The 57,671-nt window shown below is 70.0% G+C and carries 49 protein-coding genes (1 of these 49 running past the window's edge); 9 read left to right on the top strand and 40 right to left on the bottom strand.

Annotated elements, in window-relative coordinates; translation table 11 throughout:
- The 3 genes in view from lpxB to HV826_RS19035 are tightly spaced (at most 17 nt apart) and all read left to right on the top strand, a layout consistent with a single transcriptional unit that may run on beyond the window.
- On the top strand, positions 1–981 hold the 3' portion of the coding sequence (lpxB, locus tag HV826_RS19045) for a lipid-A-disaccharide synthase (RefSeq protein ID WP_176418451.1). The gene continues 171 nt to the left of window position 1, outside the view; only the last 981 of its 1,152 coding nucleotides appear in the window; its start codon lies off the left edge, out of view; the stop codon is at positions 979–981.
- A 17-nt stretch (positions 982–998) separates the two neighbouring features.
- The gene (locus HV826_RS19040) at positions 999–1,703 is read left to right on the top strand and encodes a polyprenol monophosphomannose synthase (RefSeq protein WP_176418450.1); all 705 of its coding nucleotides are present in this window, start codon (positions 999–1,001) and stop codon (positions 1,701–1,703) included.
- 12 nt (positions 1,704–1,715) lie between these two features.
- On the top strand, positions 1,716–2,342 hold the full coding sequence (locus HV826_RS19035) for a MarC family protein (RefSeq protein ID WP_176418449.1): 627 nt from the start codon (positions 1,716–1,718) through the stop codon (positions 2,340–2,342).
- Here the strand turns inward: HV826_RS19035 and HV826_RS19030 are convergent.
- From HV826_RS19030 to HV826_RS19020, 3 genes are all read right to left on the bottom strand, one after another.
- Positions 2,335–2,802, bottom strand: a complete 468-nt coding sequence (locus tag HV826_RS19030) for a hypothetical protein (RefSeq protein ID WP_163782457.1) — start codon at positions 2,800–2,802, stop codon at positions 2,335–2,337. The two genes, HV826_RS19035 and HV826_RS19030, sit on opposite strands and share 8 nt — an antisense overlap.
- A gap of 29 nt (positions 2,803–2,831) precedes the next feature.
- Positions 2,832–3,854: an OmpA family protein gene (locus HV826_RS19025; protein WP_255207861.1), complete on the bottom strand. Its 1,023-nt coding sequence runs from the start codon at positions 3,852–3,854 to the stop codon at positions 2,832–2,834.
- A gap of 191 nt (positions 3,855–4,045) precedes the next feature.
- Entirely contained in the window at positions 4,046–5,410 is a 1,365-nt protein-coding gene (locus HV826_RS19020) for a sigma 54-interacting transcriptional regulator (RefSeq protein ID WP_176418447.1), read from the bottom strand.
- Between the two features lie 186 nt (positions 5,411–5,596).
- Between HV826_RS19020 and HV826_RS38105 the strand changes: the two genes are divergently transcribed.
- Positions 5,597–6,715 carry an ADYC domain-containing protein gene (locus tag HV826_RS38105; protein WP_176418446.1) on the top strand — a complete coding sequence of 373 codons (1,119 nt, stop codon included), beginning with the start codon at positions 5,597–5,599 and terminating at the stop codon, positions 6,713–6,715.
- On the opposite strand, the gene HV826_RS19010 is transcribed toward HV826_RS38105, so the two are convergent.
- Positions 6,704–9,934: a protein kinase domain-containing protein gene (locus tag HV826_RS19010; RefSeq protein WP_176418445.1), complete on the bottom strand. Its 3,231-nt coding sequence runs from the start codon at positions 9,932–9,934 to the stop codon at positions 6,704–6,706. The two genes, HV826_RS38105 and HV826_RS19010, sit on opposite strands and share 12 nt — an antisense overlap.
- A gap of 237 nt (positions 9,935–10,171) precedes the next feature.
- On the opposite strand from HV826_RS19010, the gene HV826_RS19005 reads away from it, so the two are divergent.
- On the top strand, positions 10,172–10,951 hold the full coding sequence (locus HV826_RS19005) for a hypothetical protein (protein WP_176418444.1): 780 nt from the start codon (positions 10,172–10,174) through the stop codon (positions 10,949–10,951).
- A gap of 27 nt (positions 10,952–10,978) precedes the next feature.
- Here the strand turns inward: HV826_RS19005 and HV826_RS19000 are convergent, their stop codons facing one another.
- From HV826_RS19000 to HV826_RS18915, 18 genes are all read right to left on the bottom strand, one after another.
- Positions 10,979–11,785, bottom strand: coding sequence for a UDP-2,3-diacylglucosamine diphosphatase LpxI domain-containing protein (locus HV826_RS19000; protein ID WP_176418465.1), 807 nt, complete (start codon positions 11,783–11,785; stop codon positions 10,979–10,981).
- Between the two features lie 28 nt (positions 11,786–11,813).
- Positions 11,814–12,590 carry an acyl-ACP--UDP-N-acetylglucosamine O-acyltransferase gene (gene lpxA / locus HV826_RS18995; protein ID WP_176418443.1) on the bottom strand — a complete coding sequence of 259 codons (777 nt, stop codon included), beginning with the start codon at positions 12,588–12,590 and terminating at the stop codon, positions 11,814–11,816.
- A 29-nt stretch (positions 12,591–12,619) separates the two neighbouring features.
- Positions 12,620–13,081 (bottom strand): 3-hydroxyacyl-ACP dehydratase FabZ, encoded by a 462-nt coding sequence (gene fabZ / locus HV826_RS18990; RefSeq protein ID WP_176418464.1) that lies wholly within the window; start codon positions 13,079–13,081, stop codon positions 12,620–12,622.
- On the bottom strand, positions 13,081–14,130 hold the full coding sequence (gene lpxD / locus HV826_RS18985; RefSeq protein ID WP_176418442.1) for a UDP-3-O-(3-hydroxymyristoyl)glucosamine N-acyltransferase: 1,050 nt from the start codon (positions 14,128–14,130) through the stop codon (positions 13,081–13,083). The genes fabZ and lpxD overlap by 1 nt, the downstream gene beginning before the upstream one ends.
- Positions 14,131–14,161: 31 nt before the next feature.
- Positions 14,162–14,716, bottom strand: a complete 555-nt coding sequence (locus HV826_RS18980; protein WP_176418441.1) for an OmpH family outer membrane protein — start codon at positions 14,714–14,716, stop codon at positions 14,162–14,164.
- A 107-nt stretch (positions 14,717–14,823) separates the two neighbouring features.
- On the bottom strand, positions 14,824–17,226 hold the full coding sequence (bamA, locus tag HV826_RS18975) for an outer membrane protein assembly factor BamA (RefSeq protein WP_255207867.1): 2,403 nt from the start codon (positions 17,224–17,226) through the stop codon (positions 14,824–14,826).
- A 130-nt stretch (positions 17,227–17,356) separates the two neighbouring features.
- Positions 17,357–18,031, bottom strand: coding sequence for an ABC transporter ATP-binding protein (locus HV826_RS18970; protein WP_176418439.1), 675 nt, complete (start codon positions 18,029–18,031; stop codon positions 17,357–17,359).
- Positions 18,032–18,033: 2 nt separating this feature from the next.
- Complete coding sequence (locus HV826_RS18965) at positions 18,034–20,403, bottom strand: ABC transporter permease (RefSeq protein WP_176418438.1); 2,370 nt, start codon at positions 20,401–20,403, stop codon at positions 18,034–18,036.
- Positions 20,404–20,415: 12 nt separating this feature from the next.
- On the bottom strand, positions 20,416–21,969 hold the full coding sequence (gene lysS, locus HV826_RS18960) for a lysine--tRNA ligase (RefSeq protein ID WP_176418437.1): 1,554 nt from the start codon (positions 21,967–21,969) through the stop codon (positions 20,416–20,418).
- A gap of 74 nt (positions 21,970–22,043) precedes the next feature.
- Positions 22,044–22,385, bottom strand: a complete 342-nt coding sequence (locus tag HV826_RS18955; protein ID WP_255217288.1) for an anti-sigma factor — start codon at positions 22,383–22,385, stop codon at positions 22,044–22,046.
- Between the two features lie 38 nt (positions 22,386–22,423).
- Positions 22,424–23,053, bottom strand: a complete 630-nt coding sequence (locus HV826_RS18950) for a sigma-70 family RNA polymerase sigma factor (protein ID WP_176418435.1) — start codon at positions 23,051–23,053, stop codon at positions 22,424–22,426.
- Between the two features lie 145 nt (positions 23,054–23,198).
- Positions 23,199–24,321, bottom strand: a protein-coding gene (prfB, locus tag HV826_RS18945; protein ID WP_255217287.1) for a peptide chain release factor 2 whose coding sequence is annotated in 2 segments (ribosomal slippage) — positions 23,199–24,251 and positions 24,253–24,321 — 1,122 coding nt in all. Because the reading frame shifts where the segments join, the coding sequence is not laid out codon by codon here.
- Between the two features lie 18 nt (positions 24,322–24,339).
- Positions 24,340–25,662: a DUF4105 domain-containing protein gene (locus HV826_RS18940; RefSeq protein ID WP_176418434.1), complete on the bottom strand. Its 1,323-nt coding sequence runs from the start codon at positions 25,660–25,662 to the stop codon at positions 24,340–24,342.
- A 99-nt stretch (positions 25,663–25,761) separates the two neighbouring features.
- Positions 25,762–26,646, bottom strand: a complete 885-nt coding sequence (gene ybeY, locus HV826_RS18935; RefSeq protein WP_176418433.1) for an rRNA maturation RNase YbeY — start codon at positions 26,644–26,646, stop codon at positions 25,762–25,764.
- On the bottom strand, positions 26,643–29,147 hold the full coding sequence (locus HV826_RS18930; RefSeq protein WP_176418432.1) for an HD family phosphohydrolase: 2,505 nt from the start codon (positions 29,145–29,147) through the stop codon (positions 26,643–26,645). Before HV826_RS18930 ends, ybeY begins: the two co-directional genes overlap by 4 nt.
- A 133-nt stretch (positions 29,148–29,280) precedes the next feature.
- Entirely contained in the window at positions 29,281–30,360 is a 1,080-nt protein-coding gene (locus tag HV826_RS18925) for a PhoH family protein (protein WP_176418431.1), read from the bottom strand.
- An 87-nt stretch (positions 30,361–30,447) separates the two neighbouring features.
- Positions 30,448–31,563, bottom strand: coding sequence for a DUF4388 domain-containing protein (locus tag HV826_RS18920; protein ID WP_176418430.1), 1,116 nt, complete (start codon positions 31,561–31,563; stop codon positions 30,448–30,450).
- A gap of 6 nt (positions 31,564–31,569) precedes the next feature.
- Entirely contained in the window at positions 31,570–33,768 is a 2,199-nt protein-coding gene (locus HV826_RS18915) for a hypothetical protein (RefSeq protein WP_255217286.1), read from the bottom strand.
- Positions 33,769–33,884: 116 nt separating this feature from the next.
- Here HV826_RS18915 and mazG point away from each other — a divergent pair, with 116 nt between their 5' ends.
- Together mazG and rpsT are read left to right on the top strand one after the other, a co-directional pair.
- Positions 33,885–35,075 carry a nucleoside triphosphate pyrophosphohydrolase gene (gene mazG, locus HV826_RS18910; protein ID WP_176418428.1) on the top strand — a complete coding sequence of 397 codons (1,191 nt, stop codon included), beginning with the start codon at positions 33,885–33,887 and terminating at the stop codon, positions 35,073–35,075.
- 139 nt (positions 35,076–35,214) lie between these two features.
- Positions 35,215–35,490, top strand: a complete 276-nt coding sequence (gene rpsT, locus HV826_RS18905; protein ID WP_163779232.1) for a 30S ribosomal protein S20 — start codon at positions 35,215–35,217, stop codon at positions 35,488–35,490.
- Positions 35,491–35,562: 72 nt separating this feature from the next.
- On the opposite strand, the gene lptE is transcribed toward rpsT, so the two are convergent.
- From lptE to leuS, 3 genes are all read right to left on the bottom strand, one after another.
- A complete protein-coding gene (gene lptE / locus HV826_RS18900; protein WP_255217291.1) occupies positions 35,563–36,036 on the bottom strand; it encodes an LPS assembly lipoprotein LptE in 474 nt (157 codons plus the stop codon).
- 88 nt (positions 36,037–36,124) lie between these two features.
- Positions 36,125–36,559 carry a hypothetical protein gene (locus tag HV826_RS18895; protein ID WP_255207865.1) on the bottom strand — a complete coding sequence of 145 codons (435 nt, stop codon included), beginning with the start codon at positions 36,557–36,559 and terminating at the stop codon, positions 36,125–36,127.
- Positions 36,560–36,733: 174 nt separating this feature from the next.
- Positions 36,734–39,235 carry a leucine--tRNA ligase gene (gene leuS / locus HV826_RS18890; RefSeq protein WP_176418425.1) on the bottom strand — a complete coding sequence of 834 codons (2,502 nt, stop codon included), beginning with the start codon at positions 39,233–39,235 and terminating at the stop codon, positions 36,734–36,736.
- 466 nt (positions 39,236–39,701) lie between these two features.
- On the opposite strand from leuS, the gene HV826_RS18885 reads away from it, so the two are divergent.
- Together HV826_RS18885 and HV826_RS18880 are read left to right on the top strand one after the other, a co-directional pair.
- Positions 39,702–42,599, top strand: coding sequence for a SusC/RagA family TonB-linked outer membrane protein (locus HV826_RS18885; protein ID WP_217918683.1), 2,898 nt, complete (start codon positions 39,702–39,704; stop codon positions 42,597–42,599).
- A 3-nt stretch (positions 42,600–42,602) separates the two neighbouring features.
- Positions 42,603–43,946, top strand: coding sequence for a RagB/SusD family nutrient uptake outer membrane protein (locus HV826_RS18880; RefSeq protein WP_176418424.1), 1,344 nt, complete (start codon positions 42,603–42,605; stop codon positions 43,944–43,946).
- A 66-nt stretch (positions 43,947–44,012) separates the two neighbouring features.
- Here the strand turns inward: HV826_RS18880 and HV826_RS18875 are convergent, their stop codons facing one another.
- From HV826_RS18875 to ribH, 15 genes are all read right to left on the bottom strand, one after another.
- Entirely contained in the window at positions 44,013–44,903 is an 891-nt protein-coding gene (locus HV826_RS18875) for an NAD(P)-dependent oxidoreductase (protein ID WP_176418423.1), read from the bottom strand.
- A 94-nt stretch (positions 44,904–44,997) separates the two neighbouring features.
- Complete coding sequence (locus HV826_RS18870; protein WP_176418422.1) at positions 44,998–46,728, bottom strand: putative ABC exporter domain-containing protein; 1,731 nt, start codon at positions 46,726–46,728, stop codon at positions 44,998–45,000.
- Positions 46,725–47,474 (bottom strand): ABC transporter ATP-binding protein, encoded by a 750-nt coding sequence (locus tag HV826_RS18865; RefSeq protein WP_176418421.1) that lies wholly within the window; start codon positions 47,472–47,474, stop codon positions 46,725–46,727. Before HV826_RS18865 ends, HV826_RS18870 begins: the two co-directional genes overlap by 4 nt.
- Positions 47,475–47,490: 16 nt before the next feature.
- A complete protein-coding gene (locus tag HV826_RS18860) occupies positions 47,491–47,871 on the bottom strand; it encodes a response regulator (RefSeq protein WP_011554738.1) in 381 nt (126 codons plus the stop codon).
- A gap of 41 nt (positions 47,872–47,912) precedes the next feature.
- The gene (locus tag HV826_RS18855) at positions 47,913–48,950 is read right to left on the bottom strand and encodes a chemotaxis response regulator protein-glutamate methylesterase (RefSeq protein ID WP_176418420.1); all 1,038 of its coding nucleotides are present in this window, start codon (positions 48,948–48,950) and stop codon (positions 47,913–47,915) included.
- The gene (locus HV826_RS18850) at positions 48,947–49,819 is read right to left on the bottom strand and encodes a protein-glutamate O-methyltransferase CheR (RefSeq protein ID WP_176418419.1); all 873 of its coding nucleotides are present in this window, start codon (positions 49,817–49,819) and stop codon (positions 48,947–48,949) included. Before HV826_RS18850 ends, HV826_RS18855 begins: the two co-directional genes overlap by 4 nt.
- A gap of 9 nt (positions 49,820–49,828) precedes the next feature.
- Entirely contained in the window at positions 49,829–51,808 is a 1,980-nt protein-coding gene (locus tag HV826_RS18845) for a HEAT repeat domain-containing protein (RefSeq protein ID WP_176418418.1), read from the bottom strand.
- Positions 51,805–52,182, bottom strand: a complete 378-nt coding sequence (locus HV826_RS18840; protein WP_176418417.1) for a hypothetical protein — start codon at positions 52,180–52,182, stop codon at positions 51,805–51,807. The genes HV826_RS18845 and HV826_RS18840 overlap by 4 nt, the downstream gene beginning before the upstream one ends.
- A 21-nt stretch (positions 52,183–52,203) precedes the next feature.
- Complete coding sequence (locus tag HV826_RS18835) at positions 52,204–52,728, bottom strand: chemotaxis protein CheW (protein WP_176418416.1); 525 nt, start codon at positions 52,726–52,728, stop codon at positions 52,204–52,206.
- The gene (locus tag HV826_RS18830) at positions 52,725–53,291 is read right to left on the bottom strand and encodes a chemotaxis protein CheW (RefSeq protein WP_176418462.1); all 567 of its coding nucleotides are present in this window, start codon (positions 53,289–53,291) and stop codon (positions 52,725–52,727) included. Before HV826_RS18830 ends, HV826_RS18835 begins: the two co-directional genes overlap by 4 nt.
- 43 nt (positions 53,292–53,334) lie before the next feature.
- Positions 53,335–55,689 carry a chemotaxis protein CheA gene (locus HV826_RS18825; protein WP_176418415.1) on the bottom strand — a complete coding sequence of 785 codons (2,355 nt, stop codon included), beginning with the start codon at positions 55,687–55,689 and terminating at the stop codon, positions 53,335–53,337.
- The gene (locus HV826_RS18820; protein ID WP_176410813.1) at positions 55,686–56,060 is read right to left on the bottom strand and encodes a response regulator; all 375 of its coding nucleotides are present in this window, start codon (positions 56,058–56,060) and stop codon (positions 55,686–55,688) included. Before HV826_RS18820 ends, HV826_RS18825 begins: the two co-directional genes overlap by 4 nt.
- Positions 56,061–56,115: 55 nt before the next feature.
- Positions 56,116–56,607 (bottom strand): M17 family peptidase N-terminal domain-containing protein, encoded by a 492-nt coding sequence (locus tag HV826_RS18815; protein WP_176418414.1) that lies wholly within the window; start codon positions 56,605–56,607, stop codon positions 56,116–56,118.
- A 30-nt stretch (positions 56,608–56,637) separates the two neighbouring features.
- Complete coding sequence (gene nusB / locus HV826_RS18810; RefSeq protein ID WP_163786473.1) at positions 56,638–57,060, bottom strand: transcription antitermination factor NusB; 423 nt, start codon at positions 57,058–57,060, stop codon at positions 56,638–56,640.
- 3 nt (positions 57,061–57,063) lie between these two features.
- Complete coding sequence (ribH, locus tag HV826_RS18805) at positions 57,064–57,567, bottom strand: 6,7-dimethyl-8-ribityllumazine synthase (RefSeq protein WP_163786472.1); 504 nt, start codon at positions 57,565–57,567, stop codon at positions 57,064–57,066.
- Between the last annotated feature and the right edge of the window lie 104 nt (positions 57,568–57,671).

The following is a 57,671-nucleotide window of genomic DNA, read 5'->3' as shown; positions in this document are numbered from 1 at the left end:
GTGTCCGTCATGGGCATCACCGAGGTCCTGCCCCGGATTCCCCGCATCCTTCAGATTCTGAAGGGACTGGCCGAGGCCTCCGCGGAGCGCAAGCCGGACGTCGCCATCCTGGTGGACATCCCCGACTTCAACCTGCGCCTGGCCAAGAAGCTCAAGGCGCTGGGCATCCCCGTCGCCTACTACGTGTCGCCCATGATCTGGGCCTGGCGCCGGGGCCGGGTGCGCACCATCAAACGGTTGGTGGACCGGATGCTCTGCATCCTCCCCTTCGAGGAGGACTTTTACCGGGAGGCCGGCGTCAGCGCCCGCTATGTCGGCAGTCCGGTGGTGGAGCAGGTCCCCGCCCCCGACACGGCCGCGGCCTTCCGCGAGCGGCTGGGGCTGGCGAAGGACGCCCCCACGCTCGCACTGCTGCCCGGCAGCCGGATGGGCGAAATCCGCCGCCTGCTCCCCGACATGGTGGAGGCGGCGAAGCGGCTGTCCGCCGAGCGGCCCGGACTCCAGGTCGTCGTCCCCGTCGCGCCTACCATCGACCGGGCGGAAATCACGTCCCGCTTCGAGGGCAGTGGCGTGACACCCATCCTGGTGGAGGGCCGGGCGCCCGAGGTCGTGGGTGCCAGCGACGCCGCGGTGGTGGCCTCCGGTACCGCCGTACTGGAAGCAGGGCTGATGCAGCGCCCCCTGGTGGTCGTCTACCGCGTGTCGCTCATCACCTACTGGGTGGGCCGGTTGATGCTGAAGGTGGCCTTCGTGTCCCTCATCAACCTGCTGGCGGGCCGGCGCGTCGTCCCCGAGCTGCTCCAGGGGGAGCTGACGCCCGAGCGCATCGCCGAGGAGGTCCGCCGCGTCTGGAGCCCCGGTGCGCCCCGGGAGGAGATGCTCCAGGGGCTGGCGGAGATGCGCGGCCGGCTGGGCGAGACGGGCGCGGCCACCCGGGCGGCGGAGTCCGTGCTGGAGCTGCTGCCCCCAGGCCGCGTTTAGGGTATGTCGGCCGGGTCATGAACCCAGCCCTGGTCTGCATCCCCACGTACAACGAGCGGGAAAACATCGAGGCCATCGTCCAGGCTGTGCTGGAGGCCGACCCCAGGGTCGACATCCTCATCGTGGACGACAATTCGCCCGATGGCACCGGGCGGCTCGCGGACGGGCTCGCCGCGCGGGACTCGCGCGTGCGCGTCCTCCACCGCGAGAAGAAGGAGGGCCTGGGCCGCGCCTACCTCGCCGCGTTCCGCTGGGCCCTGGCCGAGCAGTACACGTACATCCTGGAGATGGACGCGGACTTCAGCCACGACCCGCGCTACCTGCCCGGCATCCTGGATGCGGCCGAGGCCGGCGCGGACCTGGTGCTCGGCTCGCGTTACGTCACGGGCGGCGGCACGGTGAACTGGGGCGTGGGGCGGCAAATCATCAGCCGCGGCGGCAGCCTCTACGCCCGGTCGATTCTGGGCGTGGGCATCCAGGACCTCACCGGCGGCTTCAAGTGCTTCCACCGCCGGGTGCTGGAGGACATCGAGCTGGACTCGGTGAAGAGCACCGGCTACGCGTTTCAAATCGAGCTGACCTACCGCACGCTGCGCAAGGGCTTCACCGTGCGCGAGGTGCCCATCGTCTTCGAGGACCGGCGCGTGGGTCACTCCAAGATGAGCAAGAAAATCTTCGCCGAGGCTCTCACCATGGTGTGGAAGCTGCGGCTCACGGTGTAGGCACAGGCTGTCATGCCGGAATACGTGTCGCTGTTCCTCGTCTCGCTGTCGGCCATCTTCTTCGTGGTGGACCCCATTGGCGTCGTCCCGCTGTTCCTGGCGATGACGGCCGGGGACACGCAGGAGAAGGTGCGCCGCACCGCCATGCGCGCCTGCCTGGTGGCCTGCGGGATGATGCTGTTCTTCGCCCTCTTCGGCGGCGTCATCTTCAAGGTGTTCGGCGTGTCGCTGGGCGCCTTCCGGGTGGCCGGCGGCATCCTCCTGCTCATCACCGCGCTGGACATGCTCCGCGCCCGCCCGTCGGAGACGCGCACCACGCCGTCCGAGGAACAGGAAGGCGTGGTGAAGGAGGACGTGGCCATCGTCCCCCTCGCCATTCCGCTGCTGGCGGGCCCGGGCGCCATCGCCACCGCCATGGTGCTGATGGCCAAGGGCGACACGCTCGTCTCCGCCATCCCCGTGCTGGCCGCCGTCGTGCTGACGTTCGTGGCCAGCTACTTCATCCTCCGCGCCTCCGGGCTCATCCAGCGCGTGCTGCGCCAGTCCGGCGTGGCCATTGTCGAGCGGGTGATGGGCCTCATCCTGGCCGCCATCGCGGTGCAGTTCATCGCGGACGGCGTCAAGGAGCTGCTCAGGTAGGTCCGGGGATGGCCACCCACTCCGGGCCCCTGCGCTTCAGCAGGCCCTGCGGCTTGCCCTCCAGTGACAGCTCGTCGTGGCTGGCCCGGCGCGCGTCGTACGCGTAGCCGTCCTGGACCTCCTGCAGGTACACCACCACCGCGTCGAGCACGTTCTCCTGCACCACCTTGAAGGTGGCGTCACCGCAGCTGGGCGCGTCGCCGGAGAAGAAGCGCTCCAGCATCGCCTCCTCCGGACGGCGCACGTACACCACCACCGGCGCGGGCTCATCGCGACCGGCCGCGGCGACTTCGCGGACGACCTGGGATGGCACCGGCTCCCGCAGCAGCCGATGCACGAGCTCACACTTCTCCGCCTCCACGCCCTGACGCTCCGCGACACGCGACGGGTGCGCGCACCCCGTGCTCCCCAGCATCCCCAGCCCGAGCAACGCCCATACCTTCTGGTGGAATCGGTCCATGCGTCTTTTCCTCTCCCTCGGTGACTGCGCTACAGCTTTCGCCACCGCGGAGGGCGAGGCGCGTGCTGAAGCACGGGGTCCTCCACCGCGATGATGTATTCCGCGCGGCGGTTGCCCGCCTCCGCTGTCTCGTCGGGCGTCGCGACGGCCGGGGCCTCTTCTCCCAGCCCTTCGTAGAAAACGGGCACCCGCAGCCCCTTCTTCCGGAAATAGGCCGCAAGACTCTTGGCCCGCCGCACGGACAGGCCCTGGTTCTCCGCCGTGGCCCCCACTGTGTCCGTGTGGCCCATCACGTAGAGGCGCAGCGACGCGAAGCGCCCGTACTTCGCCAGCGCGTCCACGATGAGGGCGTGGCTCTTGTCCAGCTTGCCCCGCTCCGCCGCCGGGATGTCCGCGCGGCCCGAGGCGAAGTTCACCTCCTCGTGCGGAATGTCCACCTGCCACGGATACAGGTCGACGCCCGTGTAGAACTCCGCCGTGTCGAACGCACGGAGGGAGATCTTCATCACCCGCCCCTCCGCCGCCGGCCACGTCAGCTCCAGTGGCGTCCCCGCCGCCTCACCCTTGAATGGCACCTCGCCCTCGAAGGCCTTCTTCCCGGTGTCCATCAACACCGTCAGCTCCGCGCGCTTCGCGGGCCGGGACAGGACGAAGCGCAGCCGCCGCGCCGCCACGTCCACGTCCTCCTTGCGCACGTCCAGCGTCAGCGCGCCGTAGAGCTCCGTGTCGAAGGACAACGGCATCTCGCCCGATTCCGCGTCCGGGAAGCGCACCGTGAGCGCTCCCTCGTAGTGGAAGCGGCCCTCTGGCTGCTTCAGCTCGATGCGGCGCGTGAGGCCCGGATTCCCGCCGCCCTTCACCTCCACCACCTCCCCGTCGCTGCGCTTCAGCTTCACTTCAAAGCCCGCGATGGGCTCCTCGATGTGGACCAGCAGCGCCGGGAGCTGCTCCCCCAGCACGGCGCGCCCCTCCAACGAGACCCGGATGGCATCCGCGAGCGCCGGCATCGGCGAAGAAAGAGCAAAGGTGAGCAGCAGCAGGCGGGCGTTCATGGCGCGGTGTAGTCCTCTGGCGTCACGGGCCGCGACCAACCGCGGCACGTGTGAGTGGATTCCTCCGCGAGGGTAGGACGAGGTGGCGTGCAGGGAAACGCTCCCCGCGGGGGACGTTGGAGGTGCGGCGGTATTCAATCACCCCCCGTCGCGGGGGAGCCCGGGCAGGGGAGCGAGGCGCTTGCCTCTCGTTACCCCTCCCCGCTGCCCGCCAGGCCATGGCGCTCCAGCAGGCGCCGCAGCTGCGTCCGGTGCATGCCGAGCGCCCGGGCCGTGGCGGCGACGTTGCCCCCATTCGCCCGGAGCGCCTCCTCCAGCCGGGCGCGCTCAGCCTCGTCCAACGGCTTGCCCCGGGAGGCCCCCTGCCCGGGAGTGGCCGCAGACGCCACCTGTGGCTCCGCGAGCGGCGGGCCGAACACCGCGCCGGCGGTGGGACTCAGGTGTCTTGCCTCGAGGCGCGGCGCCTCGTGAAGCAGCGCCTCCTGGGCGGCGCTGCGCACCTCCACGCGGAGCTCGCGCACGTTGCCCGGCCAGGCCCGCAACAGGCAGGCTTCGTGGAAGCCCACGTGCACGGGCAGGCGCGCCCCAAGCTCCTCGAGGAAGCGCTCCACCAGGAAGGCCACCTCCTCGGGGCGGCGGCGCAGGGGCGGCAAGCCAGCCTCCGGCCTGCCCAGGCGGAAGTAGAGGTCCTCGCGCATCCGGCCGCTGGCCACCTGCGCGCGCAGGTCCTTGTTTCCGGCGGAGCACACCCGAACGTCCACCTTTCGCGGCTTGGAGCCCCCCAGGGGGAGGACCTCGCGCGTCTCCAGCGCGCGCAGCAGCTTGGCCTGCACTGCCAGGTCCAGCTCAGCCACCTCGTCCAGGAACAACGTCCCGCCGTCCGCGGCCTGGAGGTAGCCCTCCGCGTCGTCCGCGCCGGAGAAGGCGCCGCGCCGCGCGCCGAAGAGGAGCCGTTCGGCGAGCCCCTGCGGAATGGCCGCGCAGTTGACGGCCACGAAGGGGCCCGACGCGCGCGGGCCGCGCTCATGGAACGCGCGGGCCACGCCTTCCTTGCCGGTGCCGCTCTCCCCGTGGATGTGCAACGTGAAGCCGTGCTCCGCCGTGCGCGCGACCTGGTCCAGCAGCCGCTGCATCGCGGGCCCTCGCACGAAGTCGCGCGTCATGACGACGCCGCGCCGGGCCACCGGCCCCACGTCCGCGCAGGGAAGGAAGAGCGAGTCCCCCATGCGGATGACGCGCTGGGCCTCGCGGGGCGTGCCGGCCACCAGGGGTGCCCCATCCACGAACGTGCCATTCTGACTGCCCTGGTCGGTGACCCAGAAGCGGCGGCCGTCGTACCGGACCTGGGCGTGGCTGCGAGACATCCGCGGGTCCTGGTCCGTCCCCAACGAAGCGGCGCCCCGTCCCAGCAACAGCGCGCCGTCCAGCGGCAGGGCCACCGCCATCGCGCTCCCCGCGCACAGGACGCGAAGCAGGCCCGGCACCGGGGCCTCGCCGGAGTCCACCCCTCGCCCCCTGGCGTCGCTCTGCTGCAAGGTCGACCGGTCGTGTTCCATGTGCCTCCATCCTACGCGTGTGTCACTGGCACACGGCACCGTGCCAGCGGGCTGTGCCACCCGGGCCCCAGCTCCGCGGCGCTGCGCCGTGGCGCCTCGTGTACAGGACCGGACCGCCGATGGCATGACCCTGGCTATGACGCGGGGCCAGACCACGGCACCCGCCGTCACTTCGAGGAGACACCTGTGCTCAACACCTTCCCCACCTGGCTCATGGGCCCGCTGCTGCTGGCCGTCGCCGCGGGCTGCACCCTCCCCATCGCCGGTGCCAAGCCCCCCGTCGGCGCCCGCCCTGATTCCCCGTCCGGCGGCGGGAGCTGTCCGACGGGCCAGTGCGACCCCGACCCGAACGGCCTGGGCATCTACGTCACCGAGGGACACAGCTACTGCTTCTTCCATGAGAAGACGCCGGTGGCGTGCCTGGAGGGCTTCGTCAATACCCCCAAGGGCGTGGCGCTGCACGTGCGCTCCATGTACCAGAGAGACCAGACGCTTCAGCTCCCCCTGCACCTCCGGAACTCGGGCAAGCCCGATGATGGGGAGCACCCGACCCTGGAGGCCATTCACGGCAACGTCAGCGACTTCTTCCTCGCCGTCCGCAAGGGGGACGAAGCCAAGAAGCTGCGGGGCGAGTCGGTGTCGCGGCTGGTGTTCGGGTTCAAGCTCCCGGTGCGCCTGGACGGCGTCATGGAGGGCCTCGCCTACGAGCTGTCGCTCGAACCCGTGTCCGGCAACCGCCTCGTCGTGCGCTACCGGCCCGCGCCCAGCACCGTCTGGCTGCGGCAGTGCCAGTCGCCAGGGGACCAGAACGTCGCGTCCGTCCTCCTCCCGCAGCGCCAGGTCGACGGCCTGAACGCCGCGGTGCGGCCCCACGACGAAACCCTCACCGTGGCCTGTGAGACAGGCGCGATTGGCGCATGCATGGACTGGGGCTACCAGCCGTGGACTCCCGAGACGCACCAGCCCGACGCGGACCGCGAGTTCGTCTACGGCGCCTGCCTCCAGGCCAAGCGCGCCGCCTACTTCGTGGGCCAGGGCGACCTGAGCACGTACACCGTCAACGGCACGGAGATTCTCCGGCGCGACGCCCACGGGTTCGGGCGCGGCAGCAACAACAAGCTCCAGGACCTCGGATACCTGGAGGCCCTGTGGAGCCCCCGGGGCGCGGAGTGCCTCAACCTGGCGAACCGTCGCGGCAGGGTGCCCATCCAGAATGGCCTCACGCTGCCTGCCTGCGGGCCGTCCCCCACATGGAGCTCCCAGGCGCGGTTCGCGACAGGCGTGGAGCAGCCCTCAAAGCCCTGAGTCTGGAGCCCCGGCGGCGCGAAGGGCGGCTTGCTCCGCGCCGTCCAGGGGGACCACGTAGCGGCTCAGCCAGGGCACCTGGGCCGTGGCGCGGCGCCACGCCGCGTCAGCCTCATGGAGGGACGCTTCCCACCCTACCGCCGGCCGCTGGCGCCGGGCACGCAGCAGCAACAGCGCGCCTCGCACGGCGTGGGCCTCCGGCAGCCCGGGGTCCAGCTTCAGCGCGAGGTCCACCTGCGCCAGCCCCTCCTCCACGAGGGCGGACGGAGCGCCGGTGTCCCGCGCCAGCCGCCAGGCCGACCGGGCAAGTGTGAGGTGGCTGTCGTAGTAGGGGTAGAGCGACACGGCCCGCCGGGCCTCAGTGAGGGCCTTGCGCAGCAGCGCGGCACTGGAGCGCCCGTCGCGCCGCGCCTGCTCCGCCGCCGCCAGCGCCAGCTCCGCGCCCAGGCTCCGGCAGTCCGCGCAGGTGGGGCTCAGCCGGTACGCCTCCGCCAGCGCGCGCTGCCCGCTGGCGAGCGCCGCGCTCGCGTCGCCCGCTCCGCGCAAGGCCTGGAGCGCTTCGAGCAGGTGCGCGCCGGCCGCATGGAGCCAGGCGCGGTCGGAGCGGGCGTTGACGCCTCGGGAGCGCTCCGTCGCCTGGAGCGCGCGCGCCAGGGCCGGACGCGGGTCGCCGCCGGTCTCCAGCAAGTAGCGCGCGCGCGTCAACTCCGCGGCGGCGGCATGGTCGTGGGCGGAGTGGAAGCGCTCGTCGAGGCTCAGCGCCTGCGCGCTGGCCTCCAGCGCCGCGTGCACGTCGGCCTCCGGGTCGCGCCCACGGGAGAGCAGGAGGGCCGCCCGGGCGGCGTACAGCTCCGCGAGGTTGGAGTGGGCGAACAGGTACTTCGGGTCCCCCTGGACGGCCCGCTGGAAGGCGCGCTCCGCTTCGGCGTAGGCCGGAAGCGGGTCCTGCCCGTGCTCCCGCTGATAGTTGCCCCGCCAGCGGTGCACGAGCCCCAGGTCGTTGAGCGCCCAGGGGTAGTGCGGCTCCAGCTCAATCGCCCGCTCCAGCCATTGAATGGCCCGTGCCCAGGACGCCTCGGGCGCCTCGCCCGCGCGCGCCTGGCGCAGACCGCGCATGAAGTAGCTGTACCCCAGCGAGTCGTGCGCGAGCACGTTGCGCGGCTCCAACGTCCCAGCCCGCGAGGCCGCGTCCGTCCAGGCCTCGAGCAGGGCCTCCGCGCCGCGCGCGTCCGGCGCCCCCTGGAAGGTCACCGCGCGGTACTGGTTCATCAGCACCTGGGCCTTCTTCGTGTGGCCGGAGGCCCGGTCCGGGTCGGCCACGAGGCTCCGGTCCGCGGCGGCCTCCGCCTGGTCCAGCGCGGCCTTGCGTGAGCGCCCCTCCCGCTTGTCCAGCTCCGACAGTTGCAGCCACACCTCCGCGAGCGCCTCGTGGGCCCAGGCGTCGCTGCGCGCCAGCTCCACGGTCCGCTGGTAGCGGGACTCCGCCTCCATGAGCCCGGTCCGCGCGCCCGCGTAGTCCCCCTGCTCCAGCAAGGCCATTGCCCGCGCGAGCGCCACGTCCCCGGCGAGCATCCGCACCTCCGGCATCCACGACGCCTGCGCCACGGCGTCGCGCGCGGCCCGCTCCGCGCCGTCGTAGTCCTTGCGGTACAGCGCGATGAGCCCTTCGAGGTACCGCGGAGACTCCAGCTCCACGCCGCCGCTGCGCTCCAGGGAGTCGAGCGCGGGCGCCAGGTAGCGCGCCTCCAGTTGCCGCCGCCGAGCGGCCACCCACGCCGCGCCGCCGCTGCGCCGCGCGTCCTCCACGGCCAGGCGGTACTGCTCCCCCAGCACCCTCCCCAAGGCGTAGTGGAGCCCCGGCGAGTCGACGCCCAGCTCGCGCGCCCGCGTCAGCTCCCGGTGCGCCTGCTCGAACTCGCGCATCGCCAGGTGGCCCCTTCCCAGCGCCTGCCGCACCAGCCCCTCCCCCAGGCCGTCCAGGCCAGGTCGCAAGGCGCCCATGCGCGCCATTCGCGCCCGGACGCGCTGCTGCTCGGGCCGCGTGTCGTGCAGGGGCAGGCCCTGGAAGGCGCGCACGAAGGCCTCGATTTCCTGCACCTGCTGGCCCAACTGCTCGGCCAGCCGGACGCGCGAGGCCGTGCGCGCCTGGAGGTCCCGCTCCGCCAGCCAGGCCCGGGCCCCGAAGCCCGCGAGCAGCAGCATGCCCACCAGCGAGACGCCGGAGACGAACACCACCCCGCGGTGCCTGCGCGCGGCGCGCCGCAGCCGGTGCGTCAGGCGGGGCCGCTGTCCGAGGATGGGCGCGCCGTCCAGGTAGCGGCCCAGGTCCTCCGCCAGCGCCCGGGCGGAGGCGTAGCGCAGCGCTGGCTCCTTGCTCAGGCACTTGAGGCACACCGTCTCCAGGTCGGCGTCCAGGTCCGGCACGCGCTCGCGGGGTGGCACCGGGTCGTCGTGGAGCACCCGGTTCAACGTCTCCAGCGGCGTGGCACCCGTGAAGGGCGGCTCGCCGACGAGCAGCTCGTAGAGCGTGGCGCCCAGGCCGTAGACGTCCGTGCGCGCGCCGATGGCGTCCAGCTCCCCACGGGCCTGCTCCGGCGCCATGTACGCGGGCGTGCCCATCACCGCGCCAGTGGACGTGAGGCCGTGCCCCTCCCCCGCCTCGTACGCGAGGCCGAAGTCCATGATGACGGGCTCGCGACGCGCGCCCTCACCCGGGAGCACCATGATGTTGGAGGGCTTGAGGTCCCGGTGGATGACGCCCAGCACATGGGCCGCCTCCACCGCCTCCGCCGCGGCCTTCAACCACCGCGCCTTCTCCAGGGGCGCCAGGCCCCGCGCGGCGACGTCCATCCGCTCGCCCTCCACGAGCTGCATGGCGATGAAGGCCTGGCCGTCCGTCTCCCCCGCGTCGAACACCTTGCAGACATTCGGGTGGTCGATGCGGGCCTGGGCGCGGGCTTCCCGCAGGAAGCGCATGGCCCGCTCCGGGTCCGCGCCCCGCAGGAACTTGAGCGCCACCGGCCGCCCGAGCGTCCTGTCCCGCGCGCGGTACACGTCCCCCATGCCGCCTCGGCCCAGCAGCCCCAGCACCTCGTAGCGGGCCCCTGGCGCGGCCGGCGCGGTGCCCGGCGGCTCGGACGGAAGGCCCGCCACCGTGGCCCCTTCCTCGGCCGGCCGCGCGGCCGTCTCCGACGGAAGGGTTGGCGCGAGGCGTGACATGGGCAAAGCCTATCAAACGCATACAGCCGCGGCACGGTGGCACACCGTGGCCTGTGCCACCGTGCCACGCGAGGGTGTGCCACCTCAGGTGTGTCGAGCACGTCTTCAGAGGGAGCCACGGGGCCACACGCCGCGGCATACGCCTTGCTCAAGCAGCGACACGGCAAGGACGGGTGCGCGGCCCTCCGCCACACGCACCGCGCCGTCTCAACACCTCACACCACAGGAAAACCACCCATGTCGAAGCTGCGTCACGCACTGATTGCCCTGTCCATGCCCGCCGTCCTGTGGGGCTGCGGTCCCGAGGACATGATGGACGTCTCCGCCGAGCCCCCCGCCGCGCAGGACCTGACGACGCAGGGTCAGGAGCTGGCCACGGCCAACATGTACACCTGGAGCCAGGGCAACATCGCCACGCCCATGGGCACGACGTCGAACCGGACCTGCTACCTCATGCGCGTGGGCGGCAACTTCGAGGGTGGCGGGGAGCGCGTCGAGATTTTCCACACGGGCAGCTCGTGGTACCTGGGCGGCGCCTCGGGGCAGACCGGCATCAACGGCGCCGCGGGCTGCATCAACGTGGCGGACACGGGGACCGAGTACACGTGGAGCCAGTCGTCGAGCTACCCCACGTACATGGGCTCCTCCGCCAACCGCGTGTGCTACCTGACGGGCGTCAAGGGCAAGTTCCATGGCACTGGTGAGTGGCTCCACGTCTATGAGACGGCCGGGAGCTGGTACATGACGGGCAACTCCAGCCAGAGCGGCGTGCAAGGGCGCGCGCGTTGCATCAACCTGGGCGCTGGCAACACGTTCAGCCCGGAGTACACCTGGAGCCAGGGCAACTCGGCCACGGCCATGGGCGGCACCAGCAACCGCTCCTGCGCGCTGACGTTCGTCCGGGGCAAGTTCGAGGGCGGCGGCGAGTACGTCCGCACCTACCAGGCGGGCGGCTCGTGGTACCTGGGCGGCGCCTCGGGGCAGACCGGCGTGTCCGCGCGCGCGCGCTGCTTCTAGTCCCACCGCGTAGGGGGGCGCCGGGGCTCAGGGCACGCCGATGAGGGTGATGCCCGCGGCCTCGGCGCCCGCGAAGAGGGCCGGGGCGTCCAGCAGCACCGTGCGCCCCACCTCGAGCGCCAGCACGCGCGCGCCCACCTCCTGCATGACGTCCAGGGTGCGAGGCCCGACAGCGGGCAGGTCGAAGCGGAGGTCCTGCTGCGGCTTGCAACGCTTCACCACCACGGCGCCGCCGCTGCCACCCAGCCTGCCGCCCCGGCGGATGGCCTCGTCCGTGCCCTCCACCGCCTCCAGCGCCAGGACGTGGCCGTTGTGCACCACCACCGTCTGTCCCACGTCCGCCTGGCCCAGCAGCACCGCCACCTCGCGGCCCAGGGCCACGTCCTTCTCCTGCGCCGGGTGCAGCCGGGGCCCAGCCAGGTGGCCCTCCGGGCACAGCACCTCGCCCAGGAAGTCCGTGGGGGCGATGATGGTGACGCCGCGTGCCTCGAAGTCCGAGGCCACCGCGCGCAGCAGCGCGTCATCCCGGAAGCTGCGCAGCCGGGAGATGATGCGCACCGCGCCCAGGTCCGGCCGCGCCTCCGCCAGCGCCCGCACGCGGCCGATGCCGCCCGCCATGGCCGCCTGCTTCACGCCCGCTTCCCGGAAGGCCTTCTGGATGCGGTCCACCTGACCGACGCGCACCCACGTCAGCCGGTCCACCTCCGCGACCAACGCCGGGTCCGTCTCTCCACGGTGCGCCACGGCCACGACTTCCAGGCCCTGCTTCCGCGCGGCGCGCGCGAAGAGAAAGGGCAGCCGGCCGTTGCCCGCGATGAGGCCAATCCGCTCCACCGCCGACTTTCGTCCGTCGCTCACGGTGTCAGCGCGTGAGGCCGCGCTTGCTTTGCTGGATGAACTGGATGAGGTGGTCCACCTCGGAGTGGCCCGCCAGCTCCGCGCGCAGCCGCACCATGGCCTCCTGGAGCGTCAGCTTCGAACGGAACAGGATGCGGTGCGCTTCCTTCACCCGCTCAATCTGCTCCTTGGAGAAGCCACTGCGCTCCAGGCCCACCGTGTTGAGGCCCACCAGCTCCGCCCGGTCTCCCTGGGCGGTGGCGTACGGCGGGATGTCCATGGTCACCATGGCGCCGCCGGAGATGAAGGCGTGCTGACCCAGGCGGGTGAACTGATGCACCGCCGCCAGGCCGCTGATGATGACGTGGTCCTCCATCGTCACGTGACCCGCGAGCGCGGAGCCATTGCCGATGCGGCAGCCATTGCCCACCACGCAGTCGTGCGCGACGTGACAGTTGGCCATGAAGAGGTTGCCACTGCCCACGCGGGTGGCGCCGCCGCCGCCCGCGGTGCCCTTGTGCAGCGACACGAACTCGCGAATCTGGTTGTCGTCGCCGAGCACCAGCTCCGTGTCCTCGCCCGCGTACTTGAGGTCCTGCGGGTCGGCGCCGACGGAGGCGAACTGGAAGACGCGGTTGCGCTCGCCCAGCGTCGTGCGGCCTTCGATGACGACGTGGGGCCCCACGCGGGAGCCCGCACCAATCGTCACCTGGGGGCCGATGATGGAGTAGGGGCCGACCTCAACGGTGTCGTGGAGGCGGGCGCTGGGATGGACCACCGAGGTGGGATGAACCTGAGCCATGAAGTCTCCTCGTGCTCGCGGGGCGCGAATCAGGATGCCGCGCTCTGTGCCGCGTTGGCGTCCTTGTCCACGACGGTTGCCAGGAACTCGCCTTCGGCGACCCGCGCGCCGTCGACCGTCGCCAGGCCCTTCGTCTTCCAGACAGCGCCCTTGTGACGCACCACTTCGATGTCCAGTTGGAGGCGATCCCCCGGCAACACCGGCTTGCGGAAGCGCGCGCCGTCCACGCCCATCAGGTACGTGAGCTTGCGCGCCGGGTCCATGTTCTCGCTCTTGTAGGCGAGGATGGCCGTCGCCTGCGCCAGCGCCTCCAGGATGAGCACGCCCGGCATCACCGGGTGACCGGGGAAGTGCCCGTTGAAGAAGGGCTCGTTGATGGTGACGTTCTTGTAGGCCGTCAGCTTCTGGCCCGGGACAATCTCCACCACCCGGTCCACCAGCAGGAACGGGTACCGGTGCGGCAGCAGATTGAGAATCTCTCCGATGTCCATCACGGCCCCTTTTCCTTCTCCAGCGTCTCGACCCGGCGCCGCAGGGCGCGCACTTCCTTGAGCAGGTCCGCCATCTGGCCCGCCGCGGCGCTGGCCCGCAGCCACTCCCGGTGGGGAACGGCGGGGCTCCCGCTCACCACCTGGCCGTCCGGCACGTCGTGCGCGACGCCGGACTGCGCGCCCACCTTGGCCAGGTCTCCCACGCGGATGTGCCCCACCACGCCGACCTGCCCCGCGAGCACCACGCCCGTCCCAATCTCCGCCGAGCCGGACACGCCAGCCTGCGCGCAGATGAGGGACAGCGGGCCCACTCGCACGTTGTGGGCAACCTGCACCAGGTTGTCGAGCTTCGCGCCGCGCCCCACCACCGTCTCACCCACCGTCGCGCGGTCGATGCAGGTGCACGCCCCCACCTCGACGTCGTCCTCGATGCGCACGATGCCGACCTGGGGAATCTTGAAGTGCTCCGGCCCCGCCTCGCCCTCCGGGTTGAAGGCGAAGCCGAACCCGTCCGCGCCCACCACGCTGGAGGCGTGGAGGATGACGCGCGCGCCCACGATGCAGCGCTCGCGCACCGTCACGTTGGGGTACAGGACGCAGTCCTCCCCCACCTCGGCCTGTTCGCCCACGTAGGCGCCCGGATAGAGCACCGTGCGCGCGCCCACCCGTCCGCCCCGGTCCACCGACGCGCCGGGCAGCAGCACGGCCTCCGGGTGGATGGTGGCCTCGGGATGGACCCAGGCGCCGGGCCTCACGCCCGCGGCGGGGCGCTGGGGCGCGTGGAACAGGCGCAGCAGCTTCGCGTACGCCAGGTGGGGGTTGGCCACCCGGACGAGCGCCACGCCCTCGCGGGGTGGCACGTCGGCGCCCACCAGCACCGCCGAGGCACGGGAGGCCTCGAACTGGCGCCGGTAGCGCGGGTTTCCGTAGAAAGACACGTCTCCCGGGCCGGCTTCTTCAAGCCCGTTGAGTCCGTGAATGAGCTGTGAGGGATCACCGAGGAGCTCTCCACCCACGTGGGCGGCGAGCTCCCCGAGCTGGCGGGGCATGGGAGCGGTCTGCACGAGTTGGGAGTGACGGCTACTTCTTCGTCGGGGCGTCCTTGGCCGCCGTCTTCTTCGAGCTGTTGTACGCCCGGATGACTTCGTTGGAGATGTCGTGCAGGGAGCGGGCGTAGACGATTCCGGAGTCGCGGCGCTCGAGGACGAAGCCCAGGTCATCGCGCTCGGCGATGGTGTTGATGATGGAGTCGATCTTGTCGATGATCGGCTTCATCTCCTGCTGCTCCTTGTTGGCGGCCTCGGCGCGGCTCTTCTCCCACTTCTGGGCGAGCATCATCACCTTGCGCTGGAGCTCGGCCTCCTTCTGGGCCTTGATGTCCGCGCTCATGGCGCTGGCCTGCTTGTCGAGCGTCTCCTTCTCGGCGCGGAGCGCGTTCTGCTCCTTGTCGATTTCCTTCTGGCGGTCGTTGAGCCACTTCTGGAGACGGGACTTGGCGGCCTTTCCGTCATCCACCTCCAGCATGACTTTCTGGAGGTCCACGTAGGCGACCTTCAGCTCGGCGGCCGAGGCGGCCACCGGGAGGGCGAGCGACAGAGCGGCGGCCGTGGCCGCGATGGTGGTGCGAAGCGACATGTTCAGCAACTCCTCAAGAAGGGTACAGGCTCCGACGTACGCCTATCGGGCATCTTCAATTCCCTCCGCCCGTGGGAGCGGACGCCGGACGACGGGCCAAGGGCTTATCAGAAGAAGTTGCCGATAGTGAACTCGAACAGGATGTTGTCGTCCTCCGGCCGCCTGTTGAGCGGGATACCCCACTCGAAGCGCAGGGGGCCAATGGGCGAGAACCAGCGGAAGCCGAAGCCCGCGGAATGGAAGAGCCCGAGCGGCAGCCGCTCCTGGCGGTCCTCGAAGAAGCGCTCGTTCGCCGCGAAGGCGTTACCCGCGTCGTAGAAGATGACGCCGCGCAGGCCGGCCTTCTCGAAGATGGGGAACTCCAGCTCGAAGTTGAAGGTCAGCTGCTTGTTGCCGCCCACCCGGAAATCAGTGACGGTCGCGTCCGGACTGCCGGAGCGGGGCACCTTCACGGAGGGGCTGATGCTGCGCAGGAAGTAGCCGCGGACGCTGTTGATGCCGCCCACGTAGTAGAGCTCGGAGATGGGCAGCGGCTTGTTCTGGTCCAGCTGCTGGATGTAGCCAATGGTGGCGTTCGTCTTGAAGACGAAGCCCAGCGGCATGGGGAAGTACAGCCGCGAGTAGGCCGTGTACCGGTTGTAGAGGAACGTGCCGCCCAGGAAGTCCGGGGCGAGCTCCACCGAGCCGTAGTGGATGAAGCCATCCGACGGGAACAGGCGGTTGTTGCGCCGGTCGAAGGACAGCGACAGGCGGGCGGCGCTCGTCGTCCCCGACAGGAACTGGTTGGCCAGCAGCACCGCGCCCAGGTTCTGCCCCGCCTCCACGTTGACCCACTCCCGCGAGTAGCCAATGGTGCCCAGCAGGTCATCGATGAACTGGTAGCCGATGGACACCGTGCCACCGGTGGAGCTGCGGATGAAGCCCTCGTAGTCCGCCTGGATGCGGAAGAACTCGGCCGACAGCAGGTAGCGCGTGTCCAGGAAGTACGGGTCGTAGAAGGACAGCTGCACCAGGGAGCGCAGGCCGGAGATCTGCGCGGACGCGGAGACGCTCTGCCCCCAGCCCAGGAAGTTGTTCTGGGCGATCTGCGCCGTGAAGATGAAGTTCTCCACGTTGGAGAACCCGAGGCCGACCTGGAAGGTACCGGTGGCCTTCTCCTTCACCTCCACCTGGAGGATGATGGTGTCGTCCGCCGAGCCGGGACGCTGGGTGATTTCCGCCGTCTCGAAGAAGCCCAGCGCGGTGACGCGCTCGCGGCTGCGGCGCACGCCGGTGCCGTTGTAGAGCTCGCCTTCGTAGACGCGCAGCTCGCGGCGGATGACCTTGTCACGCGTCTTGCTGTTGCCCACCACGTCGATGCGCTCGATGGTGACCTGGGGCCCCTTCTGCACGTCGAAGGTCAGGTCCACCGTGCGGTTGTCCGCGTTGACGCTGGTGATGGGGTTGATGTTCGCGTAGGCGTAGCCGCGGTCGTAGTAGACGTCCGAGACGGAGAGGATGTCCTGCGACAGCTGCGAGCGGTTGAAGCGCCCGCCGGTGGCGGACTTCATCAGCGCCGCCATCTCACCCTTGGTGACGTCGTCGAGCAGGTCACCGGAGAAGTCGATCTTCCCGATGTCGTACGGCTCGCCCTCCGTCACCCGGAGGGTGATGAAGATGAAGCGCTTGTCCGCGGAGAGCTGGACGGTGGGCTTGTCCACCCGGACGTTGATGAAGCCCTTGTCGTAGTAGGCGATCTGGATGACGGCCAGGTCGCGCTGGAAGGCATCCTCGCGGTAGGTACCCTCACCGGTGAAGAAGGAGAGGAACCCGCCCTCGCGGGTAATCATCGTCTCCTTCAGCTCCGCGGCGGGCACCTTCTCCGCCCCCAGGATGGTGATCTGCTTCACCATCACCTTGGCGCGCTCGTTGATGTTGAACACCACATCCACGTTGGCGCCGCCCTCGACGGGCTTGAGCTGGTGGCTGACCTCGGCGAGGAAGTAGCCCTTCTCCACGTACTTCGCCTGGATCTTCTGCACGCTGGAGCGCACCAGCTCCATGTCCAGGATGGTGGCGGGCTTGACGTCAATCTCCTCCTTCAGGTCGTCCTTGTTCAGCTCCTCGTTGCCCACGAGCTGCACGAGCCGGACGGTGGGGCGCTCCTCCACGCGCACCACGTAGGCGACGCCGCGGGCCAGCCGCTGGACGAGCAGCTCCACGTCCTGGAAGTAGCCCAACGCCCACACCGCCCGGAGGTCCTGGGCGGTGCGCGTGGGGCTCAGCTCGTCGCCCACACGGGTGCGGAGGGCGCGGCGGATGGCTTCGGCCTCGACGCGCCGGTTGCCTTCGACGCGGACCTCCACCACCCGGCGGGCATCCTCCGGGGACACCGGGGCGTCATCGGGGAGCGCGGGCTCGGAGGCCACGTCGGCGGGAGCAGCGGGGGCGGTGACCTCGGGCACGACTGAAGGCGCGGCGGCGCCCTCATCCTCTTGCGCCAGCACGGAGCCGGGCACGAGGGACCACATGGCGACCGCCAGCAGCGGGAGCAGTGACTTGCGCGACAGAACGGGGTGCCTCAAGGGGAGACCGGCCAGGAAAAGGCGGGGCAATCTACGGGAAGGCCCCTGAGGGCCTCAATGCAAAATTGCCAGGACATCACGCCTCCGACACCTCACCCCCGGCCAACCTGAGGCGGCGGGGCATGGAGCGGGCGAGCGTCTCGTTGTGGGTGACGACCACTGCGGTGATTCCCTGCTCGCGGTTGACCTCCCGCAGGAGCTGGTGGATGCCCTCGCCCGTCGCCGGGTCGAGGTTTCCGGTGGGCTCGTCCGCCAGCAACACCGCGGGCTTGAGCACCAGGGCGCGCGCCAGGGCCACGCGCTGGGCCTCACCACCCGACAGTTCTCCTGGACGGTGGTCCACGCGGTGTCCCAGTCCCACCCGCTCCAGCAGTTCACGGGCATAGGCGTAGGCGCCGGTGCGATCCTGTCGCCGGATGAGGGCGGGCATGGCGACGTTTTCCAAGGCGGTGAACTCCGGCAGCAGGAAGTGGCTCTGGAAGACGAAGCCGATGGTCTGGTTCCGGAACTCGGCGATCTCCGCGTCGTTCATGGAGAACACGGGGCGGTCATCGAACAGCACCTCGCCGGCGGCCGGGGCATCCAGCGTGCCCAGGACGTGCAGGAAGGTGCTCTTCCCCGCCCCGGACGCGCCCACCAGCGAGACGAGCTCTCCCCGCTGGATGTCCAGCGACACGCCCCGAAGGATGTCGATGCGCTTGCCGTGCAGGAAGTAGCTCTTGAAGACGTTGCGGATGGACAAGAGCGCCATGGCTATTCCGCCTTGAGGCCTTCCACCGGCTCCACGCTGCTGGCCTTGAGGGCCGGGTAGATGGAGGCGAGGTAGGTGACGAGCACCGCGATGACCACGGCCAGCACGGTCTGCACCGGCTCGATGCGCACCGGCACCGCCGGAATGTAATAGACGTCCGGGTCCAGCTTGATGCCGGCCTTCTCGATGAAGAGGCACCAGGACAGGCCGGAAATCAGTCCGAGGAAGCCGCCCGCGACGCCAATCTGCAGGCCCTCCGCGAGGAATATCTTCACGATGCCACCATCAGGTACGCCCAGGGCCTTGAGGACGGAGATCTCCTTCCGCTTCTCCAGCACCAGCATGATGACGGTGGCGACGATGAGGCCCGCGGCCACGATGATGATGATGGAGAGGATGATGCCCATCACCAGCTTCTCCAGACGCAGCGCGGAGAAGAGGTTCTTGTTCATCTCTCCCCAGTCACGTGCCCGGTAGGGATAGCCCCCCAGCACCTTCACCACCTGCGAGGCGATGCGCCGCGCGTCGTCGATGTCCGCCACCTTCAGTTCGATGCCCGTGGCCCCCTTCACGCCGAAGAAGTCCTGAGCCTCCTTGAGCAGGATGTAGACGAACTTGGAGTCGTACTCGTACATGCCCGAATAGAAGACAGCCGCCACGCGGAAGGCGCGGCTCTTCGGAATCGGGCCGGAGGGGCTCAGCTCCGTGCCCAGCGGGGAGACGACGTTCACCCGGTCTCCCACCACCACGCGCAGCGACGCCGCCAGCTCCCGGCCAATGACGATGCCCGGCAGCACCGGCGCCTTCTTGGGCGTCCCGGAGCGGCGGATGATGTCGTCCTCCTCCACCCCGCTCTCCTCCGCGGGCTCCTCGTCCGGCAGGCCGCGGTGGACGATCTTCTCCGGCGTGTAGAGGATGTCGAGCGAGCCGCCACCGAGGATGTTCTTGGGCAGGTCCGTCACCTCGCCCACCGTGCCCGGGTCGATGCCCTTGATGATGACGCCGTCCACGTTGCCCTCGGAGGCAATCATCACCTGGTTGATGATGAAGGGCGTCTGTCCCACGACGCCGGGCACCTTGCGGACGGACTCCATGACCTTGGCGTACTCGGGCAGGTCGCCCGCGTACTTCGACACCACGGCGTGCGCGTTGGTGCCCAGAATCTTCTGCTGCAGGTCGGCCTCGAAGCCGCTCATCACCGACAGCACGATGATGAGCGCCATGACGCCCACGCCCACGCCGCCCACCGACAGGGCGGTCATCATCATGGTGGGCGACTGCTCCCGCAGCTTGAGGCGGTTGAGGTCGGAGGCCGCCGCCAGCGGGTCCTTCAGACCCAGCGCGCGGATGCGGGTGCGCTCCACGGCCGCTTCGGCGGAGCGGATGATGAAGTAGATGAGCAGCGGGGGGATGATGCCGAACATCAGCACCGCCAGCGTCCCCAGCAGCAGCGACGGCCGGAACACCGCCACGTGCCGGCGCGCGACGAAGAGCTCGAACCCCAGCTTCAGGTCCACCCGGCCGCTGCCGGCGGCGATGAAGCCGGTGTTGATGCCCAGCACCAGCGCCAGCACCAGGAAGGTGAAGACGAGCCAGTACCCCAGCTCCGGGCGGCCAATCAGCCCCGCGACGTACGTCACCTCGCGCAGCCGGTAGCCCAGCGCGAGCTGCAGCCCGGGCAGCCGCTCCATCAACGTGAGGACGATGGGGATGGGCAGGCCCAGGTACAGCACGCCGATGGTGGCCTCGGGCAGCGACAGCCGCTGCGCCCGCGACGCGCCGATGAAGCCGGAGATGAAGGCCACCATGCCGCCCGCGAGCAGCGCGATGGCGAAGGCGCCGGTGGGCGGCAACGACAGGCCGCTGCTGGCGCCCTTCCCCGCCGCGCCCAGCTCCGTGGCGGACACGCCGCTGGACAGCACCGTCTGCAGGAGGATGAGGACCACCTCCGCCAGCAGCATGCCGCCGCCGTAGGCGCCCAGGGTGCTCCAGTAGAAGTCCCGGTAGCGCGCCAGGCGCGGGTACAGCGTGGCGCCCGCGGCCGGGCTGGGCCCTTCGGTGGGCTCTGGCGCGCGGCGGATGCCGGCGGCGATGAGCGCCCACCCCGCCAGCCAGACGACGGAGCCCGCGACGAGGAGGCCCGTGTTGGGAACCCGCGCGACGGGCTGCTCGGACACGAGCAGCAGCGCGTTGAGGACCTGGACCAGGCCGCCCCACCCCAGCAGGGACAGCCCCAGGGAGGGGCTGGTCTCCAGCCAGGCCTGAGAGGACGTGAGCGCCACCCCGAGCAGGCTGAAGCCCACCAGGGCGACCAGCGCCCCAATCCAGATGAAGGTCCAGCGATGGACGGTCTGCCGTTCGGCGGAGTGCACGCGGCCTCCTGGCTACTTCGCCAGTGGCTTGAGGAGGGGAAACAGGATGACGTCTCGGATGCTCTGCGAATCCGTGAACAGCATGGCGAGCCGATCAATCCCGATGCCTTCACCGGCGGTGGGCGGCATGCCGTGCTCGAGGGCCCGGATGTAGTCCTCGTCGTAGTCCATGGTCTCCTGCTGGCCCCGCTGCTTCGCGTCCAGCTGGGCCTGGAAGCGGCCCTTCTGGTCCAGCGGGTCGTTCAGCTCGGAGAACGCGTTCGCGATTTCGCGGCCCGCAACGTACAGCTCGAAGCGGTCCGTCACGTCCGGGTTCGCGTCATTGCGCCGGGCCAGCGGCGAGACGGCGGTGGGGAAATGGGTGATGAAGGTGGGGTGGATGAGCGTGTGTTCGACGTGGTGCTCGAAGAGCGCGCCCACCAGCTCACCGTGGTGCATGGTGTCAATGGCCCGCCGCTCGGCCTCCGAGTGGCGCGTCTTGAGCAGCTCGTGGCGCAGCCGGTCCGCGTCCGCCATGTCCTTGTCTGACAGGCCGCTCACCACCTCGCGGATGGCCTCCGTCATGGAGATGCGCTTCCAGCCCTTGCCGAAGTCGAGCACGTGCTCGCCGTACTTCACCTTCGTGTCGCCGGTGACGGCCTTGGCGGCCTCCGAAATCATCTCCTCGGAGAGGTCCATCAGGTCCTCGTACGTGGCGTACGCCTGATAGAACTCCAGCATCGTGAACTCGGGGTTGTGCCGGGTGCTGATGCCTTCGTTGCGGAAGTTGCGGTTGACCTCGTAGACGCGCTCCAGGCCGCCCACCACCAGGCGCTTGAGATACAGCTCCGGGGCGATGCGCATGTACAGGTCGATGTCGAGCGCGTTGTGGTGCGTGGTGAAGGGCCGCGCCGCCGCGCCGGACACGAGCGGGTGCATCATCGGCGTTTCGACCTCGACGAAGTCACGCGTGTCGAGGAAGTCGCGGATGAAGCGGATGAGCTTGTTGCGCCGGAGGAAGGTCTGCTTCACGTCCGGGTTGGACACGAGGTCCAGGTACCGCTGACGGTAGCGAATCTCCACGTCCGTCAGGCCGTGCCACTTCTCCGGCAGGGGCCGCAGGGACTTGGTGAGCGGCGTGAACTTCGTGGCGGACAGCGTCAGCTCGCCCGTCTTCGAACGGAACACCGGGCCGGTGGCGGCCAGGAAGTCGCCCAGGTCACAGAGCTTGAAGGTCTCATAGGCGTCCCCCAAGGCGTCCTTCTTCATGTGGACCTGGATTTCGCCCGAGCCGTCTCTCAGCTTGATGAAGGCGGCCTTGCCGAAGGAGCGCATGGCCACGACGCGGCCGGCGACGTCATAGGGCGCAGGAGCGGCCTGCTCGATTTCCTCGGCGGACTGAGCGGCGTGCTTCGCGTGGATTTCGGCGGCCTGATGCTGGGGACGGTAGCCGTTGCCGTACGGATTGAAGCCGGCCTCGCGCCACTTCTCGGCCTTCTCCAGCCGCTGGTCGTAGATTTCCTGTTCCTTCGTCCCGAGGTCGCCCTCGCCCACGCTCTTCTCGCTCTTGTTCTCGGTCTCGGCCATGACGCGCTTTCCCAAAGGCGCGGCACCGTAGCCAAGGCTCCCCCGGGAAGCAACGCAACACAGCGGAAGGCCGCTCAGGGAGCGACCAGCGCCAGGAAGGCGGCCACGGCGGCCGCCAGCAGCAGCGGGATGAGGACCTCCACCGGGAGGCGGTGGTTCATGTGCGCGGTGTGCAGGCCCCGCAGACCGAAGCGGCGCTTGCGGCGCACACGGCTCATCACCAGGGAGGCGAGCGCGGGCGGGGCCTTCTCACGCGCCACGTGCTGGAGCCGCTGCACCGTGCTGGCATAGCGCTGCCAGCCCTGGCGGCAGTCGTCGCAGCCGTCCAGGTGGGTGCGAACCTCCTGCGCCTTGGGGGCGGGGAGCTCGTCGTCGGCGAGCGCGAGGAACAGCGCCCTCGCCTCGCGATGGTTCATCCGCGGTTCCACGTCCCGCAGTCTGCGATGAATGCCGTTCATGGCTCAAGCCGCCCCAGGAGGTCCGCCAGTTTTTCCCGGGCCCGGTGGAGCCGGCTCTTCACCGTTCCCTCCGGTAGCTCGGTGATGTCGATGATTTCGTCGTAGCTGAGGCCTTCGATGTCGCGCAGCGCCACCAGCATGCGCGCGTCCGGCTCCAGCTGGGAGATGGCCCACTGCACCCGGGCGCGCTCACGCGCGGACTCCAGGGCCGCGTCCGGGCCAGGCGCCGTGCCCCCGCCTTCGGAGCGCAGGGCCGCGGCCTCGTCGAACACTTCGGAGCGGCCCCGGCCCCGGCGCTTCAGGTACTTGAGCCGGTTGATGCAGTGGTTGCGGGTGATGCGGAACAGCCAGGTGGACAGCTTCGAGTCCTCGCGGAACCGGCGGACGTTCTGGTGCACGCTGACGAAGATCTCCTGCACCAGGTCGTGGGCTTCCTCACGGTCTCCCACCATGCGGACGCAGAAGTCGTAGAGCCGGTCCTGGTGCGTGCGCACCAGCAGCTCGAAGGCGTCCGGCTCCCCTCGGCGCAGCCGGGCCAGCAGCGCGGCGTCCTGACGGCGCGACTCGGACGCGACCGCGGCGGCGGCCTCTTCCTGTCCGATTTCGAGCACGCCGCCCGATGACACCCGTGTCCTCCCGCGACAGCCCCTCCACAGGAGGTGCCACCGTCCCTGAAGCCTACCTTCGTCCCCTGCCCCGCGGCCCTCCGACAGCAGGGCCGCGGAAAAGGTTCCGGGCGAAGGCGAGGAAACAGTGAGGCGCGGCGCCTGCTCAGTCCGCGCCCGCGCTGCGGTTGGGGTTCTTCACGCCCAGCAGCTGGGCGGTGACGAACTCCTCCAGGTCCCCATCCAGCACGGCGTCCACGTTGCCCGTCTCGATGCCGGTGCGCAGGTCCTTGACCATGCGGTACGGCGCCAGCACGTAGGAGCGGATCTGCGAGCCGAAGGAGATGTCCTTCTTCTGCGCCTCGGCGGCGTCACGCGCGGCGTCGCGCTTCTTCATCTCCAGCTCGTACAGGCGGCCTCGCAGGATCTTGAAGGCCATGTCCTTGTTGGCCGACTGCGAGCGCTCCGTCTGGCAGGTGATGATGATGCCGGTGGGCAGGTGGCGCAGCTGCGCGGTGGACGACGTCTTGTTCACCTTCTGGCCGCCCGCGCCGCCGCCGCGGATGAACTTCAAATCGATGTCCTTCTCCGGGATGTCGATTTGAATGGTGTCATCCACCTCCGGATAGACGTCCACCGACGCGAAGGCCGTCTGCCGGCGTGCGTTGGCGTCGAAGGGCGAGATCCGCACCAGCCGGTGCACGCCCACCTCCGCCTTCAGGTAGCCGTAGGCGAAGTCACCTTCGATGCGCAGGGAGACGTTCTTGAAGCCCGCCTCTTCCCCCGGCACCTCGTCGTTGATTTCGACCTTCCAGCCCTTGTGCTCGCCGTAGCGGGTGTACATGCGCAGCAGCATGGCCGCCCAATCCATGGAGTCCGTGCCACCGGCGCCGGCGTTGATGTCCATGAAGCAGCTGCTGCGGTCCTGCTCGCCGGACAGCATGCGCGCCAGCTCCAGCCTGGCGACGTCGCCCTCCAGGCCCGTGAGGGAGCCTTCCGCCTCCTGGGTGGTGGCCTCGTCATTGGCCTCGGCGGCCAGCTCGAAGAGCGCCTGCGCGTCATCCAGGCCACGCATCACCTTGTCGTAGGCGCCGACGCTGGCCTCCAGCGTGGACTTCTCCTTCAGGAGCGCCTGCGCCTTGGTGTTGTCGTCCCAGAAGGTGGGCTGCGTGGAGTCGCGTTCAATCAGCGCGATGCGGGACCGCTTGCGGTCGAGGTCAAAGATGCCCCCGGAGCGCCAACACGCGCTCCCTCAGGCCGTTGATCTTCTCCATCGAATCGTTCGCCATGGCTTCTTTCCGTGTCCTCTAGGGAGTCTTCAGCGATGCGACGGTATCCCGCCGTCCGGCTGACGCGCGGTCCGCCCCGGGGAGGCGCGCCAGCACCCGGTCCAGACCGAATGCGCCCGCCATGCCCAGGGAGATGGGCAGGATGAGCGCGATGAGCCGCCAGTTGTCCTGGTCGAAGGGCGGCAACACCTTGAGCACCACGCCCAGCACCCCCAGCGCCGCAAGCAGCGTCCACACCTTGAACAGGCGCGCGCGGGCCTTCTTGCTGCCCCACGTCAGGGCCACGCCGAAGGGCAGCGCCAGCAGCGTCAGCGGGTTGGCCAGGAAGAGGTTCTCGTTACGGAACGTCACCGTGTGGTCCGTCACCAGCCCCATGATGAACAGCGCGGTGCCCGGCAACCCGAGCGCCAGCCCCACCACGGCGTTCTCCAGCCCGAGCAGCAGGCGGGCCACGCGGCTGCCCCGCTGGCGCTCCCACACCGCCAGGCCCACCGCCAGGCCGCCCAGGCCCAGGCCCAGCGCGAGAAGCCACGGCCCCCACGGAGGAGGCTCCGCTGGCGGACGCCGACGCTTGGAGGATTCGTAGTGGTTCCAGCTCTTCGCCGCGAGCGACCCACGCTGCCCGTCCGCGCCCTTCACCTGGAGCGCCGCGACTTGCGCTTCCAGTTCGTCCGGGAGGAAGGCCTCCTCCCACTTCGTGATGGGACGGTCGATCTCGTCGTTCATCATGAAGTCGAGCAGCACGCTCATGGGCGCGTTCACCGCGGTGTAGCGCCGGGTGTGCTCGCGCAGCGTCATCCGCCCGGGTGCCCGGTCCGCCTCGCGGAGCTGGCCGCCCGTGGCCACGTCAATCATGTCCCGCAGCCGCGTGACGCAGTTGTCATTGTAGTGGTGGTACAGGTACTCGCGGTTCTCCGGCAGCACGTTGTCCGCCAACCGCTTCGCCACGACGACGCGCTGCTCGGGCGTGAGGTTGAGCTCCTGCACGCGGACGTCGCGGTCCTCGGCCTGGTAGTGGCGGAAGGTGCCGCCCACCGACGACTGGCCCACCCAGAACTCCAGCCGGCCCATGGCGAAGCGCGCGAGCATGGCCTCGTCGAAGGAGAACATGCCGTAGTTGTAGAGGCGCGACATCCGCCGCCGCCGGTCCTCCACCACCAGCGAGCCGTGGCCCCACCAGGAGGGCACGTCATCCCCGGGACTGAACGTCACCAGGAGGATGGCCAGGTCCTCGCCCTGGCTCTCTCCCGTGCCCCACGGCGGCAAGGTGGCCGCGCGCGCGGGCGCCGCCAGGAGCAGCAGGCCGAGCAGGCAGGAGGCGATGAGGGATGGGCGGAGCATGGCTGGGTCCAACACGCGGGAGGCCGCCTACCTATCACGCACGCCGCCCGGCTCAACGGGGTGGATGCCGGATTGTCCAGCGGGGAGCCAGCGGAGGGCCTACATGAGGCTGCGGGCGCGGCGGGCCCTGGCATCCACCTGGAGCGAGTCCGCCACCATGCCCCGCTCGCCCAGGAGTTGCTCCTCCAGGGCCGCCATGCGCTTGGCGTCCCGGGGGCGCTCGTGGTCGTGCCCCAGCAGGTGGAGCAGGCCGTGCGCCAGGTAGCGCGCCAGCTCCGACTCCAGCGTGCGGCCGTACTCCTTGGCCTGCCGCTTCGCCGTGTCCAGGGAGATGACCACGTCCCCCAGCGGGCGCGGTCCCGGCGTGCCCTTGGGCAGGTCGCCCGCGGGGAAGCTCAGCACGTCCGTCGCCTTGTCCTTCTGGCGCCAGGTGCGGTTGAGCCGACGGATGGCCCGGTCGTCCACCAGGGACAGGGACAGCTCCACGCCGGACAGCTCGAGTTGCATCAGGTAATCCTTGGCCCAGGTCGTCAGCAGGCGCGCGAAGTCGCGCCCCTGGCCATGGGCCACCTGGATGACGACGTGGTTCTCCTGGACGCGGGGCTTGGGCGCCTCCATGTGCGCCAGCTCCGGGCGGAACGCGGGCGCGCACACCGACCAGTAGTCACACGCGCCCTGTCCGTCGTTGCGGTACACCACCCGCTTGCCGCGCGGCACCAGTCCGACCTCGCCCGCGGGGATGCGCTCGCGGCGGCCCTCCACGACGACGGTCAGCTCGCCCGTGAGGACGATGACGACCTCGTCGAACTCGGGGCGCTGCGCCGGTTCGGACCAGCCCGGGGGGGCCAGCATCCGCGCGACGGACGCCGCGTCCGTGTGGGTGGTGGCCGCGCCCACGAACTCCTCGATGCGCTTGCCGTCGTCACGGGGAATCAGCTTCCCCTTGCGCAATCTCACGCCATTGCCCCTTCGTGCTCCGCTCATGCCCCCCCCGCGGTCCGCGCCTTGTCCTTGCTGCCTTCCACGGGCCGAGGCACCGCGCCCGCCACCACCAACGGAGGCGCCTTGCCTCCACCCACGGCGCCCGCCGGATAGGCCGGACGCGTGTGGTAGATGCCCTCGAGCGTGTGCAGGAAGGACTGAGAAATGAGGTTGAGGTCCTTCAACGTCAGGTCACACTCGTCGAGCTGACCCTCGGAGAAGATGAGGTTGATGATCTTCTGCACCTGCGCGTGGAGCTTGGGCGTGGTGGGGTCCGTCATGGAGCGCGTGGAGGCCTCCACCGCGTCGGCGATCATCACCAGCGCCGCCTCGCGGAACTGGGGCTTCGGGCCCGGGTAGCGGTAGATGCTCTCGTCGATGGGCGGAGCGCCTTCCTTGCCCTCCTGCTCCTTCAAGGCCTTGTGGTAGAAGTAACCCACCGTGCGCGTGCCGTGGTGCTGCGGAATCGCGTCCGCCACCAGCTTGGGCAGCCGGTACTGACGGGCCATCTCCAGGCCCTCCGTCACGTGGCGCTTGATGATGACCGCGCTCATCGCCGGCGCGAGCGCGTCATGGCGGTTCTCACCCTTCTGGTTCTCCCCGAAGTAGAGCGGATTCCGGCCCTTGCCGATGTCGTGGTAGTACGCACACGAGCGCGCCAGCAGCGGGTTGGCCCCAATCGTCTCCGCCGCGTTCTCCACCAGCGAGCCGATGATGATGGAGTGGTGGTACGTGCCGGGCGCCTGGACGATGAGCTCCTTGAGCGCCGGGTGGTTCAGGTTGGCCAGCTCCAGCAGCTTGATGTCCGACGCGTAGCCGAAGGTGGCCTCGATGAGCGGCGTGAGCGCCATCACCATCACCGGCACCGCCAGCGAGGAGCCCACGAAGGCGCTCAGCGCGGTGAGGAGGGTGTCGGCCGACAGGCCCTTGCCTTCCACGAGGAAGAGGAAGAGCACCGCCACCAGGTTCACCGCGCCCGTCACCAGACCCGCGCGGAAGATGCCCACGCGGTCCTTCGCCTTCACGATGCGGTCGGCCGCCACCAGCGAGCCCAACAGCGTGAAGACGCCGAAGGCCAGCGAGTTGCCCAGCATCACGCCGGTGAGACAGGAGAAGACGAGCGCGAAGAAGAGCGCCAGCTCCTGCGTGAGGATGAAGCGCACCAGCATGGCGCCGGCCGCCACGGGGAAGGCGTAATAGAAGGCCTCGATGGGCAGCGCGGTGTAGCGGTCCTGCACCGCGTCCGCGATGGACACCCAGACTTGCAGCAGACCCAGCAGGCCCAGGAGCAGCAGGCCCAACAGCACGCCGTCCTTGCGCGTGGGCCGGAAGCGCCGGAAGGCGGCGCTGCAGAAGAAGTAGAACGACACGATGAGCAGGCCCACCAGGCCAGTGCCGCCCGCCTGGAGTTGGACCAGGTCCAGCCGGTCCGTCTCCGCGCGCATGCCGCGCAGGATGACCAGGTGCGACTCATTGACGAGCTCCCCGTCGCCGATGACGCGCTGGCCCTTCTTGATGGAGATGACGGCGTCCTTCACCGCCTGGGCCGCCTGGGTCCGGCGCGCGTCCGACTCCGCGATGTTGATGGTGAGGTTCGGCCGCACCAGCCGCTGGGCCAGCCGGAGGATGGCGCGGCGCTGGACGCCCGGCGCGTCCGGCATCAGGTTGCCGGGCACCGAGGCGAAGCGCTCCATCTCCTGGTGCGCCTCGGGGACGTCCACCACCTGGGTGGAGCCCCCGGACAGGGACTCCTCGGCCTTGTTCACCACGTCGCGGACGGTGAGTCCCTGATGCGCCTCCCGCGCCAGCTCCTCCCGGGAGCCGGCCACATGGACCGCGCCGCGCTCGGAGCGATACGCCCGCTCCAGCACCAGCAGCGTGGCCGTCTCCGCCTCCTGTGAGAAGCGGGTGGCGTAGAGCGCCTGGAAGTCCTCGGCCTCCAGCACGGCGTCGCGCTTGCCGAAGAAGCGCTCCTGGAGCTCCGCCCGCATCTTCTCGCGGGTGCCGCGCTCCAGCTCCACCATCTCCGGGGACGCCGCGGGCTTGCGCCGGCGGGGCGCCTCGCGATCCTCGGGCTCCGCTTCGGTCTGCGCCTCCGCGAGCTCGTCCAGATGCAGGCGCATGGACGAGAAGGCGGAGCTCACCGTCGCCCGCAGCTGCCCCAGGACGGCGGGGTTCAAGTCGTACACGGGTTTGACGGCCGCGCGCGCGTCCTGGCGCCGCTGCTGCGTCATGGCGCGGTGGACGACCTCGTAGTCCCGCGCGGCCTTGAAGCCCGCGGGCGAGCTGGCCCGGAACGGCTTGCCGAGGTGCTCCTCCGCCAGCGCCGGAATCTGCTGGCTGTAGAGGCCCGGCGAGATGACGAAGCCCGCGCCAATGGAGACGGCCAGCAGGAGAAGGACCTGGATGGCGCGCCGCCCCCAGACGCCGTTTTCCAGTCCGAGGCGTTCGGCGAGCGCGTCCAGTGGACTGCGCCCAGGGGGCTGCGTTTCCGATTCGGCCATGGGGGTCCTCACCCTAGATAAGGCGTCGCGGATCCTTCAAGGACGCAGCGCCTGGGAATATTCGCAAGGGTGGGATGGGGTACGCCCGCCCGGCAGGGTATGCGCGGGTGGGCGCAGGTAGGTTCTGTCGCCGTTACTCGACGGCAACGGGCTCGGTTGCCGCCGTCGCGGTGGGGGCCGGGGCGGCAGCAGTGGCTGCTCCCCGCGCCGCCTGGGCTTCGCGCTGGGCGAGGTCCGCCCGGTCGTAGGCGCGGATGACCTCCTGGACCAGCGGGTGGCGGACCACGTCCACATCGGAGAACTCCGCGAAGTGGATGCCGTCGATGTTCTTCAGCACCGCGCGGGCGTGGTTCAACCCGGACATCTTCCCCGTGGGCAGGTCCACCTGCGTCACGTCACCGGTGATGACGGCCTTGCTGTTGTAGCCCAGGCGCGTGAGGAACATCTTCATCTGCTCCACGGTGGTGTTCTGGGCTTCGTCCAGGATGACGAACGCGTCGTTGAGCGTGCGGCCACGCATGAAGGCCAGCGGGGCCACTTCCACCACGCCCTGCTCCAGCAGCTGCGCGGCGCGCTCGGCCGCCATCATGTCGTGCAGCGCGTCGTAGAGCGGCCGCAGGTAGGGGTTCACCTTCTCCTGCAGGTCGCCCGGCAGGAAGCCCAGCTTCTCCCCCGCCTCCACGGCGGGACGCGCGAGGATGATGCGCTTGACCTTGCGCTCCTGGAGGAAGGCGACCGCCATGGCCATGGCGAGGTACGTCTTGCCCGTGCCGGCGGGACCGACGCCGAAGACGATGTCGTGGGAGCGGATGGCGTCCACGTAGCGCTTCTGGTTGATGCTCTTGGGGGCGATCTGCCGGTTGCCGGAGCTCTTCAGCACCGGGCCCAGCATGACCTCCTGCAGGGACTCCGCGCCGCGGCCGAGCACCTTGATGCCCTGCTCCACGTCCTCGCGGTAGACGGGGCGGCCGGCGCGGATCATCTCCTCCAGGTTCTCCAGGAGGCGGACGGAGAAGGCCACGGCGTCGGACGGACCGGAGAGGTGGAACTCGGTGCCGCGTTGTCCCACCCGGACCCCGAGGCGCCGCTCCATCAACTTGAGGTTTTCGTTCTGGCTGCCGCAGAGGGCCAGGGCGGTCGCGTTGTCACGAACGTCCACCTTGGCGGAGGCGGTGAGCACTTCGGGCGCTTCCAACGTGGCGGGATTTCGCAATGCGGATTCTTCCTCGGTCTATGTCGCTACGGCTGACACCAACGTAACGCCGCCCTCAGGGCCGCGAAAGACGACTTTGTGTCAGGACTAGCGCAAGGGTGGCAGGAGAATGAACTGCCGAGCGGCCAACCGCCGGTAATAGTACTCTTCCCGCCACGGATATTTCAGTTCGCCCGGCTTCAACAGTCCAGCCTGCACCAAAGAATCCAGACGCTCGGGCAGCTCACCGCGTTCCAGACGAAACACCTCGAGCGCGGCCTCGATGCGGACGCGTTGGGCCTGGGAAACATGACGTTGGGCCGCGGCATCCGCGAACACCGCGGCAACGCCCGCCGCGGGGTCCCTGCTCACGGCCCGGGGCACCACCAGCGCCACCGCCGCCAGCACCCCCACGGTAGCGAAGAGGCGCCCGACCGGCCCCGCCACGCGAACAAGCAAGCGCTGGTCCCCTGGAGCGGGGGCCGGGGCGCCCTCCGGAAGAATCGGGCGGACGTACTCGCCCTTCACCAGGTTGTAGAGCGCCTTGCAGGTCTCGAACTCGCCCAGGCAGGAGAGGTCCACCAGCTTGCGCAAGTCCCTCCCGGGGGAGAGCTCATCGTAGATGCGCCGCTCCGAAGGACCGATGGCGCCCAGCTCCCCGCCCTCCTCCGCGCGCGGCTGAGGCAGGGCCTTGATGCGCTCGAAGGTCAGGTCGTCACGGTGGATTTTCTGCCGGATGACGGGCCACTCATCCACCATCCGGAAGCCTTCCATGAGCACCGTCTCGGCGCGCAGCGGATGGATGGCTTCCGCGTCTGGCTCCACCGGCTCCTGGATGAACTCGTAGGTGCCCGACTTCCAGGTGAAGAGCCGGTAGAGGGTCTCCGTGGCTTGCAGCTGCATCATCGCCTGGAAGCGCTCGGCGGTGAGGGCCTGGCTGGAGACGAGCACGTCCCCCAGGCGCTTGAGCGTGCGGCGCTGCGTCTCCAGGGCCGCCTCGAGCTGCGTCTCGGTGATGAGCTCCGAGCGCACCAGCATGGTGCCGATGAGCTCCTTGCGCTTCCGGGTGACGCTCTCCGCCTTGATGATGTGGCCATCGTTGAAGCCGATGCGCACTTCCTGGTCCCTGGCGCGGACGTGGAGCGTGCCCGTCTTCTGCTGCTGCCCGATGAGCTGCAGGATGTCGCCAATACCAAAGTCCTTCAGGGTGCCTTGCAGGGACATCGCCGTTCACTCCCCCCGCCGCAGACGGCGCAGACCGCGCAACGACAGCAGGTGGACACCCAGCAGCAGCAACACCGCGGGCGCGAGCTTGAGGTACAGGGGGGCTTCACCGTAGGGCCCTCGGACCAGCCCCTGGTGCAGGAGCACCGCGGCCAGCGCGAAGAGGAAGCCGAACGCATACAGCGCGCCGCGGACCGGGACACCCGAGGCCACGTGCCCCGCGCCGGACAACACCGCGCCCAGGACGTACGCCACGCGGCCCGTCCAGGCCTGATGCCGGTCCACCTGGAGCTGCTTGCGCGCCCGCAGCTGCTGCGGCACCAGCCCCCGGCGGGCGAAGACGTTGACGCACTGGCCACACTGCTTGCTGCCCACGCCCAGCTCCGGGTCGCAGCGCACGCACACCGCGCGACCACAGCGCTCACACACCTTGGCCGCCTTCAAGCGGTCACCCGCGAAGCCCCACAGGGCCAAGAGCACCGCCAGCGCCGCGGCCCCCGCGGAGGCCATGGGCCCGGGAGCAAGCCCGGGGAGCAGCCAGCGCGACACCTGCGTCTCCACCTGACGACCCGCGCCCGTACCATCCGCGAGCGGAAGCCAGTCGGACTCCCCCAGCGCCGGGGAAAGCAACAGCAGGTTGAGGAGGAGCCGGTCCTCCGGGGGCGGGTCCCGGACCAGCAGCGATCCATCCAGCGCCTGCGCCGAGGCCATGGCCGTGGCGGCGCGGTCCAGTTCCTTGCCGACCTCCGAGTCGGGCAGCGTCTTCGCCCTGCGGCGGACCACCTGCGCCAGGTTGTAGTGCGGAGCCGCCAGGTCCGGTGCCGACTGCGAGGCCTGCACGTAGAGCAGCGCCGCGCCGTCCGCGTCTCCCAGCGCGACCAGGGTGTTGCCGAAGCGCGTGAGCAGGCGCGCATCCGAGTTCTTCAGCGCCGAGGCCGCCTTGAAGTGTGTCCTCGCCTCTTCCAGCAGGCCGCGCCGGGATTCGAAGTACGCCAGCGACAGCACCTCCACGAAGGTCGCCGTGCGGGACGCCATCCGCGTCAGCACGCGCGCCCGCGCCTCCTCGGCGGACAGGCCACCCCGCTCCAGGAGATAGACGTCCTCGGCCGGCGTGCCCGCGAACGCCGTGACGCGCGCGAGCTGCCCCGCCGCCAGCGGCAGGAGCCCCACGCCCGCCACCAGCACCGCCGCCACCACCCGCTCCGTCCGCGAGAGATAGAGCGACACGGTGGCCAGCATCACCAGCAGCGCGGGCAGCACCCCCAGCCCCAGCACCCACGGCAGGCTCAAGAGCAGCAGCCCCAGGACCAGGGACTGCCACCGGGAGACGACTCGCGGCAGCAGGTGGTGGAAGTCATGCAGCGCGTAGCGGAGCTTCCGTAGGAAGAGCAGGCCCATCAGCAGCACCGCGGTGGCGCCCCAGGCCAGCAGCACCAGCGCGCCCAGGTCCGCCAACGCGGGCCGGCGATAGCGGGCATCCCGCGCCAGTGTCGTCAGCGACTGCCGCACCTGCCCCAGGGCGCGAGACACGTCACCCGGCTTCTCCAAGGCGTAGAGCTCGGCGAGCTCGAAGCGGGCGTAGGGCAGCCCCGGTGACAGCTCGACCGCCACCTCCGCCAGCCGCACCGCGCCGGCCATGTCCCCCGCGCGGCGGCGCACGGCCGCTTCGCGGAGGAAGCCCGCGCTCAGGGGCTCCAGGTCCGTGGCGGCCAGCTCGACGCGCAACGTCCGCAGCTCCTTGAGGGCCGCAGCCGCCGCGTCTCGATCATTCGTCGCCCGGGCCTGCCGCCACCGGTTCCAGAGGGCTTCCAGGTCCGCATCCGTCACCCGCGGCGCCAGCACCGGACTCAGCGTCACCGGCCTGGGGGTGATGACCGTGGGTTCCTCGACCGGCGGAGGACTGGCCGCCGCGGGCGTCCGGCCATTGCCGGGGACCGCTTCGGAGGCCCTGATGTTGCGCGCGGGCGCTTCGTCGGCGTCCTCGGTGGAGGCATCCTCCTCCACGGGGACGTCTTCTTCCGGCACGTCCTCCGCGTAGGCGGCGTCATCCACCGGATCCATGGACTCATCCCGCAGGTCGGGCTCCATGGGACCCGGATCCACCTCTGGAAGGCGCGTGGGGGCTTCCAGCTGCGCGGACGCCACGACGGGCACCAGAAGCGTGAATCCACTGAAAAGGAGGGCGAGAAGCGGCAGGCGGATCATCCAGGGGGTGGATTGTAGGCGACCCAGGGCCAACCGCGAAAACGAACGCCAGTCAGGCCGCCCACCTGCCGCGTTTGCCGGACAGCACCAGACCCGTGCGTGCTACAGGACTGTGCATGGCGGACACGACGCTGACCCCCGGGGCGGAGTTGGAGCGACTGGTCGACATCATGCGGCGGCTGCGCGCTGAAGGCGGCTGCCCGTGGGATCGCGAACAGGACCTCCGCTCGCTGCGGCCCTACCTCCTGGAAGAAGCCTTCGAGGTCCTGGAGGAGATGGACCGGGTGGCCTACGGCGGCTCCTGGCGGACCTTCTGCGAAGAGCTGGGAGATCTGCTTTTCCAGATTGTCTTCCATGCCCAGCTCGCCTCGGAGCTGGGGGAGTTCTCCCTGGCCGACGTGGCGAAGGCCATTGGCGACAAGCTGGTCAGCCGGCATCCCCATGTCTTCGGCGACGGCCAGCGCCTGGAGGGCGCCGAGCAGGTCCTGGACAACTGGGCCAAGCTCAAGGCCGCGGAGAAGAAGCGCAAGACGGGCCGGGAGGGCTCGGTGCTGGACGGCGTCCCCGTCGCCGCCCCGGCGCTGATGCGGGCCGAGCGGCTCTCCGAGAAGGCCAGCCGCATCGGCTTCGACTGGCCGGACGTCGCCAGCGTGCGCGCCAAGCTGACAGAGGAGCTGGGCGAGCTGGACGAGGCCATCGCCGCGAATGATCGGGACGCCATCGAGCACGAGCTGGGGGACGTGCTGTTCTCGCTCGCCAACCTCGCGCGCTTCGTCGGAGCCCCGGCCGAGGACGCGCTGCGCATGGCCATCCGCCGCTTCACCGCCCGCTTCCAGCACATCGAGTCCGCCCTGCGCGCCGAGGGTGTCGCCCTGGGGGATGCCACCCTGGAGCACATGGAGCGCCACTGGCAGGACGCCAAGGCGCGCGAAAAGGCCCTGCCGTCTCCGACCTGGGTTCCTCGCGCGCCCGTCACCACGCTGCGGCTAGGTGTGGTGGATCTCCCCGCGCAGCGCGCGTTCTGGGACGCCCTGGCGCCCCGGCTGGGGTGGACCCCTCGTCGGACTCCCGCCGTGGATCAGGCTCTCTATGAAGACGGGGGCCTCCGGATCGCCTTCGAAGCGGCGGGGACGCCCACGACGGGCCTGAGGCTGACCCTGACGGCCCCCTCCACGGCGGCGGTGGAGCGACTCCCCGGCATCCTGGCGGAGATTCAGGGGGGCCGGCTGATCCAGCACCAGGCCGGCCGACTCACCTTTGAGGATCCATCAGGGCTGGTGTGGGAATATACGACTTCGGTAGAGTGATTTTCCTCGCAGGTGCCCTCGGCGGGGCGTCCAGAGCCCGGAAATCCCGGCTGGAGGCCCACACCCGCCTTGACGCCCGCGAGGCGTCGCAGTAAGGACGGCCCCTCTTTTAGCCTGCCATTACCGCTGGAGATTTCTCTTGGCCAACACCAAGTCCGCAGAGAAGCGTCACCGTCAGTCCCTGAAGCGCCGTGCGCGCAACGTCACCGTGCGCGGTGAGGTGAAGACCGCCGTCAAGTCCGCTCGCGAGGCGCTCGGCAGCAAGGATGGGGCGAAGCTGACGGACGCCATCAAGTCGGCCTCCAAGGCGCTGAGCAAGGCCGCCACCAAGGGCGTGCTGCACAAGCGCACCGCTTCCCGCCGTATCTCGCGTCTCGCGAAGGCCGCCACCAAGGCCGCCCGCGCGCAGGCCTAGTCGAAGCCCTGGGGCCACCTCGCGTGGCCCTGCTTCATCCGTGCAGGCTGCCGGGAGGAGGCTCGTGCCTCCTCACCAGGCGCCCGCGAGTCTGTCGTACCCGTCCCGCATCAAGACCTCCGCGAGGCGCTCGAGCGCGACCTGCCGGTTCGCCTCCGCCTCCAGGATGTCTCCGCTCCCCAGCACATAGTCCTCCGTGCCGAAGACCTCCGTCTGCTTGAGGACCTGTCCGTCCTTCACCACACGGAGCTGGGCCCGAGCGGAGACGCGGAAGAAGAAGCCCGGGCTGGTGCGCTTGCCCACCACGGTGGTGGGGGTGTTCGCCACCGACAGCACCGTGCCCTCCATGCGCGCGTCGCAGGACTCCGCGCTGCCCAGCCGCCCCACGCGGATCAGCTCCTGCCGCAGGAAGCGCGTGAAGACTGTTTCCAGCGTGGGCTCGGGTGTGGCGTTGACGAAGACGGGCGCGCAGAGGGACGTCACGCCGGCCGGCAGCCCGTCTCCACGAGGCGTCAGGCGGTAGCCACAGCCCGCGGCCGCCCACATTCCCACCACCACGCCAATCCAAAGGCGCCGGGAGCTCACAGCGCAGGGTCGCGACATGCGCGGCACCCTACCCGGCCCGATCCGCCCGTCAAGCCAGAGGGCCGCCGTCGCGCATCGACGGAGGCGGCGGTGACGCCTCACCGTCGACAGCCACGCCGCGCACCCGCAGGGCCTCCGCCAACGACGTCCACGCCGCTAGCAGCCGCGTGTCCCGGGATGAACCCCGCCGCGCCAGTCCCAAGGGCCAGCGTACCGTCGGCCCCTGCCGAGGCACCAGGACGAGCCCGTGTGAGCGGCACGTCAACGCCAGCAGGACGCCCAGCGCCGCCATGCCCAACCCCAGCACCTTCAGCGCGATGGGCTGCGCCCACAGGCCCAGCAAGGCGAAGACGGTCAGCGCCAGCGCCTCCCGGAAGTAGCGCGACTCCAGCCGCGCCTCCCGCAGCGAGTCCAACTCCACGGGAGGAACCATGACCGACGGGTGCGGCTGATAGGAGAGCCGCGTCCCCTGACCGGAGAGCATGCGCCCTCCTCCCAGGTTCGCGACGAAGAAAGGCTCCCCCGGTGCCGGGCCCCCGGGAAGGGGCGCTTCGGGGAGCACGGCCTCGCAGGCAATGCACCGCGGGCGGCCCGCGAGTTGGGGCCGCCCACATGCACCGCACATGACGAGGACGTCGGTCGGCACCCGGGTCCCCGCTCAGGTGGCGACGAAGTTCACGAGGCGCTTGGGGACGAAGACGAACTTGCGCAGCGTCTTGCCCGCCAGGGCCGCCTGGACCTTCTCATCCGCTTCCGCCGCGGCGCGCACGTCCGCCTCCGCCGCGTCCGCCGCCACGCGAATCTCCGCGCGCAGCTTGCCGTTCACCTGCACGGCGTAGGGGATGACGTCGTCCACCACCAGCGCCGGGTCGAACTCCGGCCAGGCCTGCGCGACGGTGAAGTCCTTGCCGCCATAGGCCTCCGAGATTTCGTCCGCGATGTGCGGCGCGAACGGCGTGAGCACCGCCGCCAGAAGCCGCACGGCCTCCGCCATGGCGGCCTTCTCCGCGGCCGTCTCGGGCGTCCCCTGGGCGTAGAGCGCGTTGACGCCTTCCATGATGCCGGCGATGGCCGTGTTGAAGGACAGGCGCTCGATGGCCTCCCCTACCCGCTTGAGCGTCTTGTGGGCGGCGCGGCGAATCTCCAGCGCCTTGCCCTCGGAGGGTCCGTCATAGGTGGCACCCGCCGTGGCCGCCTGGTGCGTGGCGGCCAGCGTCCAGACGCGCTTGAGGAAGCGGAATACGCCCTCCACCTGGTCATCGGACCAGTCGAAGTCGCGCTCCGGCGGGCCGGCGAACATCACGTAGGCCCGCGCCGTGTCCGCACCGTACTTCTGGACGATGGAGGAAGGCGCCACCACGTTACCCCAGCGCTTGGACATCTTCCGGCCATCCGGACCGTTGACGATGCCCTGGGTGATGAGGCGCGTGACGGGCTCATCCACGGGGCTGAGCCCCAACAGCTTCATCACCCGCGTCCAGAACCGGAAATAGAGCAGGTGCATCACCGCGTGCTCGGGGCCCCCCACGTAGATATCCACGGGCAGGAAGCGCTGGGCCTCCTTCGGGTCGAACGGCGCGGCGTCGTAGTGCGGCGACAGGTAGCGCGCGAAGTACCAGCAGGAGTCGACGAAGGTGTCCATCGTCTCCGTCTCGCGCCGAGCGGGCCCGCCGCACTTCGGACAGGTGGTGTTGACCCACGAGGCGACCTTCGCCAGCGGCGGCTCGCCCTTGCCGGTGAGCACCGCCTGGGTGTCAATCTCCGGCAGGCGCACGGGCAGCTGGTCCAAAGGCACCGGGATGCCGTTGCGGTCCGGGTCGCACTTCTCGCAGTAGACGATGGGGATGGGCGTGCCCCAGTAGCGCTGGCGGCTGAAGCCCCAGTCCTTCTGGCGGTACGTCACCGTCGCCTTGCCCTTGCCGTCCTTCTCCAGCGACGCGGCCATGGCCTGACGCGCCTGCTCGGACGTCTGGCCCGTGTAGGCGCCCGAGTCCTCCAGCACGCCGTACTCCGTATAGGCCGCCTCCAGCTTGTCGCCCGGCGGGAGCTTGTCACCGGACGCGGGCTGGATGACGACCTTCACGGGCAGGCTGTACTTGCGCGCGAAGGCGAAGTCTCGCTCGTCGTGCGCGGGCACGCTCATCACCGCGCCGGTGCCGTAGTCGCTCAGCACGAAGTTGGCGATCCAGATGGGGACCGCCTGTCCGGTGAAGGGATTCTCCGCGTAGGCGCCGGTGAAGACGCCCTCCTTCTCCGTGCCCTCGCCCAGGCGCTCCGTCTTGGACTGGGCGGCCATGCGTTTGGCGAAAGCTTCCACCTCCGCGCGGCGCTCGGGCGTCGTTACCTGGGCCACCAGCTTGTGGTCCGGCGCCAGCACCACGTAGGTGCAGCCGAAGATGGTGTCGATGCGGGTGGTGAACACGCGCAGCGCGGCGTCATGCCCCTGCACGCGGAAGTCGGCCTCGGCGCCGTCCGAGCGGCCAATCCAATTCCGCTGCGCGGCGGTGATGCGGTGGGGCCACTCAGTGAGCGTATCCAGCGAGTCCAACAGGTCCTGCGAGTACCGGGTGATGCGGAACGCCCACTCGGGCATCTCCTTGTCCACCACGGGGGAGTCGCAGCGCTCGCAGACGCCGTCCTTCACCTGCTCGTTGGCGATGACGGTGTGGCAACCGGTACACCAGTTCACCTTGCTGAAGCGGCGATAGACGAGCCCACGCTCCAGCATCTGGATGAAGAACCACTGGTTCCAGCGGTAGTACTCGGGGTCGCTCGTGTTGACCTCGCGCTCCCAGTCGTAGCAGTAGCCCAGGCTCTTCACTTCCTTCTTGAAGGACGCGATGTTCTCCGCCGTGCGCACCGCCGGGTGCACGCCGTCCTTGATGGCCGCGTTCTCGGCCGGCAGGCCGAGCGCATCCCAGCCCAGGGGATGCAGCACGTCGAAGCCCTTCATCCAGAAGTAACGCGCGTACACGTCCCCGAGCAGGTAGTTGCGGACGTGCCCCATGTGCATCTTCCCGCTGGGGTACGGCAGCATCTCGAGCACGTACTTCTTGGGTGCACCGGGGCGTCTGCCTGCCCGGAAGACGCCCGCGTCGTCCCAACGGGTCTGCCACTTACCTTCAATCGCCTGCGGCTCGTAACGCTCGTTCATCGCCATATCTATCGAGTCTCTTAGAGGAGGGACGTGCCCCGGGCAACTAGTCTTGCCGGGACAAATCCGTCCTGAACGGACGGCGGCCCCAGGTCTTCGGCCCTCCAAGGATGACCTCGCCTCCTTGGCCGGTGACGCGCCGCGCCTCCCCAGATGACAGACGTAAATCGCGTGGGCTCCAGCGGCGGGCAAACATTCTCGTCAACCTGCATTCAAAGATTAACATCAAAAGTGAGGATATGCCGTTGACGGCCAATCGTTGACCCGGTGACGATTCCCCTCACCGGCATCCTGCCTTGGGGGGAGCCGTCCATCCGCAGCGAGTGAGGACTGAATGACGCTGAGAAGGGCGTTGATTCCGGGGTGCGTGTTTGCACTCTTCTCGTTGGAAACGCTGGCACAGGACGCGAATATCGCGCCAGCCGTTCCCGAAACACAGACACCAGCGGCACCCGCGCCGCAGCCGGCGCCCATGGCCCCCGCGCCCGCGCCCGCGCCAGTGAGCGGGCGCACGGTGAAGGGCCGCGTCGCCGACCGCCTCACCAATGAGGGACTGCCCCTGGTGCGCGTCATCATCAAGGGCACCACGCAGGGCGTGGAGACGGAGTTGGACGGCACCTTCACCCTGCCCAACGTGCCCGCCCGCGCGGTGACGCTGCTCTTCTCCAGCCAGGACTACGGCGAGCGGGAGGTGCAGATTGGCGCCAACCAGCGCACCGTGGAGGTCGCGCTGGAGAACATCTTCTCGGAGGAGATGGTCGTGGTGGGCCGCGCCAGTGAAGTGGCGCGAAAGAACCTGGCCAACTCGGTCGCCTCGGTGAACGCCGAGGAGATCAACCGCGCCCCCGCCCAGACGGTGGACCAGGCGCTCCAGGGCAAGGTCGCCGGCGCCAACATCCAGAGCAACGGCGGCGCGCCCGGTGGCGGCCTCCAGCTCCGGCTGCGCGGCGTGTCCACCATCAACGGCTCCTCCGCCCCGCTCTACGTCATCGACGGGGTGCTCGTCAGCGACGTGGCCATCGCCTCCGGTGTGTTCGCCGTCACCGAGTCCGTGGCCGGCGCCAACGCGAATCCCACCCAGGACAACCAGGTCAACCGCATCGCGGACATCAACCCCAACGACATCGAGAGCATCGAGGTCCTCAAGGGCGCGTCCGCCGCAGCCATCTACGGATCCAAGGCCGCCAACGGCGTGGTCATCATCAACACCAAGCGGGGCCGCTCCAGCGAGCCGGAGTTCGCGGTGACGCAGCGCCTGGGTATGTACACGCTGGCCAACACGATTGGCACCCGCCGCTTCAACAGCGTGGACGAGGTGCGCGACACGTTCGGCGAGGCCGCGACCCAGTACTACGTGGAGGGTCGCCGGTTCGACCACGAGTCCGCCCTGGCTGGCCGCCGCGACTTGTCCTCGGAGACGCTGGCCAGCGTCAGCGGCGTGACGGGCAACACGAAGTACTTCGCGTCGGCGATGATCAAGAACGACGAAGGCATCATCGCCAACACCGGGTACGAGAAGCAGGCGTTCCGGCTGAACCTGGGCCAGAAGCTGGGTGAGGCGGTGGAGGTCAACGTCGCCACCAACCTGATTCACTCCCTGGGCCAGCGCGGACTGACGAACAACGACAACGCGAGCATCAGCAACTACATGGTGCTGCCGAGCGCGCCGGAGTTCCTCCCGCTGGAGGCCAACTCGGACGGCGTGTACCCGCAGAATCCCTTCCTCTCGAACCGCGCCAACCCGCTGCAGACGGCCGCGCTGGTGAAGAACGACGAGAATGTGTGGCGCTTCATCGGGTCCGGCGACCTGACGTGGCACCTGTGGAAGACAGAGGCCCACCACCTGCGCGTGCTGGCCAACGCGGGCGTGGACCGCTTCCAGCAAGAGAACTCGCTCTTCTTCCCACCCGAGCTGAACTTCGAGCCGCTGGATGACGGTCTTCCGGGCTCGTCGCTCTTCGGCACCAGCCAGGTGCGCAACCTGAACTCCGGCCTGAACCTGGTGCACACCTACAAGCCCACGTCGGGCAGCATCGTGGCGACCACGTCTGGCGGCCTCCAGTTCGAAGAGCGCAACATCGACTCCGTCTACATCGTCAGCAAGAACCTGAACGCGGGTCAGCAGAACGTGGACAGCGGCACCGTGGTCAGCCTGCGGCAGAACCGCTCGCTGGTGAGGGACCGGGGCTACTACGTCCAGGAGGAGGTGCTCATGCTGGACCAGCGGCTGACGCTGGTGGGCGCGCTGCGCGCCGAGCAGAGCAGCGCCAACGGCAACCCCAACGCGCTGTTCCTGTACCCGAAGCTGGCCACGGCGTACCGCATCCCCTCGTTCCACCCGAAGGTGAACGAATTCAAGGTCCGCGCGGCCTACGGCGAGACAGGCAACCTGCCGCTGTACGGCATGAAGTTCAACGGCCTGCGCGCCACCGGCAACATCGCCGGCAGCCCGGGTCTGGTGGGCACCGGCATCGCGGGTGACCCGAACGTCCAGCCAGAGCGGCAGCGCGAGCTTGAGGCCGGCGTGGACGCCCTCCTGTTCGGCGGCGACGTGGTCGCGGAAGTGTCCATCTACCAGCGCAACATCAGCGACCTGCTGCTGCAACGCGCCCTGGCCCCATCCGGTGGCTTCGCCACCCAGATCTTCAACGGCGGCTCGCTGCGCAACCGTGGCGTCGAGGCCATGCTCCAGGTGACGCCCGTGCGCGGCGGCCTTGAGTGGACCAGCGGCGCCACGTTCGCCCTCAACCGCAGCCGGGTGACGGACCTGCCCGTGCCCGCGTTCCTCGCCGGCGGGTTCGGCACCGGCCTGGGCGCCTTCCGCATTGAGGAAGGAGCGACGGCGACACAGATTGTCGGTAACGACGGCGTCGACGAGAACGGCCGCCCGATTGTCCGGAAGATTGGCGACACCGAGCCCACCTTCCGCATGTCCTTCACCAACAGCCTCAAGTACCGGGACTTCAGCCTGTCCTTCCTGTTCGACTGGCAGCAGGGCAGCGACGTCATCAACCTGACGCGCTACCTCTACGACGACGCCGGCACGTCACCCGACTTCACGACGGGAGGTCGCGAGCGGCTCGTCCGGCAACGAACGCACGCGAGCGCCTACTTGGAAGACGCCAGCTTCCTCAAGCTGCGTGAGGTGACCTTCATGTACCAACTGCCCAAGAACTGGGTGTCCATGGTTCCCGCGGTGAAGTCCGCCCGGCTCAGTCTGAGCGGACGCAACCTCCTCATGTTCACCGGCTACTCCGGGTTGGATCCGGAGGTGAGCAACTTCGGCAACCAGGCCATCGCCCGCAACGTGGACGTGGCCCCCTTCCCTCCCAGCCGCAGTTTCTGGACCTCCATCGACGTCGGGTTCTGAGCCATGACCATCCAACTGACCAAGAAGACCTTCGTGGGGCTCTTCGCTGTCCTGGGCCTGAGCGGCTGCGGGAGCATGGACGTCCCGGACCTGAACAACCCCAGCCTCGATGACTTCCGTGAGCGGCCCACGCGTCCCGCGGTGCTCACCGCCGCCACGGGCCTGCTCGTCGGCCACCGCGCTGGCGTCGCCGCGCCCAACGGCTACGTGGCCCAGCTCGGCATCATCGGACGTGAGGCTTACGTCTTCGACCCCTCGGACCCGCGCTCCGTCAACGAACTGCTGGGCCCTACCCTGGACCCCGGCGGCCCGGCGTTCGGTGGCAATCACTGGACCAACCCCTACCTGAACATCCGCAACGCCAACGCGCTGCTGGACTCCCTGGACAAGGTCCCCAATACGCCCGACACCGACAAGGAAGGCCTCCGCGGCTTCGCGAAGACGATTCAAGCCCTGGACTTCCTCGTGGTCATCAACACGCGGGACACCCATGGAGCGCCCATCGACGTCAACCTACCCGTCGGGCAACTCGCCCCCATTGTCGGCAAGGAGGCTGTGTTCGAGCGCATCGCCGCGCTGCTCAACGAGGGCCATGCCCACCTGGCGAACGCGGGGGACGCCTTCCCCTTCCAGCTCAGCCCGGGCTTCGCCGGATTCAACACGCCCACGACGTTCCAGCAGTTCAACCGCGCGCTCGCCGCGCGGGTGGCGGTGTACCGCGGACGCTACGCCGAGGCGCTCACCGCCCTGAGCCAGTCCTTCCTCAATCAGAACGCACCGTTGGACCAGGGCGTCTTCCACGCCTATGGGACGAACTCCGGCGACACCGACAACGGCCTCATCAGCGTCAACGTCTACGCCCACCCGTCGAACGTCACCGACGCGGAGCTCCAGGAGGACGGCACCGTGGATGACCGCGTCAACCGGAAGCTCACGCGCTTGGCCGAGGCCAAGACCGAGGCGGGCGGAAAGCTGCGAACGGAGTGGCGCTTCCGCATCTACCCCTCGAACAACTCCCCCGTGCCCATCATCCGCAACGAGGAGCTCATCCTCCTGCGCGCGGAGGCCAACATCGGTGAGAGGAACTTCGGACCTGCCGCGGACGACCTCAACTTCATCCGCACCACCTCTGGCCGGCTGCCCCCGAAGCTGGACATCACCGAGGACAACGCGCTGGACGAACTGCTGAAGCAGAAGCGGTTCTCACTCCTGTTCGAAGGCGGCCACCGTTGGATTGACCTGCGGCGCTACGGGCGACTCGACACGCTCCCGCGCGAGATTGATGCCGAAATCGCGCCCCACGAGCGCTTCCCCATCCCCGCGGCGGAGATGGACGCGCGGCAGTAGGCGCTCTTCGCAGTCCCTGAAGCTCCAGGTGCGCGGCAGTCGGGCGTGCACCTGGAGCGCGGGCGCTCAGCCGCCCTGCTTCAACCCGGCCCGTTCGGCGACGAGCGCCCCCAGCGCGGACCAGTCCAAGTCGCCATGGCCCTGCGCGACGCCTCCCAGGAGCTGGTCCTTCACCAGGCTGGCCAGCGGCATGGGCACCTCTGCGGTGCGCGCCGCGCCCAGGACGAGCTCCACGTCCTTGAGCCCCAGCCTCATCTTGAAGCCCGCCGGGCTGTACTTCTCCTCCGCGATGAGCTGCGCGTACCCCTCGAAGATGGGCGAGCGCGCGAAGACGGACTGGAAGACCTCCAGGAACACCTTCGGCTCGATGCCGGACTTGCGCGTCAGGGCGAAGGACTCGGCGAGCGCCTCCATCATCGACGCGATGAGGAAGTTGCCCGACAGCTTCACGACGTTGGCCGCCGGGGCACTGTCCCCCAACACGGTGAGGCCGCGCCCCAGCGCCTCCAGCAGCGGGCGGCAGCGGTCCACGTCCTGCTTCGGGCCGGCGGCCACCACCCACAGCTGCTTCGATGCCGCCGCGGTGGGACGGCCGAACACCGGCGCGGAGAGATACCGCTGACCGGCGCTCGCATGCGTCTCCGCCAGCCGTTCGGAAAGCGCCACGGAGAGCGTGCTCGACGAGATGTGAACGGCCCCTGGCGCCAGGCCCGCCTGGAGTCCGTCCTGACCGAACACCGCCGACGTCACCGCCGCATCGTCCGCCAGCATGCTGAAGACGACCTCCGCGCCGCGCGCCACCTCCGCGGGGCTGCGGGCGACGCGTGCCCCCTTCTCCTTCAACGGCGCGGCCTTGGACTCGGTGCGGTTCCACACCGTCAGCTCGTGCCCCGCGGCCACCAGGCTCGCCGCCATGGGCAGTCCCATGTTGCCCAGGCCAATGAATCCCACCTTCATGCGCGTCTCCTCCCGAAAGCGGCCCGGATAATCCGCGCCCAGGAGCCCCACCACCGCAAAGCACGCGCACGTCCAGGAACGAACGCGGCGCGACCTACTCCGGCCGGTCCTCGGAGACGTCCAGGCGCTCGAAGGCGTGGCCCAGCGCCATGATGCCCAGCCACACCTCCCCCACCAGCACCGCCGCCGCGACGAAGCCCGCCACGGGCAGGGCCCAGGGGCCCAGCAGCGTCGACGCGGGGAGGCCCACCACGAGCGCCACCAGCCCCGCGGGGATCAGCCCCACCAGCATCACCACCAGCGTGCCCACGACGGCCAGCAGGCGCTGGCCCATCGCCTCGATGCCGCGCGCCCGCTCGCCCGTGTCCGCCGGCACCCACGAAGGAAAGAGGACCACCGCGGCGTTCTGCACGAAGAGGCCCGACAGCGACACGGCCGGGAGCAGGAACGCCAGCGCCACCCCTCCTGGCCACCACCAACCGCCCAGGCGCGACGCCTCCACGCCCGGCCCCAGGACGAGCGCCACCGCCAACAGCGCGAGCTGGAACGAGGCCAGGGCCAGCGAGGACGCCGCCAACTGCGCGCTCACCACCTGCCGTCCCGTCAGGGGCATGGCGCGCAGCAGGTCCAGCTTGGGGAGGTCCATCCGCAGGTCCATGCGGAAGGCGCTCGGCCCCACCACCGTCAGCATCACCGACAACGTCAGCGCCACCGGCCCGAGCACCCGCCGCGTGTCCGTGAACAGACGCGTGTCGCCCATCATCGCCGCGATGGCACCGCCCAGGATGATGAAGGCGAGGAACACGGCGAACCCGCCGCCCATCCGCTTGCGTGCAATCAGGTTCTTCCAGATGAGCGCCACCTCCGGACGGCCGCGGGGCAAGAGCCGGAACGGCGGGCGGCGCAACGTGAGCGAGCCCACACGTGTCATCCGCCCCGAGGCCCGCAGCATGCGCTCCCGTGAGCGGGACTCCGCGCGCACCACCGCCGTCTCCTCGAACGGGACTTCGGCCCAGAGCACCCAGCCGTAGTGCGCCACCATCAGCGCCAACACCGGTGGCAGGGCCCGCAGGAAGTCGCCCACGCTCCGCGCCAGCGCGGGCGCCACCAGCAGCCGGCCCGGCCACAACACGGCCTCCACGCCGGATGACGCCATCAGCGCCTGCAACCACGCGCGAAGCGCGCGGCCTGACGACAGGTCCTCGGGCACCGGGTGCTCACGCAGCGAGGTGAGCACCGCCAGCGCCACGAGCGCCAGGACGCCGCCCACCGCGCCCCAACGGACCACCTGGCCCCAAAGGCCCCACGCCGCCAGCCGCGTGCGCACGAAGGACGCCGCCGTCGAGTGCAGATAGAGGGTGCCCAATGCCAGACACGCCCCCACGAAGAAGAGGACGGGCTGCGGGCTGAGGGTCCGCCCGAGGAACAGCGTGGCGAACAGCGCGCCCAGGGACGTGCCCAGGAGCCCACGCACCAGCTTGTATTGCAGCAGGGCCCTGCGAGGGACAGGCGCGGGGAAGAGCTGCACCACCTCCGTCTCCGTGAAGCTCAGCGACGGCCGGTCCCTGCCCAGCGCCCACGCGGCGAACAGCGTCCCCAGCGCGGAGCCGACCAGCGACAGCTCGGCGAACAGGCGCACGCCCTCGGACACCGGGCCCACCGGCCCACGGAAGTCCAGGCGCCGGAAGAAGACGGAATAGAGATACGCCGCGCCCACCAGCGCGCCCAGGAGGTAGCGCGGCTTGCGCAGCCGCTCCAGTTGCCGCCGGACGCGGTTGCGCCATGTCGCGGCCCAGAGGAAGGCCACCGCCCGAGGGAAGCTCACGGCGCCTGCGTCCCCGAACTGGTGATGCGAACGAAGAGCTCCTCCAGCGAGGCGTGCTCCCCTTCCGCGCCGCTCAGCCGCCCGCGGATGTCGTCCAGGCTGCCCAGCGCCATGGCCTTGCCTCCGGCGATGACGAGCAGCCGGGGGCACAACTCCTCCACCAGCGGCAGCAGATGCGAGGACAGCACCAGGGACGCGCCCTCCTCCGCCCGGCGCCGCAGCGACGCCTTCATCCGCCGGATGCCGATGGGGTCCAGGCCGGTGAGTGGCTCGTCCAGGAGGATGAGCTTCGGCGAGTGCAGGAAGCCACAGGCGATGGACAGCTTCTGCTTCATGCCTCGCGACAGCTCGCCCGGCAGGGACTTCTCCTTGCCCGTCAGCTCCATCTCCTCCAGCAGCGCGCGCCCCCGCTCCTCCCAGTCCTCCACGCCATAAAGCCGCGCCGTGAAGTTCAGGTGCTCCCACACCGTGAGGTATTCGAAGAAGCGCGGCTCGTCCGGCAGGAAGGCCAGCGCGCGCTTCGCGTCTACCGGCGTGCGCGACAAGTCATGCCCCGCGACCAGGATGCGGCCCGAGCTGGGCGGCAGGATGCCCGCCAGGCACCGCAACGTGGACGTCTTCCCCGCGCCGTTGGGCCCCACCAGCCCGAGCACCTCGCCGGGCGCCACCTCGAAGGCCAGCCCCTGCACGGCCTTCACCTCGCCATACGTCTTCTCCAGGCCCTCCACCCGCAGGACGGAATCCATTCGTGCGCGCTCGCCTTCAGTCCAGCTTCAGCAGGTCCCGAACGGTATCCAGCACGACCTTCGCCTGCACGGGTTTCACCAGGTACGCGCTGGCGCCCAGCTTCATCGCGCGCTCCCGGTCCGCCGCCGCGCCCTCCGTGGTGACGACGATGATGGGGACGTTCCGGTACTCGGTCGCCTGCCGGATGTGGCTGATGAGCTTCAGCCCGTCCATCAGCGGCATGTTGATGTCCGTGAGCACCAGGTCGAAGCGGCCCTGCGTCAGCTTCTTCAAGCCCTCGGCGCCGTCCTGCGCCTCGGTACACACCACGCCGGACAGGCGCTGCAGCGCGTACATGATGCTGCGCCGCATGGCCTGCGAGTCATCCACCACCAAGGCTCGAATCTGCTGCGTCATGGGCCGCGGACGTTAGCACCCGTGCGGCCAGGGCCGGAGTTTCAGCGCCGCCGCCGCGCCAGGGCCGCGAGCGCCGGGCCGATGTCACCCAGTGGAATCACCCGCTTCACCGCCCCGGTGGCGATGGCCTCGCCCGGCATGCCGAACACCACCGAGGTCTCCTCCGACTGCGCCCAGACCTCGCCGCCCGCGCGGTGCACCTCGCGCGCGCCCTCCGCGCCGTCCGCGCCCATGCCTGTCAGCACCACCCCCAGGGCCTTGGCGCCCAGCACCTGCGCCATGCTGGCGAAGAGGCGGTCCACGCTGGGCGCGTACTTGTCCACGGGCGTGGACGGCGGCGTGTGCAGCTCCAGCCGGGAGCCCCGCTCCGCCACCACCATGTGCCGCCCTCCCGGAGCGATGTACACATGCCCGGGCTCCACCAGGTCTCCGTCACGGGCCTCCGTCACGGTGAAGGGGCCGATGCGGTCCAACCGGTCCGCGAAGGCGCGGGTGAACTGCGGCGGCATGTGCTGGCAGACCAACACGCACGGCGTGGGCTCCACGGCCAGCCCCTCCAGCACCCGCTGCACCGCCGGGGGGCCGCCCGTGGAGGCGCCCACGGCCACCACCAGCGGCGGCTCACCCGCCACCGTCATGGCGCGAGCCCCTGGCGCCGCGTGCCGGTAGCCGGGGCGCACGTGCCGCGCCGCCCGGACCTTCTCCAGCAGCTCCACCCGAAGCGCCTCCATGGCGTCGAAGGTCGGGTGCTGCGGCTTGGCGATGAAGTCGAACGCCCCCAGCTCCAGCGCCTTGAAGACGTCCGAGCGGTGCGAATAGCTGGAGATGACGATGACGGGCGTGGGCGCCGTGCGCATCAGCAGACGGAGGAACGTGTAGCCCCCGAGCTTCGGCATCTCCAGGTCCAACGTCACCACGTCCGGCTTCAGGTCCACGACCTTCTTCAGCCCCTCTTCGCCATCCGCCGCGCGGTCCACCACTCGCACGTCCGGCTCCGACTCCAGCATCGTGGAGAGGGTGCGCCGGTTGTGGGCCGAGTCGTCAATGACGAGTACGGAGATGACGTCCTTGCTGCTCATCGACGCGCTCCTTCGTCCAGCTCCGGCCTCCGGTACACCAGGTCCCCGCGCAGGTGAACGAACTCGAAGTCCGAGCCCAGGTTCAGCAGGTTCTCTGAGTGTCCCAGTAGCAGGTGCCCCCCTGGCACCAGCCGGTCCCGAACGATGCCCAGGAACTTCCGGCGCGCCGCCAGGTCGAAGTAGATGAGCACGTTGCGGCAGAACACCACGTCCATGCGGGGCACCAGTTGGCTCCCCACCTCGTCCAGCAGGTTGTGGTGGCCAAAGGACACCCAGGCGCGCACTTCGTCCCGGACGCGCACGCGGTTGTTGCCCAGCGAAACGAAGTGGCGCTCCAGCAACTCCGGCGAGGTGGCGCGCAGCGCGGAGGGCCCGTACTCCGCTCGCCGCGCCATGGCCAGCACGCGCCGGGAGATGTCCGTGCCCAGGACCTCCACGTCCCAGTCGTCGAAGCGGCGGCTGTCCTTGAGGAGCATCGCCAGCGTGTAGGCCTCCTCCCCGGATGAGCACCCCGCGGACCACACCCGGAGCCGCCGCAGCCGCGCGTTGCGCTGCTCCACCACCGGGAGCAGCTCGTCCGTGAAGGCCTTGAGCTGCGTGGGCTCGCGGAAGAAGTACGTCTCGTGGGTGGTGAGGGATTCGACGGCCGCCTCCAGCTCGGCGTGCCGGTTGGCGTCGTAGCGCAGGTAGCGGTGGTACGCGCCGTAGTCCGGCAGCCCCAGCAGCTCCAGCCGGGGCCACAGCCGGCGCTCCATCACGAACTTCATGTCCTCGTGCACCAGGATGCCGCAGTGCGAGTACACGTGGTCCCGGAGGAGACGGAACTCCTCCGCTGACATCTCCGGACGTCCGTCGTCGAAGCGCGCCATGGAGGCCTCTCAGCGCCGGAGCAGGCGCTCCACGGCGTCGGTGAGGGCTCGCAGCGCCAGGGCGTCCGACTCCGCCTCCAGCGCCTCCCGGGCGGCGGACAGACACTCCGGCCCCGCCGAATCTCCCAGCACCCGCGCCGCCGCCGCGCGGACATCCCAGCGCGCATGACGCAGCAGGGACAGCGCCATCGTCACCCCGGCTGACGACTCCGCCCCCGCCGCCAGCGCCGCCTTCACCACCTCCACGTCCGGATGGCCCGCGGCCTCCCGCAACACCCCTGGGCCCGCCGCGCCCAGCCGCGCCAGGGCCCGCACCGCGGCCACCGCCAACGCGCCGTCCGCGTCCCGCGTCAGCGCCACCAGGTCCGGCACCCGGTCCAACGCACCGCAGTCCCCCGCCGCCTCCACCGCGGCCACCCGCACGGAGGGGTCCTCGTCCCTCAGCACCGGTGACAGCAGCGCGCCCACGTCCAGCCCGCCCAGCCGCGCCAGGGCCCGCGTGCCCGCGATGCGCACCGGCACGGACTCATCCGCGAGCGCCGCGCGCACCCACTCCCGGCCGACGTCACCCTCCAGCTCACACGCCGCCACCACCGCCGCCGCGCGCCACCGAGGCTCTTCGTCCCGCGCCAGCCGCTTCAACGTGGGCAGGGCCGGCACGCCGCCCACCCGGGCCAGGGCGGCGACCGCCGCGGGCGTGGCCCTGCGCGCCACCGCGTCCTCCAACGCCGCCAGCACCGCCGGCCGACACGACTCCGCCAGCCCGGCCAGGGAGCGCGTCGCCGCTCCCACGAGGGACGGCTCTTCCAGAAGGGCCACGAGCGGCGGCACCGCCAAGGCCGCGCCCGTGCGCCCCAAGGCCCGCACCACCACCGCGCGGAGCTCGTCCTCCACCCACTCCAGCAACGCGCACAGCGGCGCCACCGCCGAGGCGTCGACCAGGTCCACCAGCGCTTCGGCCGCGGCGGCCCGCGCCGGTAGCGACAGGTCCTGCAGGCCCTGGAGCAAGGTGCGCCCGCCATCCGGCCCCAGCCTGCCCAGCGTGTGCAGCACCTCACGCAGGAGCCGCGCCTCGCGCGCGCACTCCGCCACGGGCACGGCCAGCGCCGCATCACCCAGCGAGGCCACCGCCACCAGCGAGCCCGCGCGCACCAGGACGTCCTGGGACGCCAGCGCCTCGGCCAGTCGCGGCGTCACGCCGGGCAGGGGCAAGAGCGCTTCACGCACCACCGCTTCGAAGTCCCCGCGTCGCGCACCGTCGGCTCGCGCGGCCTGGGTCCCCAGCGCGGACAGCGCCGCCTCTCGCACCGAGCGCAGCTCCGACGTGAGGCCCAGGCAGATGCGCGCCGTGGCGTCCGCCTCCGGAATGAGGCCCAGCATCCGGTAGGCGCTCCGCTGAAGCCGAGGGTCCTCCAGCAAGGCCTTTACCACCGGCAGGGGCGCCGCATGTTGAAGGAGCGTCAGCCCTTCCAGGGCGGACAGGCGAAGCAGCGGCTCCGGCTCCGCCAGCAGCGACTCCAGCGCGGCGGCGGCCTGCGCGCCGCCGATGCGCCCCAGTGCCTCCGCCGCGGACACGCGCACGTTGAGGTCCGCGTCCGAGAGCGACCGCACCAGCGGGACCTCCGCATCGCGATGCCCCAGCTGTCCGAGGATGTCCGCGGCGAACTTGCGCTGGTCCGGGTCTGGATGGGCCAGCAGGCCCATCAGCGGGCCCAACGCGGCACCGCCCAGCCCCGCGAGCGCCTCCGCCGCCGCGTTCCGAGCCCCCGTCTCTCCTCGCTCCCCCAGCACGGAGATGAGCCGGGCCGCGAGCTCGCTCGATGCGGGCATCCGCTTGAGGGCCTCCGCCGCGACGTGGCGCACGCGCCAGCTCTCGTCATGCAAGCCGACGACGAGAATCTCCAGAACGCCCGCCGCGCACGGGTCCAGCGACTGGAGCGCGAGGTAGCGCGCCTCTTCGGCGACCGGGGGCTCGGCGTGGGGGCTCATGTGTCGAAGACCTGGTCAGAGCCTGGCTGGAGATAGAACCAGAGGGCGTAGGCCCCCAGGGCCGTGCCCAGCGGAACGTTGGGAATGGCGAGGATGCCCAGCACCAGGGTCAGCGTCCTCGACCAGGCCTTGCGGTTCAGCAACCCGAAGCCGGTGATGACACCTGGCAGCCCCAGCAGCGCGAGGCACCCGCCCACGCCCATGCCCACGGCGACAATCAGCGCCCGCTCCTCGGGCTTCGCGCCTGGCAACAGCCCGCCCATCGCCCCGAGGAACAGCATCACGCCCACGGCGACGAGCACCGACAGCCCGTTGATGGCGATGAAGAGGATGCCGAGGATTCTACGGTGCTGCTCCAGTCCTTGATGGCCCACTGCAATCCCCCAGGTGTGTGCCTACGTCGTGTTCCTTGAAGACTCGCGCTCCAACTCCACGCGCAGCAAGGCCTTGAGGTCCAGCAGCAGCCGGAGCCGGTCTGGTGGCCCGCAGACGCCAACGACGAAGGGCGTGTGTCCGGCCACCACCAGCGCGGGCGCGGGCTTGATGTCACCGCGCCGCACGCGCAGCACCTCCGCCACCCGGTCCACCTTCACCGCCATGCGCCGCGTGCCCAGCTTGCAGACCAGCAGCCGCGTCTTCGGCGTCTGGGGGCCCGGTGCCCCCATGAGCCTGCTCCGCAGGTCCACCACGGGAAGGATGAGGCCACGCAGGTGGAGCACGCCCTCCACGAACGCCGGGGCGTGCGGGATGGAGGTGATGCGCTGGAGCGGGAGGATTTCCTCCACCCGCATGATGTCCAACACGTACTCCTCCGCGCCGATGAAGAAGGCACAGAGCTGCACCACCGTGTCCGCGGCCGAGGCCGCTTCATCCGGGAGCGCGTGAGGACGCCGCGGCAGCAGGTTGACGGAGTCCTTCATGAGGCGAGCGCCTGTTCCGCGTCCAAGAGGATGTAGAGCATGGGGCCTCGCCGGCCCATGCCCACCACGCAATCCCTGTCACCCGCGCGCATCCCCGGCGGCGGTGCCTCCAGCATGGACGGCTTGAGCTTCACCACGCCCACCACCCCATCCACCCACACTCCCGCGGGCCCTGACTCCGTGCGCAGCACGAGGATGCGAGCGCTCCGGGGCGGAGCAGGCGCGTCGGGCCCGGCGACCAGGGGCGCCCGTTCCGCCAGCCGCAACCGCATCTTGACGTCGTACACGGGCAGCAGCTCGCCGCGCAGGTTCATCACGCCCAGGAGCTGGGGCTCGGCCCGGGGAATCTCCGTCAGCGGCGGAACCTTGGAGATTTCACGCACCCCTCGGATGGGGACCGCGTAGCACTCCCCTTCCAGGCGGAAGGCCAGGTACTCCTCGGGCACCTCCTCGGGGACCAAGGGCAATACGCCGTCGCTGCCCGCCGCGAAATCCTGGAGCCCGGAGACGTCCTCGTCAGGACGGTAGAAGAAGTCGTCGAGCAGCTCCGAGAACCGGGACACAGCCACGCAGGATAGCAGCCGGCGCGCCCGTCCGCAGCGAGGGTCAGGCGCGACGCCGCTCCACGGCCATGCCCTCTTCCAGGAGCGCCGCCACGTCCAGCACCAGGACGGTGCGCCGGTTGCCCAGGTCGGTGGCGCCGGAGATGCCCCGGACGGACTGGAGCCGGCCCCCCAGGGGCTTGGTGACGATGTCCTGCTGGCCGTGCAGCTCGTCCACGGCGATTCCCAGGCGCTCTTGGGCCAGGCCCACCACCACCACGAAGTGGCGGCTCACCGGACGCTCCGGCAGGGCGAACATGCGCGCCAGCCGCACGAAGGGCAGCGTCTGGCCGCGAAGGTCCAGGACCTCGCGCCGCTCCACGGTGCGGATTTCCCTGGGCTGGACGGAGATGATTTCCAGCACGCTGTTGAGCGGCACCGCGTAGGTGCGGCCACTGACGCCCACCAGCAGCGCGCGGATGATGGCCAGCGTGACGGGGAGCGTGAGGTGGAAGGCGGTGCCCCGTCCGCGCTCGCTCCACACGTCGATGATGCCCGACAGGTTGCCCAGGTTGTTCTTCACCACGTCCAGCCCGACGCCCCGGCCGGAGAGCTCGGACACGCTGCGGGCGGTGGAGAAGCCGGGCTGGAAGATGAGGTTGAGCAGCTCCCGCCGGCTCAGCTCCTGGGCCTGGGCGAAGGTGATGACGCCTCGCGTGATGGCCACCTCGCGCACGCGCACCTCGTCGATGCCGGCGCCGTCGTCACTCACCTCGATGACGACGTGGTTGCCCTTCTGCTCGGCGCGCAGGCCCACCACCGCGCGGCGGGGCTTGCCTGCGGCCAGACGGGCGTCGGGGGACTCGACGCCGTGGTCGATGGCGTTGCGGATGAGGTGCATCAGCGGGTCGCTGAGCTCCTCGACGATGAGCTTGTCCAGCTCCACCTCGCCGCCGCTGATGGCGAGCTCGATTTCCTTCCCCGCCTCGCGGGTGCTGCGGCGCACCAGCCGCGCCAGCTTGTCGAACACCTGGCCGACGGGGACCATCCGCGCTTCGAGGAGTCCTTCCTGGAGGGCCTCCAGCTTGCGCTCCAGGCCTCGTGTCTCGCGCGCCAGCTCCTGGCCGAACAGCTTGGAGAGCGCCACCGCGCCATCCTGCCTCGCGGACTCCGCGAGCCGCTGGAGGTTGGCCTTGATGAGCAGCAGCTCGCCCACCATGTTGATGAGGCCATCCAGGCGCCCGATGTCCACGCGCACCGTCTGCGTCAGGGAGCGCAGCGACGTGTCCGCCGTCAGCGTCGCCTGGGGACTCACGGGGGCCTTGGCCGGTGGCGCTGGGGCCACCGAGAGCCCCTTGGGTGAGGCCTTGGCGGCGCCCTGGAGGTAGGCGACGACCGGCACGCTGGAGGGCCCAGGCACGTGCGTCGGTGGAGGCGCGCCGCCAGCATCGGCGGGCAGGTCGGCGTCCGACGTGGGCCATTCCAGGGGCCCGGATTCCGTGTCTTCCGACACTCGCGGAAGCAGCGGCTGCGGCGCCTCGGGAGGCATCGCGGCGGGCGTTACGCGCACACCCTTCTTCTTCTTGCCGCCGCCCTTGGGCGACGTCGAGCGCCCCGCCGCGGCGGGTTGCGCGGCCTGAAGCAGCGCGCTCGTCGCAGCCGCCGCGGCCGGTCGCACCGTCAGCGCGGACAGCTCCGCGGGCGTCCCCTTCAACCCCGTCTCCAGGGACGCCTGGTCGACCTGCGCACCGAAAATCAGGTCGAACGCGATGCCATGCGCGCCACCCGGCTGCGCGGACGGCAGCGTGCTGATGACCTCGCCCAGGGGCTTGAGCCTCGCGTTGAGCTCCGCCAGCCCCTTGTCGAAGTCGGACAAATCAAAGGCGGCCCGCACGCGCCACAGCGCCACGCCCCTCCGCACGTTCTCCCGCAGCCGGTGTTCCTCGTACTCCGTGAAGACGGAGCGGACCTGCGCCTCCAGCTCCAACCGGTCCAGCGGATCGTCCTCCGCGACCTCCGCCGGAGCGGCCATCGACGCCATCCGCGCGGCCATCGTCTCCACACGAGCCGACAGGCCTTCGCTCTCCGTGCCACGAGCGGCCTCGCCCAGCAGCGCCTGGAACGCATCCAGGACTTCAATCAGCGCATCCAGGACCGCGCCGTCCAGCAGCAGCTTCCCCAGCCGCAACCGGTCCAGCAGGTCCTCCGTCCCATGCGCCAGCCGGGAGATGCGCTCCTGGCCGAACAGCCCGGACAACCCCTTGAGCGAGTGCGCCGCGCGGAAGATGCCGTTGACCAGGTCCGGATCCGCCTCGTGGCCCCGGCGCTCGTCGAGCGCGAGCAGGTCCCTGGCCAGGGCGTCGAGAATCTCGGTCGCCTCGGCGACGAACTCCGCCAGCGCCTTGCTTCCCGGACTCACGGCAGCTTCAGGTAGCGCCGCAGGAGCGCTTCGAGGCTCCCGGGGATGAAGGGCTTGACCAGATACTCCACGGCGCCCAACGCGAGCCCGCGCTCGCGGTCCTGCTCGCGCCCCTCCGTGGTGATGATGAAGAGCGGCACGTCGCGGTAGTTGGGGTTCTTCTTGACGAAGTTGATGAGCTCCAGCCCGTTGATGTCGGGCATGTTGATGTCGGTGATGATGAGCTCGAAGCGGTGACGCGGCAGCAGCTTCAGGGCCTCGAAGCCGCTCGAGGTCACCACCACCTCGACGCCCTCCACGGCCTCGACCATCGCGGCGATGTACTCGCGCGATGCTTTCGAGTCCTCGACAATCAAGACCTTGACACGCATGTGCGCTCGCCCCGGGCGAGGCATGCTAGCAGAAGGCCCGCCCGCCCGCCGAGCGTCAGCCCTTGCGTGCAGGCAGCGACTTGACGAGTCCCTTGTCCGCCAGGACGGCCACCCGTCCGCCCTTGAACGCGGGCAGGAAGCCCTTCTGGAAAGCCTCTGCCCGCGCGGCGTCCTCCACCTGGCCGCCGGCGGGTACTTCCAGCGCCACGGACTCCACTCGGGCCTTGGACAGCACCCGGCCCGCTTCCGCGAGCGCGTCGTTCAGCGAGCCCGCGTCCAGCCGCTGACGCGCGCCCAGCCCCACGACGAAGATGCGGGGCACCGCCAGCTTCCCGTCCGAGGGCAGCAGCAGCCAGTCATCCTTCGCGCCCGTGAAGAAGCCGGCCTTGAGCACCCGCGAGAGCGAGCCACACAGCCGCCAGTCCACGAAGCCCGCGGAGGACGGCAGGGGTCGGTCATCCTCGGCGATGAACAGGCAGAGCGCGTCCACCCCGCCCAGCGAGTCCAGGCCCTCCAACCCAATATCGTGCGTCGTCGTCTGGCTCACGGCGCGTCCCTCGCGGCTGGCGTCAGCGAATCACGGCTTGTTCAGGGCGACCGCGACGCGGTCCAGGAGCCCGTTGACGAACGCGCTCGATTCTTCGTTGCCGAAGTTCTTGCCCAGCTCCACCGCCTCATTGATGGACACCTTGCGGGGGATATCCGGGCGGTACTTCAGCTCGAAGATGCCCAGTCGCAGCACGTTCCGGTCAATGCGCGACATGCGGTCCAGGCGCCAGTTGTGGCTGTGCCGTTCGATGAGCTGGTCGATTTCGTCCCGGTGGGACTGCACCCCCTCCACCAGCTCCCGGGCGAACTTCACCGCGTCCGGGTCCCGTTTGTCGCTCTCCTCGGCGGCCGACCAGGCCGACTCCAGCGCCTCCGCCGTCGTCGCGGTGGCCATCTCCAACTGATAGAGCGCCTGCAGCGCACGCTCACGTCCCGTTCTTCGCGCGCCCATGGCCTACGCCTTCCTTCCGTCCGTCGCCGACAGCTTCGCGTACAGATTGACCATTTCAATGCAGGCCAGCGTGGCTTCCGCTCCCTTGTTCCCCGCCTTCACGCCCGCCCGGTCGATGGCCTGCTCCACCGTGTCCGTCGTCAGCACGCCGAAGGTCACAGTCGTCGCCGGGGTGGCCGCGGCGGCCTCGAAGGCCACCGCGCCAATGCCCTTGGCGCACTCGCCGGCCACGTAGTCGAAGTGCGGCGTCCCGCCCCGGATGACGGCGCCCAGGGTGATGACGCCCACGTACTGCCGCGTCTCCGTCACGCGTCGGACCAGCCCAGGCAGCTCATACGTTCCGGGGCAGCGGTAAACGTCGATGTCCGCGTCAGCCACGCCGTGGCGCACCAGCGTGTCCACGGCGCCCTTGGCCAGCTCCTCGGTGATGAATCCGTTGAAGCGGGCCACGCAGATGGCGAAGCGGCCCTTGGGGGGTAGAAAGTCACCGTCGAAGTAGCGAGGCATGCCGCGCTTCCTACACCACCCCGGGGCCCGGCGTCGCCTGCTACGGCGTGCCAAACCCCGCGGCCGTGATGGCCGCCGCCGTCAGCCCGCCCCCGCCCCCGGGC

Origin of the sequence: Myxococcus sp. AM010, assembly GCF_013372585.1 — a bacterium.
GTDB classification, from domain to species: domain Bacteria; phylum Myxococcota; class Myxococcia; order Myxococcales; family Myxococcaceae; genus Myxococcus; species Myxococcus vastator.
Note: the sequence above shows the minus strand (reverse complement) of the source record. Positions and strands in the feature narration are given on the sequence as shown.

Coding starts and splice junctions, on each gene's coding strand:
- lysS (WP_176418437.1), bottom strand. CDS start 21,969: ATGGCCGAGACCGAGAACAAGAGCGAGAAGAGCGTGGGCGAGGGCGAC.
- HV826_RS19030 (WP_163782457.1), bottom strand. CDS start 2,802: ATGGACCGATTCCACCAGAAGGTATGGGCGTTGCTCGGGCTGGGGATG.
- HV826_RS18930 (WP_176418432.1), bottom strand. CDS start 29,147: ATGGCCGAATCGGAAACGCAGCCCCCTGGGCGCAGTCCACTGGACGCG.
- fabZ (WP_176418464.1), bottom strand. CDS start 13,081: ATGGACATCGGAGAGATTCTCAATCTGCTGCCGCACCGGTACCCGTTC.
- HV826_RS18855 (WP_176418420.1), bottom strand. CDS start 48,950: ATGAGCAGCAAGGACGTCATCTCCGTACTCGTCATTGACGACTCGGCC.
- HV826_RS18940 (WP_176418434.1), bottom strand. CDS start 25,662: ATGCTCCGCCCATCCCTCATCGCCTCCTGCCTGCTCGGCCTGCTGCTC.
- HV826_RS19020 (WP_176418447.1), bottom strand. CDS start 5,410: ATGGAACACGACCGGTCGACCTTGCAGCAGAGCGACGCCAGGGGGCGA.
- HV826_RS18980 (WP_176418441.1), bottom strand. CDS start 14,716: ATGTCGCTTCGCACCACCATCGCGGCCACGGCCGCCGCTCTGTCGCTC.
- bamA (WP_255207867.1), bottom strand. CDS start 17,226: ATGTGGTCCCTCGTGCCCGGCTCCGTGCTGGCGCAAGAGGATGAGGGC.
- HV826_RS18880 (WP_176418424.1), top strand. CDS start 42,603: ATGACCATCCAACTGACCAAGAAGACCTTCGTGGGGCTCTTCGCTGTC.
- ybeY (WP_176418433.1), bottom strand. CDS start 26,646: ATGAGCGGAGCACGAAGGGGCAATGGCGTGAGATTGCGCAAGGGGAAG.
- HV826_RS18835 (WP_176418416.1), bottom strand. CDS start 52,728: ATGAAGGACTCCGTCAACCTGCTGCCGCGGCGTCCTCACGCGCTCCCG.
- ribH (WP_163786472.1), bottom strand. CDS start 57,567: ATGCCTCGCTACTTCGACGGTGACTTTCTACCCCCCAAGGGCCGCTTC.
- HV826_RS18920 (WP_176418430.1), bottom strand. CDS start 31,563: ATGTCCCTGCAAGGCACCCTGAAGGACTTTGGTATTGGCGACATCCTG.
- HV826_RS19005 (WP_176418444.1), top strand. CDS start 10,172: ATGTCGAAGCTGCGTCACGCACTGATTGCCCTGTCCATGCCCGCCGTC.
- leuS (WP_176418425.1), bottom strand. CDS start 39,235: ATGGCGATGAACGAGCGTTACGAGCCGCAGGCGATTGAAGGTAAGTGG.
- HV826_RS18865 (WP_176418421.1), bottom strand. CDS start 47,474: ATGGATTCCGTCCTGCGGGTGGAGGGCCTGGAGAAGACGTATGGCGAG.
- lpxD (WP_176418442.1), bottom strand. CDS start 14,130: ATGCCCCGCCAGCTCGGGGAGCTCGCCGCCCACGTGGGTGGAGAGCTC.
- HV826_RS18970 (WP_176418439.1), bottom strand. CDS start 18,031: ATGGCGCTCTTGTCCATCCGCAACGTCTTCAAGAGCTACTTCCTGCAC.
- HV826_RS18895 (WP_255207865.1), bottom strand. CDS start 36,559: ATGCTCTCCGGTCAGGGGACGCGGCTCTCCTATCAGCCGCACCCGTCG.
- HV826_RS19040 (WP_176418450.1), top strand. CDS start 999: ATGAACCCAGCCCTGGTCTGCATCCCCACGTACAACGAGCGGGAAAAC.
- HV826_RS19025 (WP_255207861.1), bottom strand. CDS start 3,854: ATGAACGCCCGCCTGCTGCTGCTCACCTTTGCTCTTTCTTCGCCGATG.
- HV826_RS18860 (WP_011554738.1), bottom strand. CDS start 47,871: ATGACGCAGCAGATTCGAGCCTTGGTGGTGGATGACTCGCAGGCCATG.
- HV826_RS18955 (WP_255217288.1), bottom strand. CDS start 22,385: ATGAACCATCGCGAGGCGAGGGCGCTGTTCCTCGCGCTCGCCGACGAC.
- HV826_RS18820 (WP_176410813.1), bottom strand. CDS start 56,060: ATGCGTGTCAAGGTCTTGATTGTCGAGGACTCGAAAGCATCGCGCGAG.
- HV826_RS19035 (WP_176418449.1), top strand. CDS start 1,716: ATGCCGGAATACGTGTCGCTGTTCCTCGTCTCGCTGTCGGCCATCTTC.
- mazG (WP_176418428.1), top strand. CDS start 33,885: ATGGCGGACACGACGCTGACCCCCGGGGCGGAGTTGGAGCGACTGGTC.
- HV826_RS18845 (WP_176418418.1), bottom strand. CDS start 51,808: ATGAGCCCCCACGCCGAGCCCCCGGTCGCCGAAGAGGCGCGCTACCTC.
- HV826_RS18850 (WP_176418419.1), bottom strand. CDS start 49,819: ATGGCGCGCTTCGACGACGGACGTCCGGAGATGTCAGCGGAGGAGTTC.
- HV826_RS18875 (WP_176418423.1), bottom strand. CDS start 44,903: ATGAAGGTGGGATTCATTGGCCTGGGCAACATGGGACTGCCCATGGCG.
- lptE (WP_255217291.1), bottom strand. CDS start 36,036: ATGTGGGCGGCCGCGGGCTGTGGCTACCGCCTGACGCCTCGTGGAGAC.
- HV826_RS19010 (WP_176418445.1), bottom strand. CDS start 9,934: ATGTCACGCCTCGCGCCAACCCTTCCGTCGGAGACGGCCGCGCGGCCG.
- lpxA (WP_176418443.1), bottom strand. CDS start 12,590: ATGGCTCAGGTTCATCCCACCTCGGTGGTCCATCCCAGCGCCCGCCTC.
- HV826_RS18915 (WP_255217286.1), bottom strand. CDS start 33,768: ATGATCCGCCTGCCGCTTCTCGCCCTCCTTTTCAGTGGATTCACGCTT.
- nusB (WP_163786473.1), bottom strand. CDS start 57,060: ATGGGCGCGCGAAGAACGGGACGTGAGCGTGCGCTGCAGGCGCTCTAT.
- HV826_RS18885 (WP_217918683.1), top strand. CDS start 39,702: ATGGCCCCCGCGCCCGCGCCCGCGCCAGTGAGCGGGCGCACGGTGAAG.